Source organism: Algoriphagus sp. A40 (assembly GCF_002002735.1).
Taxonomy (GTDB): domain Bacteria; phylum Bacteroidota; class Bacteroidia; order Cytophagales; family Cyclobacteriaceae; genus Algoriphagus.
Window position 1 is genome coordinate 1 of the sequence record NZ_MUNY01000034.1, and the last position, 57671, is coordinate 57671.

33 protein-coding genes and 1 tRNA gene (1 of these 34 running past the window's edge) are annotated in these 57671 nt (G+C 45.4%); 20 read left to right on the forward strand and 14 right to left on the reverse strand.

What is annotated here, in order from left to right:
* Positions 1-386: 386 nt before the first annotated feature.
* The 3 genes from B0E43_RS24285 to B0E43_RS24295 all read right to left on the reverse strand — a co-directional run bounded on the left by B0E43_RS24285 (position 387) and on the right by B0E43_RS24295 (position 6051).
* Complete coding sequence (locus tag B0E43_RS24285; RefSeq protein ID WP_077346539.1) at positions 387-2462, reverse strand: prolyl oligopeptidase family serine peptidase; 2076 nt, start codon at positions 2460-2462, stop codon at positions 387-389.
* 4 nt (positions 2463-2466) lie between these two features.
* Positions 2467-3774: a D-alanyl-D-alanine carboxypeptidase gene (locus B0E43_RS24290; protein ID WP_077346384.1), complete on the reverse strand. Its 1308-nt coding sequence runs from the start codon at positions 3772-3774 to the stop codon at positions 2467-2469.
* A 63-nt stretch (positions 3775-3837) separates the two neighbouring features.
* Entirely contained in the window at positions 3838-6051 is a 2214-nt protein-coding gene (locus B0E43_RS24295) for a sodium-translocating pyrophosphatase (RefSeq protein WP_077346385.1), read from the reverse strand.
* 363 nt (positions 6052-6414) lie between these two features.
* On the opposite strand from B0E43_RS24295, the gene B0E43_RS24300 reads away from it, so the two are divergent.
* The 11 genes from B0E43_RS24300 to B0E43_RS24350 all read left to right on the forward strand — a co-directional run bounded on the left by B0E43_RS24300 (position 6415) and on the right by B0E43_RS24350 (position 22383).
* Positions 6415-6699, forward strand: coding sequence for a hypothetical protein (locus B0E43_RS24300; protein WP_077346386.1), 285 nt, complete (start codon positions 6415-6417; stop codon positions 6697-6699).
* Positions 6700-7004: 305 nt separating this feature from the next.
* The gene (locus tag B0E43_RS24305; protein ID WP_077346387.1) at positions 7005-7244 is read left to right on the forward strand and encodes a hypothetical protein; all 240 of its coding nucleotides are present in this window, start codon (positions 7005-7007) and stop codon (positions 7242-7244) included.
* Positions 7245-7360: 116 nt separating this feature from the next.
* Positions 7361-7434, forward strand: a tRNA-Pro gene (locus tag B0E43_RS24310).
* Between the two features lie 698 nt (positions 7435-8132).
* Positions 8133-8738: an RNA polymerase sigma factor gene (locus B0E43_RS24315; protein WP_077346389.1), complete on the forward strand. Its 606-nt coding sequence runs from the start codon at positions 8133-8135 to the stop codon at positions 8736-8738.
* 257 nt (positions 8739-8995) lie between these two features.
* Positions 8996-10078, forward strand: coding sequence for a FecR family protein (locus tag B0E43_RS24320; protein WP_077346390.1), 1083 nt, complete (start codon positions 8996-8998; stop codon positions 10076-10078).
* Between the two features lie 200 nt (positions 10079-10278).
* Complete coding sequence (locus B0E43_RS24325; protein WP_254423340.1) at positions 10279-13707, forward strand: TonB-dependent receptor; 3429 nt, start codon at positions 10279-10281, stop codon at positions 13705-13707.
* 27 nt (positions 13708-13734) lie between these two features.
* Positions 13735-15291: a RagB/SusD family nutrient uptake outer membrane protein gene (locus tag B0E43_RS24330; RefSeq protein WP_077346391.1), complete on the forward strand. Its 1557-nt coding sequence runs from the start codon at positions 13735-13737 to the stop codon at positions 15289-15291.
* Between the two features lie 112 nt (positions 15292-15403).
* A complete protein-coding gene (locus B0E43_RS24335; protein ID WP_077346392.1) occupies positions 15404-16765 on the forward strand; it encodes a Gfo/Idh/MocA family protein in 1362 nt (453 codons plus the stop codon).
* 92 nt (positions 16766-16857) lie between these two features.
* Entirely contained in the window at positions 16858-18600 is a 1743-nt protein-coding gene (locus B0E43_RS24340) for a GMC family oxidoreductase (RefSeq protein ID WP_077346393.1), read from the forward strand.
* 10 nt (positions 18601-18610) lie between these two features.
* Entirely contained in the window at positions 18611-19315 is a 705-nt protein-coding gene (locus tag B0E43_RS24345; RefSeq protein ID WP_077346394.1) for a gluconate 2-dehydrogenase subunit 3 family protein, read from the forward strand.
* 707 nt (positions 19316-20022) lie between these two features.
* Complete coding sequence (locus B0E43_RS24350) at positions 20023-22383, forward strand: GAF domain-containing protein (protein WP_077346395.1); 2361 nt, start codon at positions 20023-20025, stop codon at positions 22381-22383.
* On the opposite strand, the gene B0E43_RS24355 is transcribed toward B0E43_RS24350, so the two are convergent.
* Positions 22351-25989: a BamA/TamA family outer membrane protein gene (locus B0E43_RS24355; RefSeq protein ID WP_077346396.1), complete on the reverse strand. Its 3639-nt coding sequence runs from the start codon at positions 25987-25989 to the stop codon at positions 22351-22353. The genes B0E43_RS24350 and B0E43_RS24355 overlap by 33 nt on opposite strands.
* Entirely contained in the window at positions 25986-26834 is an 849-nt protein-coding gene (locus B0E43_RS24360) for a hypothetical protein (RefSeq protein ID WP_077346397.1), read from the reverse strand. The genes B0E43_RS24355 and B0E43_RS24360 overlap by 4 nt, the downstream gene beginning before the upstream one ends.
* 62 nt (positions 26835-26896) lie before the next feature.
* Between B0E43_RS24360 and B0E43_RS24365 the strand changes: the two genes are divergently transcribed.
* The 4 genes from B0E43_RS24365 (at position 26897) to B0E43_RS24380 (ending at position 30657) form a co-directional block, all read left to right on the forward strand.
* Positions 26897-28102, forward strand: a complete 1206-nt coding sequence (locus B0E43_RS24365; RefSeq protein ID WP_077346398.1) for a Pycsar system effector family protein — start codon at positions 26897-26899, stop codon at positions 28100-28102.
* Positions 28103-28248: 146 nt separating this feature from the next.
* Entirely contained in the window at positions 28249-28752 is a 504-nt protein-coding gene (locus tag B0E43_RS24370) for a hypothetical protein (RefSeq protein ID WP_139352633.1), read from the forward strand.
* A 23-nt stretch (positions 28753-28775) separates the two neighbouring features.
* Positions 28776-29324, forward strand: a complete 549-nt coding sequence (locus B0E43_RS24375; protein WP_254423341.1) for an RNA polymerase sigma factor — start codon at positions 28776-28778, stop codon at positions 29322-29324.
* A complete protein-coding gene (locus B0E43_RS24380) occupies positions 29311-30657 on the forward strand; it encodes a hypothetical protein (RefSeq protein ID WP_077346400.1) in 1347 nt (448 codons plus the stop codon). The genes B0E43_RS24375 and B0E43_RS24380 overlap by 14 nt, the downstream gene beginning before the upstream one ends.
* 930 nt (positions 30658-31587) lie before the next feature.
* On the opposite strand, the gene B0E43_RS24390 is transcribed toward B0E43_RS24380, so the two are convergent.
* The 8 genes from B0E43_RS24390 to B0E43_RS24425 all read right to left on the reverse strand — a co-directional run bounded on the left by B0E43_RS24390 (position 31588) and on the right by B0E43_RS24425 (position 48333).
* A complete protein-coding gene (locus B0E43_RS24390) occupies positions 31588-34254 on the reverse strand; it encodes a hypothetical protein (protein WP_254423342.1) in 2667 nt (888 codons plus the stop codon).
* A gap of 163 nt (positions 34255-34417) precedes the next feature.
* Positions 34418-35248 carry a hypothetical protein gene (locus B0E43_RS24395; protein WP_077346401.1) on the reverse strand — a complete coding sequence of 277 codons (831 nt, stop codon included), beginning with the start codon at positions 35246-35248 and terminating at the stop codon, positions 34418-34420.
* A 51-nt stretch (positions 35249-35299) separates the two neighbouring features.
* A complete protein-coding gene (locus tag B0E43_RS24400; RefSeq protein WP_077346402.1) occupies positions 35300-35827 on the reverse strand; it encodes a DUF4402 domain-containing protein in 528 nt (175 codons plus the stop codon).
* A gap of 149 nt (positions 35828-35976) precedes the next feature.
* Positions 35977-36441 (reverse strand): hypothetical protein, encoded by a 465-nt coding sequence (locus tag B0E43_RS24405; protein ID WP_139352634.1) that lies wholly within the window; start codon positions 36439-36441, stop codon positions 35977-35979.
* Positions 36416-37051 carry a hypothetical protein gene (locus B0E43_RS24410; protein WP_077346404.1) on the reverse strand — a complete coding sequence of 212 codons (636 nt, stop codon included), beginning with the start codon at positions 37049-37051 and terminating at the stop codon, positions 36416-36418. Before B0E43_RS24410 ends, B0E43_RS24405 begins: the two co-directional genes overlap by 26 nt.
* Positions 37051-37569, reverse strand: coding sequence for a hypothetical protein (locus B0E43_RS24415; RefSeq protein ID WP_077346405.1), 519 nt, complete (start codon positions 37567-37569; stop codon positions 37051-37053). Before B0E43_RS24415 ends, B0E43_RS24410 begins: the two co-directional genes overlap by 1 nt.
* Positions 37569-47060, reverse strand: coding sequence for a T9SS type A sorting domain-containing protein (locus B0E43_RS24420; protein WP_139352635.1), 9492 nt, complete (start codon positions 47058-47060; stop codon positions 37569-37571). The genes B0E43_RS24415 and B0E43_RS24420 overlap by 1 nt, the downstream gene beginning before the upstream one ends.
* A 544-nt stretch (positions 47061-47604) precedes the next feature.
* On the reverse strand, positions 47605-48333 hold the full coding sequence (locus B0E43_RS24425; protein WP_077346407.1) for a DUF4397 domain-containing protein: 729 nt from the start codon (positions 48331-48333) through the stop codon (positions 47605-47607).
* 228 nt (positions 48334-48561) lie between these two features.
* Between B0E43_RS24425 and B0E43_RS24430 the strand changes: the two genes are divergently transcribed.
* The 5 genes from B0E43_RS24430 (at position 48562) to B0E43_RS24450 (ending at position 55992) form a co-directional block, all read left to right on the forward strand.
* Positions 48562-50019 (forward strand): pyruvate kinase, encoded by a 1458-nt coding sequence (locus B0E43_RS24430; RefSeq protein WP_077346408.1) that lies wholly within the window; start codon positions 48562-48564, stop codon positions 50017-50019.
* A gap of 229 nt (positions 50020-50248) precedes the next feature.
* The gene (locus tag B0E43_RS24435; protein ID WP_077346409.1) at positions 50249-51400 is read left to right on the forward strand and encodes an AraC family transcriptional regulator; all 1152 of its coding nucleotides are present in this window, start codon (positions 50249-50251) and stop codon (positions 51398-51400) included.
* 117 nt (positions 51401-51517) lie between these two features.
* Positions 51518-54415 carry a M1 family aminopeptidase gene (locus B0E43_RS24440; protein WP_077346410.1) on the forward strand — a complete coding sequence of 966 codons (2898 nt, stop codon included), beginning with the start codon at positions 51518-51520 and terminating at the stop codon, positions 54413-54415.
* Between the two features lie 310 nt (positions 54416-54725).
* Entirely contained in the window at positions 54726-55085 is a 360-nt protein-coding gene (locus tag B0E43_RS24445) for a helix-turn-helix transcriptional regulator (RefSeq protein WP_077346548.1), read from the forward strand.
* Positions 55051-55992, forward strand: coding sequence for an SRPBCC family protein (locus B0E43_RS24450; protein ID WP_077346411.1), 942 nt, complete (start codon positions 55051-55053; stop codon positions 55990-55992). The genes B0E43_RS24445 and B0E43_RS24450 overlap by 35 nt, the downstream gene beginning before the upstream one ends.
* Positions 55993-56129: 137 nt before the next feature.
* On the opposite strand, the gene B0E43_RS24455 is transcribed toward B0E43_RS24450, so the two are convergent.
* Positions 56130-57671, reverse strand: the 3' portion of a protein-coding gene (locus B0E43_RS24455) for an AsmA family protein (RefSeq protein WP_077346412.1). It continues 1443 nt past the right edge of the window; 1542 of the gene's 2985 nt are visible here — the last part of the coding sequence; its start codon lies off the right edge, out of view; it ends in the stop codon at positions 56130-56132.

Sequence of the window (57671 nt, forward strand, 5' to 3'; positions counted from 1 at the left end):
CTTGCCACTTCCTTTCCTTCGATGCCGATATAAATGCTCCTGGAGCCTATATCGATTCCTGCTGAATGAAGATTGATCTTTTCCATCCGGATTAGTTTTAAATCCCAAACCCGTTGAACACCTGTAGGGCCAGGCTACCAATCGGACAAGTGAATCACTGTACCATTCTTTTGTACTCAGTTCAACGGAACCATACTCAGCGACAGGCAGGTGCACTATCACGAAGGCGGCCAAACTGTTTAGGAAAAGACTAAGTTAACCCCGTCATTTCCTTTTTGTATGTTCCCGGAATATTTAAGACTCAGCCTGACACGCCTGTCGGACTGAGCGGAGTCGAAGTCCTGCCAATTATGGGTTGACTTCTCTTCGGTCTTCGGTCTCCTGTCTTATTTTTCCATCAAATGTTTCTTCAGAAAATCGGCAGTCAGCTGTCCGACTTCAATCATATTCTCCCATTTCATCCAATGGTGGGTATCTCCCGGGATCAACACGGATTCGTAAGGCATTCCCAGTTCCTCGAAGCGTCGGATCAAGTCAGTCGTCTGACTCACTTCTACATTCCGGTCATCATCGGAATGAATGAAAAGCACCGGGCTTTTCCAAGTGGCCAAATCCGGCATCGGTGAGGATTTCCAAGCTATTTCCTTGGCTTTTTCGTAATCCGGAGCCCCTTCATAGCCTTCCGGCAACTCATATCGTCCATCCAAATCATGCACCCCGTGGATGTCCACGCCGACTTTGAAAAGTTCAGAATCCCGGGCCAAAGCCAGGGCAGTCAGGTAGCCGCCATAGCTTCCTCCATATACTCCTATCTTGGTTGGGTCGACTTGGGATAAAGCCGCCAAATATTCGCCGCCGGCCTTGATGTCCTGGTATTCCACCGCTCCCTGATAGTAACCATAGGCAGGTCGGTGAAACTCAAAGCCGTAACCGATTCCCAATCGGTAATTGACCGAAAGAACCACAAAGCCCAATTCAGCCAAATACTGGTTGTAGGCATAGGTATTTGAATAATAGTCCATGTAGCTCCAGCCCAAAAGCATCTGCCGCTGCGGTCCGCCGTGAATGAAGACCACGCCGGGCTTCTTGGTCGGTCCGTCTTCCTTTTCGAAAAGCTGTCCATATACGGTCGTCCCATCCGGAGCTTTGAAACTTACCTGCTTAGGTGTGACCAGTTTGCTTTGTGGAAAATCTGAAGGAATACTCGCTTCCTGGAGAAGCGATGCCCCTTTGTCGGTTTTCACAGTGACCAAATGGGAGCGCTGAGGCGAAGCAGAGAAATAGGCCAGTTTATCAGCTGATCCGATCGCAACAGGATAAGCCTCGATGCCGCTTCCTTGGGTTTCCCAGGTTAGTTTTTTGGTAATAAGATCGATGAAACCGACGTGTCTCCGATCCAGATCTTCTTTTTCCGCTCCCGTGTTTCCAGAAAAGACTACTTTTTTTCCGTTCGGGCTCAGTTTGATCTGCTCGACCATGTATTCTCCTGGGGTGAGGGATTGGATATTTTTGCTGGAAATATCCAGGGCAAAGAGATGCTGCCAGCCCTCATGGTAGGATTCGAAAACGACTTCTTTTTCATTGGGGAAAACAAAAAAACCATAGCGATACGATCCCCGGAGCGTTTCAGGTGCTTTCCAAAGCAGTTCTCCTTTACCGCTTTCGACGTCTGCCAGCCAGATTTCCCATGGAACGGGTCTCGGTTCCAGCAGCGAAAGCGCCGCTCCGCTGCCTCCCAAAGTCTTGATAAAAGCGATTTGGCTGCCGTCAGGCGACCATTTAGGCTGGGAGTATCGGTGAAAAGATGGAGCGATCCAGTGGATAGGGGTTTCTTGATTCTCATAGATTCCAAGAAGCTGGTGCCCGCCGCGATTCACAGTGAAAGCAAGCTTTTCTCCATCCGGTGAAAACTCCAAAGAATTAACATTTCCCTTGATTTGAAAGAGTTGGGCAGGTTTTTCTTCTCCACTTAGGTCACCTTTCCATACTTGCCCATTTTTGAGGTAAAGCAATTGATTTTGTTTACCTAAAACGAAGTCATCGCCTTCTACTACGGGTTCCGCTATTTTACTATCCAAGCTGATTTTCCAGATTTCGACCTTTGGCAAAGTTGGCATATTCAGTGCGTTGACAGTGGAGGAAGCATTGCCGCCACCATGGTCGCCGCCGCAGACAAAGACCAGCCAGTTTCCATCCGCCGTGAACTTCAGACTGCTGATTTCCTGCCCATCGTCTTCAGTGAACTTGGTAAGTTTCACAGGCCGGAAATCCGGCTCTTCGGCGAAATAGACATTGCGTTTGCCTTGCTCATTCATCGCCCAGGCGATTTTTTCTCCGGTCGGAGAAGAAGTCAATCCAGATGGGAAACTGAATTTCCCAATCTGCTCCATGGTGAAGGATTGGGCAAATAGTTGCTGGGAAATTAGTAGAAAAAGGAGCATGAAAATGGGGATATGTTTCATGGTATTAGTATCGGTCATGGATAAAATACAGCACCTTTTGCAATTCGGTTTTCAGGTCGTTTGCAGGAATTGCGTAGTTGTTCATCATGCAGGAAAAGTGCAGGATTTTTCCGCTTTTGGTGATCAAATAACCACTTAGCGAATTAGCCATGCTAAGGGAACCGGTTTTTGCGTAGATGTAAGGAGGCTGGCCCGGATCGGCTTTGTACCAGGCTTTGATCGTGCCGGATTCTCCACCTGCGGGAAAGTAGGCCTTGATTTTCTCCAAAGGGACTTCCTCGCGGATCTTGCCCAGCAAGGCGATGATAGACCTGGGCGTAAACATATTCTGGGAGGAAAGCCCAGAGCCATCCACCCACTGCGGTTCGTCGGGAAGGTCTTTCAAGAGATTTTCTTTGGAATAGGCAATGGCTTCGGCAATATCCAGCTTGTTTGTCAGCTGATCCGAGACTAAGAACATGAGCTGTTCTGCGAGGAAATTGTCGCTGATCTTCATCATCTGTGCATAGATGCTGTCAGCCGATGCGGTGAGCAATTTGGACGGCTCTTCCTCAAAGTAGCTTTTGTTGGAAATCAGGGTAACTGGTTTGCCCGTCGCCTCTTCGAGCATTGTTTTGGTCAAGTCTGGCGAGGTGATGAAAGGAATGTCCCGCTCAAACTGCTCTTCATTGGCTTCAGATTTATAGAAGTAAGGAAAGCTGTTTTCAAGATGCTTTCTGGTGAATGAAAACGCTCCCGACTCCTCGCTCTCTACTTTGTCCATCGCCGCTTTGAACTGCTCAGGATAGACGCTGAAATCCGTGTCTCCTTTTTTCTTTTCAAACCGCACAATATCTCCATAGACTGGCAGGGCGGAACGCTCAGCCGCATAGTAGTAAGGGAACCAGTTCCAGGACCAGCCCGGTCCGAAAGCTTCCACCTGATCAAAATTGTCCAGGAGATAAAGCTTTTTAGGAGAGGCTTTCAAAAAGTCAATAGCGACCTCATTTTTCAAATCCGGATGGAGCAAGCTGGGATCACCGGTGCCCCAAAAGATCAGTGAATCACCTTTTTCCAGATAGTTCAGGCCATTGACCAGGCTGTCGCCCAGAATGGAATAGGAAGTATAAAAAGTGAAAATCTTGGTGTTTGAAGCAGGAATAAAATACTTGTTGGAGTTGATCTCAACCAAGGCTTTGTCCTTCTCCGGATCGAGGAGCATAAAGCCAAAGTGGCCTTTGTCGAAGACATCGGATTTGCTGAGCGACTTGTTTATTTTTTGGACGGTGCAGGAACAGAAGGCTATCAGTATAACCAGGAGAATTTGCTTCATTCCCTTAAAATAGGAAAAGCCGCTCAATTTGAGCGGCCTTTCTTTGTTGGTGATTTGGTTGATTTATTTTTTGGTTATGATTTTAGTCTCAGTGACGATTTTCTTACCATCCACATACTTGATTTCTTTTTTCACTTCCACATTTTCAGCCATTGCAGCAGTTCCGTGTGGTTTTTCTGATATGTGAGGGGCAATGACCAAGGCAACAATGGACATCAATTTAATCAGGATGTTCATAGATGGACCGGAAGTGTCTTTGAATGGATCACCAACCGTGTCACCAGTTACCGAAGCCTTATGCGGCTCTGATTTCTTGTAATACATTTCACCGTTGATTTCTACTCCTTTTTCAAAGGACTTCTTGGCATTGTCCCAAGCTCCACCCGCGTTGGATTGGAAAATCCCCATCAATACACCGGAAACAGTTACGCCAGCAAGTGTGCCACCCAGCACCTCTGGGCCAAATGCAAAACCGATGATGATTGGAGAAAGAAGCGCAATTGCACCCGGAGCAACCATTTCCCGGATCGAAGCTTTGGTGGAGATTTCCACGCATTTTTCATATTCCGGCTTGGCTTTGTATTCCATGATGCCAGGAATCTCTCTAAACTGACGTCTCACTTCATTTACCATGTCCATGGCAGCACGACCTACAGCAGCGATTGCAAGGGAGGAAAAAATGAACGGGATCATTCCACCGACAAAGAGGCCTGCAAGAACAGGAGCCTTATAAATATCAATGGCATCAATACCAGCGATTCCAACGAAAGCCGCGAATAGTGCCAAAGATGTCAAAGCAGCAGAGGCAATTGCAAAGCCTTTTCCTGTTGCCGCAGTAGTATTTCCAACAGCATCCAAGATGTCTGTACGTCCACGTACTTCCTCAGGCAGCTGACTCATTTCAGCTATACCACCGGCGTTGTCAGCGATAGGACCAAAAGCATCGATTGCTAACTGCATGGCAGTTGTTGCCATCATACCTGCAGCTGCGATTGCCACTCCGTAAAGTCCGGCAAACTCATATGCACCATAAATACCGCCAGCCAAAACCAGAATCGGTAAAACTGTAGACTCCATACCGACAGCCAAACCACCGATGATGTTGGTTGCGTGACCTGTTCCAGATTGCTTGATGATTGACAACACAGGGCGCTTGCCCATAGCGGTGTAATATTCTGTGATGATGGACATCAAGGTGCCAACTACCAGACCAAGTATGATCGCATAGAAAACGTCCATGCTGGTAAACGCATAACCCCTAATCGAAAGTGTGTCGGGAAGCATGTATTTAACAACAAAAAAGGATGCAATGCCTGTGAAAAGGATGGAAGACCAGTTGCCCATATTCAGAGCTTTTTGGACATCGCCTTTGTCATCTTTGATCGTGACAAAAGCCATTCCCATGATAGAGAATACAATTCCCAAGCCAGCCAATACCATTGGAAGCAGGATCGGTGCAATACCGCCGAAGTTATCCAGGGATACAATCTCCCGACCCAAAACCATCGTGGCAAGAATTGTTGCCACATATGAACCGAACAAATCGGCCCCCATTCCGGCTACGTCGCCTACGTTGTCACCAACGTTATCTGCAATCGTAGCAGGGTTACGAACGTCATCTTCAGGGATTCCGGCTTCAACTTTTCCTACTAAGTCGGCTCCAACGTCAGCTGCTTTAGTATAAATTCCTCCACCCACACGGGCAAAAAGTGCGATTGATTCAGCTCCAAGGGAAAAACCTGCCAACACTTCCAGGACTTTTTCCATTTCGACACCGTTTACTCCGGCACCTGTGCTGACTACAAAGACTTGGTACAAAATGATAAATATGGATCCAAGGCCCAATACTGCCAATCCTGCCACTCCAAGTCCCATTACAGATCCTCCGGTGAAAGAGACTTTGAGTGCATGCTTAAGGCTGGTACGCGCAGCCTGAGTTGTCCTTACATTGGCTTTGGTGGCGATTTTCATGCCGATATAGCCTGCGAAAGCAGAAAGAAATGCGCCTACGATAAAAGAAATCGCGATAGTTGGATGAGAGGTTTCAACGAGCATTCCAGACCATCCCAAAACAATAGCAGCTATAACTGCAAAATAGGAGAGTACTTTCCATTCTGCTCTCAAAAATGCCATGGCTCCGTCAGCGATGTATCCAGCCAATTCCACCATGTTTTTGTCCCCGGTGTCTTGTTTGACAACCCAGGAAGATTTGATTGCCATTACGATCAGGCCGAGGATCCCCAGAGCTGGGACCATGTAAATCAACGCTTGTTCCATAATTTATTCGGATTCTTTAAAGGTTTACTGTTAGTTAATTGGGCAAATATAGAATTTATACTTTATGCACCAAGGAGGATGAAAATCCATTCCAAACCCCGGGATTTTTCATCCATTTTTCAGAATTCAGGAAAAAATCAGGTTAATTTTCTTTTAGAGGGACTTCGTACAATTTGGAATGTGTTTCTGTATTTATGGTTGGAAATTGCACCGGGATGAACTTATTTGAAGTGTTTGAGGTGGATGTGGAGTAAATTTGAATCCGGTTAAATGTTTTAGTTGTAAAAAAAACACGTGTTTGGTTTTATGTTTTATTTTGATCCAGTTATTCATTCAGTGCTTTCAAACAATTACATCTAGCCTATGAAAAATTTGTATTCTGATTTTTTGTCCTCGGACTCTTCCCAGTGGAGTGATTCACCTATTTTGTTGGCACTTTGGTACGATGCCCAGGGCAACTGGGCTTTGGCACACGACCAAGTAGATCACTTAGCTGGAAAAGCTGCCGCGAGGATCCATGCGTATCTCCATAGAAAAGAAGGAGACCAATGGAATGCAAACTATTGGTATTCAAAAGCTGGAGAACGGATGCCTGACAAAAGTTTGGAGGAAGAATGGGAGGAGTTAGTTACCAGATTTTTGGGGTGATTATTTTAAAGAACCTAGCCCCAGGGGATTTTTTCTAAATGGTAAATTGAAACTGAACCTCTTCTTCCAACCTGAGCACTGGGTTCAGGAAAATATCTTAAGGTGTCAGGCAGCGGGGTCGGTTTATGAAGCGAAGACTTTGGTTTCAAGACTCGCGGCATCAACCGGATTTTTTGTTAAAATTTCTCCAAGCCGGGAAAATTTATAGTTTTTTGGCTGTGTTTTACCTAGAAAATACCCTATACAGGGTATGTTTTAGGACTTGTTAATCAGGTATTTTTGAAATGGTTAACAACCCCTAAAAAATGAAATTCTTTTATCTTTCCTCCAAACCTAACAAAGTCGGCCATTTTGAAATCCATGATAAGGAATGTGAACTAATTCCCGATTCTCTAGAAAGGGATTATCTGGGTCCTTTTAACAATGGCCGTGAAGCATTACGAAAAGCACAACTGATGAAATCGAATGCTGTTTGTTGTGAAAATTGTTGCTTAACAAATTCCCAAACCGTATTCATTACAGCCAAAAGTGAAGAGGCCCAATAGCCCTTGAAAAACAGCGATTTTAAATGCTTGTAAATCAGAGTTTCTGCCTCCGCGGTTGTAAAATTGGTTTTTTTGGCTTTTGAAAATCCTTGAAAAATGTAAATTCGCTTCCCAAACGGGGTGTGGCGCAGTCCGGTAGCGTACACGTCTGGGGGGCGTGTGGTCGCAGGTTCAAATCCTGTCACCCCGACAAAATAGGATTTTAAACCAAATCAAAACTCTGTAAATGGCTGATTTACAGAGTTTTTTATTTTTGAGGTAATCCAAAGAACATCAAAAAAGATGTATACTTCCAGTGTGCGATTTGGTGAGCTGAAAAATAAAAATTATTTCGCTCACCAGAAGTGATATAAATCTCAGGTATACTGAGAATTACAGCATTATGGTATTCACTGTTTTTTGACCCAAAGGCCTCACTTTTGGCTTTATTCTTAAAATTCCAGTAAATAAATAGCAAAATCCGGTCAAATTGACCCCCATTTGCCGGAGTAAAAGGACCTCTGTTAGCCGTATGACTTGTCCCGAGGTATTTCTGGAGGGCCAGGAGGTATAAGGTGACAGCCAGACAACCCGACAACCCACCCATATTTTCCGAAAATGAATTTTCGATTAAGTTTAGTTGGCTGAATTTATTGATATATTATTTTACCATTACTGGTTACTTTTTAAAAAAAATATGAATAAGTTGCTCCATTAAGTAGAAAATTTGGAATTTGTATTTCTACTGATAACTGTTTCCCTTGATTTTGACCCGATACCTTTGATTCGGTCAATGCAAAGAACTTTCCGGTGAAATGAGGAATGGCAGAGTGTGAAATCCTTAGTTGAAAAAAGGAAAAAAGGCGGTTGATTTTGACAGATTCCTAGCTGTTAATTACAACTTTACCCATGCCCAACCTAAAGCCTAAATTTTTACTCGACTGTGCTCAGGAGTCAGGAACCTTTTGGAACCAATTGAAAAACGGCGAAAAAGATGGTTTGGAAAAGTTATACATCACCTATTCTTCAGAACTTTTTAGATATGGAATGGCAATTAAGCCCAACCGAAGTTTCATAAAGGATTGTGTTCAGGAACTGTTTGTGGACCTTTGGAAATATCGCCAAACCCTCAGGCATACCGACAATGTGAAAGTCTATTTGTTTAAGTCGCTTTCTAATAAGATCCTTCGTGAGGTTTCCAGAGATAAGCAGATTTACAAAAATGAAGAGATATCTGATTTCGAATCAGTATTTCTGGAAGAATCCGCAGAAGAAAAAATGATCAACCTGCAGCGGAATGAATCTTTGCAGGAAAAATTGGAGCTTGCTTTGGAAAACCTCCCTCTCCGTCAACGAGAGGTTATCCAATTGGTGTTTTTTGAGAAAATGCACTACGAAGAAGTCTCTAAAATATTGGGAATCACCATAGACTCCAGCTATACTCTGGCTTGGAAGGCAGTTAATAGCTTGAAAAAGAGTATTTTGATATTGGTTCTTCTAGCATCGATTTTTTGAAATCCGATACTTGTGCTGAGCGTAGTCGAAGTATCCTAAATCGCGTAACCAAATCCGACATTCCCTTTGGCTCCTCCTTGTTTTTGCCAAACTAATTTGGGTTGAAGCCGGATAAAACGGCAAAAAGGAGCCGAAAATATTGAACAGACTGCAACCATTTCCTTATCCTGTTGCACAAACTGTAAATCTGAAAAAAAAGTCCAAAAACACAGGATAGATATCCGAATATTCTGACTTACATCTGTAAATACATTGGTGTGGATATTTCGAAGTATTCAGTAGAAGATTTTGTATTGGATAGAGAATTTAGAATTTGGATACTGTCGCCAGATAAAAATTCAAATATCCATTGGGAAAGCGTACTTGTCGAAAAGCCGGAACTGGCGAAAAAAGCCCTGATTGCCAGGGACATTGTGCTAAATCTTAAAAGCAGGGATTTTGACCTGTCAATTTCGGAAGGACTGATATTATGGGACTCAATTGAAAATGAATTGGGTAAAATTGATAGTGAACCGGTAGAATGTGAGATTATACCAATCAATTCCGGATCAGTACTGAAAAAAAGTGAATTTCAGTCCATGCGTTTTAATTGGTTTTCTCAATGGTTTAGAGTTGCGGGGATTCTGATTTTGGCCTTCGCGTTTAGTGTGGTTTTCAATTTGATTTATAAAGAGGAAATCCCCGTAAAGCTGCCTCCGGTTTTGGTCTTCCAGGAGCATAAAACTCCCCCTGGAGTAAAATCCACGATGACCTTGCAGGACGGTTCCAAAGTGATGCTCAACTCGGGAAGTTCGATCCGCTATGTAAAGAATTTTGAAACGGACCAAAGAATCCTTTTCCTGGAGGGAGAAGCCTATTTTGAAGTAGCCAAAGATTCACTGAGGCCATTTTCTGTGATTACTGGAAGTACCAAAACCACAGCATTAGGCACGGCTTTCAATATTTCCTCCTACAAAAATGAGGATACCAATGTGTCCTTGGTGGAAGGTAAAGTGGCCGTTGAGGTAGAGGAAAATAGAGTCGACTTGGAAAAAGGAGAGGCATTGAAAATCAACCGGGAGACTGGTGGAATTAAGAAGGGGCAATTTGACACGGAATTGGTTCTGGCCTGGACAAAGAAGAAAATAATATTCCAGCAGGTGAAAATGATGGAGGCGATCCGGGTGCTTGAAAATTGGTATGGAGTGAAATTCATTCTTAAAAACAAGCCGAAACCAGACCTTTTGATTTTTGGAGTATACGAAGACGAAATTCTTGAAAATGTATTGAATGGACTAAGTTACACGGCAAGATTTGATTACAAAATTGACCAGGATGAAGTCGAGATAACCTTTAAATAACCCTTAAAAACTGAATGCCTATGATTAAATGCGAGACAAAAAAAGAAAACCGGAGATGCGTCAAAACCTTCGGATTAAAGATTACCGGGCTCATAATTTTTCATTTAAATGTTCCCGAAAAGTTTAATTAACCAATACTCAATAGCCAAAATAAACCATGCAAAGCTATGAAAAACCGTTTATTGTTATTTGTAATTAGAATGACGAAGCTTTTTACCTATGCGTTTTTGATCCAGTTTCTTTCCATAACTGTCCTTTATTCCAGAGATGGAGTATCTCAGGTCAAAACCATAGACGAGGTTAAAGTCAAAATGAATTCTCAGGAAACGACATTGTTAAATGTCTTTTCTGAAATTGAGAAAGCGACAAATTTTAAATTTGTTTACACCAACAAGGAAATCCGTGATTTGGGTAATATTTCCCTGAGTGGTGAAGAACAGAGCCTGTATGATGTGCTTGTTTCGATATCCAAACAAACTCAGTTGGAGTTTAAGCAGGTCAACGAAAATATCAACGTTAAAAAATCTGACAACGAAACCTCCACTGTGGAGATGGTTACCATCGCTGCAATGGATAAAAATGTTTCAGGAAAAGTCACCGATGAGAATGGAGAAGCGCTTCCGGGCGCTACGATTTTAGTAGAAGGGACAACAATGGGAACCGTTACTGATATTGACGGTAACTTTACTCTGACTGTACCGGATAATGCAACTTTGCTTATTTCTTACATCGGTTACACTGCCACCAAAGTAGTAGTTGGACAACAATCTGTAATTAATGTTTCACTTCAGGTTGATTCCACGTCTCTGGATGAAGTACTGGTGATTGGCTACGGTACAGTCAAAAAATCCGATTTGACCGGATCAGTAGGTCAGGTTGGGGCAGAGTCTCTTGCAGAAAGACCATCGCCTTCCTTAAATCAGGCACTTTCCGGCAGAATTTCCGGCGTTCAGGTCAATACCAACTCTGGCCGTCCAGGAGGAAGAACCACTGTAAGGATTAGAGGATTTAGTTCCATTAACTCTTCCAACAATCCGCTTTATGTGGTCGATGGAGTTCAGTTGCCAATGGGAAATCAGCAGCAGGCAAGTAATGCCATTGATTACATCAACCCCAATGACATCGTTTCTGTGGAAGTATTGAAAGATGCTTCTTCAACAGCGATTTATGGTTCAAGGGGAGCAAATGGGGTAATTTTGATTACCACGAAAAAAGGCAAATCAGGTGAAGGCACCGTGACATACAACGTGGACGTGAGTGTCCCTGTCATCGGGCCAAACAGACCTGAAGTTCTGAATGCGAAAGAGTATTTAGAAACTGAAGATCTGGCTTGGGCCAACATGGCCAAGTACGATCCGGTAGGATGGGCTGCAGGCAAGTGGGCGTATTTGAACCCAGCTTTGAGAAGAACCGATCCAAGAATCTTTGACGCTAATCAGAATCCGCTTTACGATACCAATTGGCTTGAAGAAACTACTCAGAATACCGTTTCGCAAAACCACCAGTTGGGCTTCCAAGGCGGTAACGAGCGCACTACCTATTCTTTATCCCTTGGATACAGAGACGATCAGGGTTTGGTCAAAACTTCCTACATGAAGCGCTATTCCGGTAGGTTCACAGTCGATGATCAGGTGAAAAAATGGCTGAAAGTGGGGGGTACCTTGAATTACAATAACCAGTCTGAAAACCTCGTGGATACCGGGGATGCTGTGGCTCGCCAGATCGTGGAAGATTTCCCTTTCCTTCCGGTAAAATATGCTGACGGGACCTTTGCAAACAACAGAGACTATCCTTACGCAGAAGGTACCATGAGTTCCATGCACAGATTGTATGGTACCAAGTACATCTTGAATACCCAGACTACCATAGGCAGTGTTTATACCAATATCAAATTTGCCGAAGGATTGGAAATGAGAACTGTACTCGGTGCTAACGTGATGACTCAGGAAAGAGATCAGTCTCAAACCAGAACCTTGGCGATTTCCCAAAATGGAACTGCCTCCAAGGCGATGCAAAAAGAGACTTTTTGGTCTTTGGAAAATTACCTGACCTACAGCAAGGTGTTTGCTGACCGTCATGCATTGACTGCGATGTTGGGTATTTCCTGGCAGGAAACAGCTTTCACTTCCATGACTGCAAGCGTCCAGAACTTCTCTACGGATTATTTTACTTTCAATAATCTTGGTGCAGGTAGCCAGTTGCCGGCCGTTGGGTCAAATGCACAAAGTTTCGCAATGAGCTCTTATTTCGCCCGGATCAATTACATCCTGAATGAAAAATACCTGTTCACTTTCACAGGAAGAGCTGATGGATCATCCAAGTTTGGAGATAACAACAAATACGCCTTCTTCCCTTCTGCTGCAGTAGCTTGGAAAGTTTCTGAAGAAAACTTCTTGAGCTCTAGCGCTACGATTTCCAATCTTAAACTGAGATCCAGCTACGGATTGACTGGTAACTCTGAGATTCCACCTTATTCTTCTTTATCCCTGCTTAGCTCTAACTACGCTGCGATCTACAATGAAACCCGTGTGGGGGGTACAGGTCTCAACAGACTTTCAAACCCGGATTTGAAATGGGAAAAAACAGCTCAGTTTGATGTAGGAATTGAATTGGGTCTGTTCCAAAACAGAATCGCTATGGAATTTGACGTGTACTACAGAAAGACCACCGACATGTTGTTGGATGCACCTGTACCACGCTCAAGCGGCTATTCTGTGATCCGAAGCAATGTAGGCTCTATGGAAAACAAGGGGATTGAATTCAACCTGAACACAGTAAACGTTGAGACCGATAACTTCAGCTGGAATACCAACTTTATGATTTCTGCTAATAGAAACAAAGTGCTTTCTCTTGCTACCCCTGCAGACATATTCGGTGTCGGCGGACCCAACTTCACCAACCAAACCAACATCATCAGAGTGGGTGAGCCAGTGGGTTCTTTCTGGGGTCTGGTTAGAGAAGGTACCTGGAGTGAAGCTGAAAGAGCTGAGGCTGCTGAATTTGTGAGCTATAGAAATGGCTTGACTATGCTTCCTGGAGATATCAAATACCTGGATGTGAATGGTGACAAGGCAATCAACGATTCGGACAGGATGATTATCGGTAATGGTACTCCTGATTTCTGGGGTTCTTTTGTCAACAACTTCAAATTCAAAAACTTTGACATGAGTATTGATCTTGCCTACTCTGTCGGAAATGACATTCTAGACATGACCCTTCACCCAAGTGAAGACCGTCAGGCCTTGGCAAACAGCTACAAGTCTGTACTGACAGCCTGGACTCCGGAAAACCAAAACTCTCCGATTGCAGAAATCCGTGATACCAGAGCAGGATATGTGACTAACGTGGATTCTCATTGGGTGAAAGACGGTTCCTTCCTCAGAGGACGAAACCTGTTGTTGGGCTATACCTTCCCAACTGAATTGACAAACAAAATCAAACTGTCAAGACTGAGAGCCTATACCACAGTTCAAAATTTCTTCCTGGTGGTAGGGGATGATGTAGTTGGAGATCCGGAGCAGACACCTATCCGGGGTGGAAACGGAGACAATGTGTTCTCCCAAGGAATGATTTGGCATGGATATCCTAAGCCAACTACTTTCTTGTTTGGTCTTCAAATTACCCTTTAATCCTGTCCTACTTAAAGAGATTTAAAAATGAAAAATATCAGATTTTATAAAGCATTCAGCCTGCTCTTTGCAGGGGCTTTTATGACCGGAATCGTTGGTTGTTCAGATTTCCTTGAGGAACAGGATCCTTCCAACCTGACACCAGAAAGCTATTACACGATTCCTGACCATGCTGAGGCAGCTTTGGCTGCAGTATATGCAGATACCAGATTTATTGGCAATGATGGGGGAATTTTCTCTTCCACCTGGCAATTTCTCGAAGCACCGACGGGAACTTCAACAACTGAAACCGCGCAAAACTCGGATCTGAACAACTTGTACGGACTGATCTATGACGGCAGAACCCAGCACCTGATCAACTATTGGAACGGCCTCTATAGAGTGATTGCCAATGCCAATTTGGTCTTGGACAAAGTGCCTGGAATCACTCCCATGGATGAAAATCAAAAGAAAAAAGTATTGGGAGAAGCAAGATTCCTCAGAGCTTGGGCCTATTTCTACCTAGTGAGACTTTGGGGCGACGTTCCGTTGATCACTCTTCCGCAGACAGCTGCTTCCGAAGATTTCAAGCCCGCACCAGCTTCTAAAGAGACGGTGTATGATTTGATTGTAGAGGATCTCAAAACTGCTGAAGCTGCGGGTTTTCCTTGGATGGATGTCAGTGGACGGGCTACTTTGGCTGCTACCAAAACCCTCATGGCGCAGGTTTACCTGACTATGGCTGGTTTTCCTTTGAGCAAAGGAACTTCTCATTACCAACTAGCTGCAGAAAAATCCGGAGAAGTGATAGCTTATTCCAAAGCCAATCCACTTTCACTGAATTTGTTTCCTGATTATGCCAATCTTCATGATGAAAAACTGGACAACAGGGTAGAGCATATCTTCATGCTTCAGTACAATGTGGTGGTAGCCGGAAACCCGATGGGTAACATGTTCCCGAACTTCAAGCCGGTAACATTTGCCGGTCCGTCCGGAACAGGCAGTACAGTTCCTACTCAGTCGTTTTACAAATCTTATGAAGCAGGCGATTTGAGAACTGTTGACCAAAAAGGGTTTTTCTATACGACCTATTTCACCAACGGTAGCGGTGCTCGTTTTGATTTGGGTGCACCTTATATCTTCAAGCACTTCAATCAGACAGCAAATGGTTCCGAAGGTGTTCCTGGTACCAGAAACAATAACCTAAACGTGCCTTTGATCAGGTTTGCTGAAGTATTGTTGATCTATGCTGAAGCTCAGAATGAGTTGAGTGGGCCAAACGATTTAGCTTATGAGAGCATGAAAAGAATCCGTGACAGAGCAAAATTGACCACTCCGGCAATGGGAACTTACACCAAGGACACCTTTAGAGATGCGGTTTTGAGAGAGAGATGGCACGAGCTGTGTTACGAGCAGATCACCTGGTTTGATATGCTTCGACTGAGAAAAGTCTACAATGAACTCACTAATGGGTTTGATGAATTTGTAGGCCATATCAATCAAAGTTCCAAGCAAGCCCTTCAGGCTAAGCACCTGCTGATGCCGTATCCACTTCCTGAGATGCAGAACAATCCAAACTTACAGCCTCAGAACCCAGGCTATTAATGATTGGATCAGCCTTCGCGCTGAACAAATTCTAATAAAAAACACTTCCCGATTGGTTCTGCCAATCGGGAAGTTAATTTTCAATATTAATCACCCTTAATAACCTTTTGAATTGGAAAATATTTCTCACAGTGGTTCCAGAAGAAAGTTTCTGGCGACTACCGCTTCTCTGATTGTTTCCCCCTTGCTGTTGAATATACCTGCATTCGCAGGAAATCAGGCCCAAAAACTGAGACACGTCTGTGTCGGAGTAGGGGGAATGGGCAGACATGATCTGCAGCGTTTTATTGCTCATCCCGAGGTCGAAATTGTTGCAATTTGCGATGTGGATGAGGAAAGACTTCAAAAAGCAGCCGAACTGGCACCCAATGCCCGACAGTACAAGGATTGGAGGGTTTTGCTGAAAGAAGAGTCCCAAAATTTTGATTCCATCAATGTCAGTGTACCTGACCACAACCATTTCGCAATTGCCATTAGTGCCATCAAAATGGGCAAACATGTCTATTGCCAAAAGCCCATGTGCCACGATGTATCCGAAATCAGGGAACTGACCGAGGCAGCGATAAAAGCCGGAATTGTCAGTCAGTTGGGTACCCAACATGCCTCCGGAAAAGGAGACCGGACTGGAGTTCAATGGATCAAAGAAGGCCATATCGGAAAAATCAAGAAAGTTTACCTTTGCTCCAACAGACCCGGCGCGACAGAAGCGTATCGGTTTCCGGGACCCAGGCCAGCAGAAGGACAGGATCCACCTGCCACGCTCGATTGGGAGCTTTGGACCGGTACAGCACCGCTTCGCCCCTACAATCCGACTATTTACCATCCCTCCAAATGGAGAGCCTGGCAAGACTTCGGTACCGGCTGGTCCGGTGATATCGGATGCCATATTTTTGATGCGGTCTGGAAAGGAATGGGCCTCAAAGCACCGATTTCAGTACACGCCAGAGTTCAGGAATCCTGGCAAAATTCCCCGGAAAGAAGGGCCGATACCTGGCCACAAAGCAATCACATCACCTGGGTTTTTCCGGGAAATGAAATGACCGAAACCGATGAATTTACAGTGGAATGGTTTGATGGAGAATTCTATCCACCAGAGGAAGTTCGAGCCCTGTATACCGGGGGAGAATATCCTGCAGAATCGGCCATGCTGGTTGGTACGGAAGGAGCCTTGTTGATACCACATACCAAAATGCCTGTCCTGCTACCGGAAACTAAGTTTCAAGCTGTGAAAAATCCGGAATTGGAAGAGCGGGACCATTACCACCACTTTGTGGATGCCTGCCTGGGCAAAACAAAAACTGAAAGCCATTTTGGCCAAGCCGGCCCTATGACGGAAGCCATTATTCTGGGTACTGTTGCGATCCGGGAGCCCCAAAAAGTACTGGAATGGGATGCGAAAAAGATGAGAATTCCAAACCATTCGGAAGCTGAAAAATATTTGGCCCGGAAGTACCGAAAGGGCTGGAAAGTTTAACAGGTTTCAATTAGTCTATTTCAGAAATAAATGAGTATTCCTCTGGGATTCCTCCCTGAGGAATTATTAAAACCATATAACATTTAAAAAACATGAGTTTTCAGATAAAACCAAGTAAGGATTCCTACGATGTCATTATTGTAGGCTCAGGTGCTGGAGGGGGGATGGCAACAAAAATCCTTGCGGAAGCGGGACTTTCTGTTGCTGTTGTGGAAGCCGGTGGGGATTGGGATCCTGCAAAGGAAGAAGATCGGACCCAGCTGAGATTTCCTTGGGAATCCCCAAGAAGAGGAGCAAGCACCCAACTCAGGCCATTTGGCGATTTTGACGCCGCTATTGGTGGCTGGGAGATGCCGGACGAACCCTATACCCGAAAAGACGGGACGCAATTCGATTGGTTTAGATCCCGAATGCTGGGTGGCCGAACCAACCACTGGGGAAGAATTTCCCTTCGTTTTGGACCGGATGATTTCAAAAGAAAAAGCATTGACGGACTGGGCGACAACTGGCCGATTGGCTATGATGACGTTAAGCCTTATTACGATAAAGTAGATAAGCTCATTGGAGTTTTTGGTTCAAAAGAGGGCATGAGAAATGAGCCGGATGGCCTTTTTCTTCCACCTCCAAAGCCGAGATTGCATGAGATGTTTATGATGAAAGGGGGCAAAAAGCTTAATATTCCTGTCATCCCTGCCCGATTGTCCATCCTCACTAAGCCTATCAACAAAGATCGCGGAGTTTGCTTTTTCTGCAGACAATGTAATCGGGGCTGTCAGGTCCATGCAGATTTCTCGGCAAGTACGGTGCTTGTGAAGCCGGCTATGAAGTCCGGACAGGTGGATTTGTTCACCCATTGCATGGTCAGAAAGGTGACTACGGATGCATCCGGTTTGGCTACAGGGGTTTCCTATGTAGACAAGAGGGACATGAAGGAATACAAACTGACGGGCCGAACTGTGGTGCTGGGAGCTTCCGCCTGTGAATCAGCACGTATCATGTTCAACTCCAAGTCCACCATTCACCCGGATGGTATTGGCAATTCAAGCGGAATGCTCGGTCGATACCTTCATGATTCGACAGGAGCTGGCAGATCTGGAATTATTCCTGAAATGATGAATCGTAAGCGATACAACGAAGACGGAGTTGGAAGTAACCACATTTACTCTCCTTGGTGGCTTGACAATAAAAAACTTGATTTTGCCCGTGGCTACCACATCGAGTATGGCGGGGGATTAGGCATGCCATCCTATGGTTTTGGATCCAACATGGATGTGATCAGAAAGCATGTGGAAGATGAGTTTGGCAAACCGAGTCCAAACGGAGGCTACGGTGAAGGACTGAAAAAAGACATCAGAACCCTTTATGGAAGTACAGTAAGTATGTCAGGAAGAGGGGAAAGCGTTCCTCAGTACGATAATTACTGTGAAATCGACCCAAGTGTGGTGGATAAATTTGGTATTCCGGTGCTTCGATTCAACTACAATTGGACAGACAACGAAATCAAACAAGCCAAGCACATGCAGGATACCTTTGAGGATATGCTGCTGAGCTCCGGTGCAACATTGCTCGGAACCAAACCTGGACCTGAGACCCAATATGGTCTCCTCGCCCCTGGCAGGATCATCCACGAAGTAGGTACTACCCGAATGGGGGATGACAAGGCAACTTCGGTTGTGAATTCAAACTGCCAGACACATGATTGCAAAAACCTCTTTGTAGTCGATGCTGGACCATTTGTCTCTCAGGCGGATAAGAACCCAACCTGGACCATCTTGGCCCTTTCTTGGAGAACATCCGATTTTATCATCAATGAAATGAAAAGCAAAAACCTTTAAGCACTGAATCATGAACAGAAGAGAAAATCTAAAGCTTTTATTCGCAGGTTCTTTGGGGACAGGGTTGATCTTGACAGCCTGCAGTCCGGAGGAAAAAATTGCCGACCTCTCACCAAAAATCCTGGGTACTCCAGGAGGAAGGGTTCCTGAAGAAATCGAACGGGACAATGCGCTCCTTTCTGACAAGTTTTTGACGGAGCCCGAAATGGCTCTGGTCAGTATTCTGGTAGATATTGTGGTTCCGAAAGATGCGGTTTCCGGAAGCGCTACTGAAGCGAAAGTTCCAGACTACATTGAGTTTATGCTGAAGGATCAGCCTGCCAATCAGACTGCCTTCAGAGGCGGATTGATGTGGATCAACTCACAGGCTTATGAGCGTTTTTCCAAATCCTTCGCTGAAATTTCTGAAGGGGAAAGGATGCAGATTATCGACGAGATCGCTTGGCCTGAAAAGGCTGCAAAAGGAATGGAAACCGGTGTCAAGTTTTTCAACCTGTTGAGAAATATGACTGTCTCCGGATTTTATACCACTGAGATCGGGTTCAAGGACATCGGCTATGTAGGCAACCAACCAAATGTTTGGGATGGCGTTCCTCAGGATGTAATGGATCAATACGGTCTGGCTTTGGACGAAAAATACCTGAGTGTTTACCTGACACCTGAAGGAAGAGGAAGCATCGCGACCTGGGATGATCAGGGAAATTTGATCTCTTAAGCAGGGAAATAATTTGCTAATTTATATATGCCCAATGGGCTAAGGCCTTGTTGAATTCAGTTTCAGCAAGGCCTTTTTGTTTTCATCCATTCAGAATACCATGCTCCTTGGCGCATAGGTTCATTATTTTAAATGTAAATCCGCAATGACACCACCACAAAGATTAAAGCAGAATAAGATTTGGGGAGTCGATAATTCGACTAAATTTCAAATCGTCTTCTTATGTAGCTCCGAAGGAGCCTAACCATTCATGACCCTGTACGAAGTGCAGGGTAGCCATTGAATTTCAATTCCTATGAGCCCTGAAAGGGTGAAACTTCAACGTATCGCCCCTTCGGGGCTCCTTTTTTTATTGTGTTGACTTTACCCCCGGCTATACCGGGGGTTATGAATTGTTTTGATCCTTCGGATCTAAGACTTCCAAACATTGACCCGCATATTTTCTAATTCAATTTGCCTACTGGAGTCATTGCGGATATTTATATTATTTTATAAAACCGGAACTATTTAACTTCTATTCAAGTATTTATATCGAAATCTGAATATCCAAAAACTTGTGCGCAACTTGAATGGTAAGGTTTGAAGCTCAAATATGGCTGCTGTGGACTGTGGTCTGTTGACAGTGGACAATTACCCGCTTTAAAAAAACTCAATTAATTTCTCCAGTCAGGATTCCGGACAATCAGATATTTTACCAGCAATAGTCTATGATCAACACCCCATATTCCGCTCACCTGGATTTTAAGCGACTCTTTAGCCAATGGGAGAAATTTGCTGATATCACCAAAGCAGATACCTGTCTTTACCGGGATCTCAGTAACAGACTGTTGGAGTTCCCTGATTTAAACCAAAGTCCGGTAGATCCGGAAGCACTGAAAAAACCGGAAAATTTCCTGGGTTTTGGTTTGATTTTAGGTTCTCTTTTTCCCCTATCCGGCCAGGAAGAGAACCGGATTTTGGCCCTTTCGGCACCTTTTGATTTTCAGCCCCTTTATTCAACTCCGGTTTTCAGGGAGATTTTTCTCAATGAAGACGGCACCATGAAAATCCCCGAAAACCTGGATGTCAATAAGATCCAATTCAATAAAATGCTTCACATCTATAGCCTGATCATTGATCAGATCTATGGAATCAAAATCAACCAAATCCATCCGCTGGTTTTCAAATACCGCCAACCCGATGGAATCACCAAACATTTTCAGATCCAGATCAACCTCCAATTTGTCAGAGTAATTGCCAAAGGCCCTCTTCCTGATATTCAAAATCGGGACGAAATATGCTCCTGCACTATCCCTGATCATTACGATCTGGAAAACTGGATGAAAGTTTTACCTCTGAGTTTGTTTGAATTCAATGGCTTTGTGCTGCTGGAAGCTCAGGACATCACGGTGTCCCAAAGTGTGGCCACGCTGAACGAGGCTGTACTCAATCAGGACGAAATTTCACCTGAAGAATTTGTCGGAGTGGTGGAGGATTCGGTGAAATCTCTCATCGGAAATCCCGATATAAAAGTAGGATTGGCCTCCCTGCAGCAAATCAAGGGAAAACTGGTCTTTTCCAAAAGTCGCATTGCAAACAGCTACATTCTAAAAATGCTCTGCAATTCGGATTGCGAAAAACCATACCAGGGAATCATCAGTTTTCTTTCAGCCATCCAAAAGCCAGTCATGCTCAACGAGTTGTCTGCGGATAATGAAGAAAGTCGCTTCATGTCCAAAGTAATCGAAATGGGAGTGAAGGAAGTTATTCTCTATCCGCTCAAGCACAAGGGAAATCTGGTAGGCGTATTGGAAATCTGCTCCCTCGAAAATGATGCCTTTGACCCGATCATATTTCATCAGCTGGATATGCTGGCACCTTCGCTTTCACTGGCATTCTCCAGACAGGCGGCCCAGCTGGATTACAAGATCAAATCCTTTATCCGAAAGAATTTCACGGCGATTCATCCTGTCGTGGAGTGGAAATTTGATGAAATCGCTTTGGATTATGCCTTGGCTGAGGAGCAGGAAACTAACCCGGAAATTCCTCCGATCAATTTCCAGGATGTTTTCCCATTGTATGGAGCCGTGGATGTCAAAAACTCCACACTTGAACGGAACAATGCCATTCACGATGACTTTTTGATCCAGCTGAGTCTGGCCAAAAAGATCCTGAATGATGCCAGCTTATTGCATTATTTGCCTCTCCTGGATAGGATGGTGGAGAAAATTGAGGAATTCGAACAGCGGATTCAACTGATCCTCATGAGTGAGGAAGAAGTGAGGATTACCGAGTTTTTCCATCAGGATTTGGATCCGACATTCAGACATTTAAGTCAGACTTTCCCGGATTTGACTCAAGCGGTGGAGGAGTATTTTCAGGCGCTCGATCCTCAGATGGGCATCGTGTACATTCACAGAAAGGCTTTTGAACAAAGTCTGAAAGAAATTAATCAAGTCGTTGGCCAGTATTTGGACCGGGAAGAAGCCAAGATCCAACAGATGTTTCCCCACTATTTCGAGAAGTTTAAAACTGACGGGATCGAGTACAACATCTACATCGGTCAATCCCTGGTCAAAGACCGGAAATTTGACCCGATATACCTCAAAAATCTAAGACTTTGGCAGCTTCAGACCCTAATTGACATCGTGAACCTAGTCGCTGAAAAATCTCCTTCATTGGACGTGCGGCTGGAGACCACTCAATTGATTCTGGCCCACAGTGCTCCCTTGACTATCAGTTTCCGCCTTGAAGAACGAAAGTTTGATGTCGAAGGAGCTTACAATATCCGATACGAAATCATTAAAAAACGCATTGACAAAGCGCTCATCAAAGGTACCAACGAGCGCCTTGTTCAGCCGGGAAAAGTGGCCATTGTCTTTTCCCAGCCAAAAGATGCCAAAGAATACCTTGATTTCATCCATTTCTTCCAGAACCGACAGATGCTAGAAGAAAACATCGAACAACTTGAGTTGGAGGATATGCAGGGTGTCCATGGGATGAAGGCAATCCGTGTCACGGTCATTCCAAAAAAAGGGCTGAATCAAAACGGGAAGTCAGAACTGATAGCCGAAACTGAAGAAAGGTAAAGTTTCCTCTTTATTGAATCCAACGGAAAAAGTGGCCACAAACTGACTGATTGGAGCAATCCAAATGCCTCCTCCCAGGGAGTTGTGCCAATTTGTGGAATCTTCACCTTCCAACCAGACTCTGCCGATATCATGGAAACCGATCATCCCCACAGTCGCTGGTAGGATGGGATTACGAAAATTGAAAAGCTGAAGTCTGATCTCCAAATTGTTGTAAAACATCGCGTCCCCGTTGTACCGGTATCTTCGATAGCTTCTCAGGTTGTCCATTCCTCCGAGGATTTGCCCTTGGAAATACTCATAGTTTCCAAAGTTTTTCCCACCGCCGACACGGTTTGCCCAGACCAGTTTGGATAGGTATTTGAAAGACCAGAAAAGCCGCAACTCAGCATTGACCGAAGTGTAATTTGTGGCATACTTGTTTATCCCCTGGAAATGTTTGATTTCCTGGCGAAAGTAAAAACCACGGGTCGGCATTCGTAGATTGTCCCGTTTGTCAAATTCCAGCAAAGCAGTCAATCCCCCATAAAACTTGGCTTGATCCAGATTCACCTGATCCACATCACTTTCGGGTGAGGTGATGAATTTGTCGACATTGTCATTCGGATCAAATCGGTACACCTGATAGCTGGGGCCAATGGCAAATCGGCCGTTATCCCCCAATTGGGTTTGAAGGCCCGTGCTCAGTTCGTACCAGCTAAACCGGGATCGATAGTAGCGGATGTTATGCTCCTCACGATTGAATTCGCTGTCATTTCCTGCCCCGAAATAGTTGAAGACATAATCGGGGGCCTTCACATCTGCCAGCCATACCAAGTCCCAACTTCCGACCAGATCCACCGATCGTCCTTTATATTCCAAGTTGAAGGCACCGGTTTTTACAGCATAGTTTCCAGTCAGGGAATGCATGGCCGAATAGGGTTTCTTTTTGAACCCGTGCTTTTCCCAAAGCAGTCCCGCTCCCAAAAACAAGCCATCGTCCTGATTGAATTCGACTGAAGCCAGGGGCATGACTTTGTCGTATTTGAATGCCATCCGGTCATAGGCCAGGTAGTCCGGACTGGGGGCTTCTTTGACTTTCAGATTGGGGCCAGTATAGGAGGAGCGGGCGTTTTTTGGAACGTACACCAAGTGCTTTTTTCCATTGATTTGGGCCGAATCATGGAGTGCTTTTTGACCTTCCCCCGGGATCACCCGGATCAGGATTTTGCTTTTGCCTTCGCCTTGCCAAACAAAACGATCCTCGCCTTTCAGACCATACAATCGGATTTCCTTGGTCTCTGACGGAGAAAAAGTCCGGTTATAAATCCGCTGCTCCAGTTCGCCATCTTTGTTGATCTTTCGGACTTCCACATCTACTTTGCCATTGGGCAAATGCTTGATTTCAAATGCTTCGTCCTTGTCGGTGCCAACCACGTCCACACCGTCTGCAAGAAAATCGTAGTATTCCAAAGCTTTTTCCCTGAGCCAGTTTTTCCTTGTCAAAAGTTTCGCCTGAATCTCAAGACCGTCCTTTTCGGCAATCTCTGAAGGCCAATCCTGGAATGCTCCATGGATTGCTTCTTCTGTGAGTTTGGGTAAAAATTGGTCAAGTTCTTCCTCCCAGTCTTTCCGATCCAATTTGTTCATAAAGCTCCTGTCGAAATACCGCCCATTGAACATAAACCCGTTCACATTTTTCAATTCGTGATCAAATCCCTGAAACTTCGGATTGGACCATTTTCGGCTTGCCAGTTTGGGAAAAAATCCTTCATTCACAAAAAATGCCTGGTCCCTGTCTCTCGGCATCGGAGTGAATTCGAGCCCGTTTTTCCCTTTTTCGGCCACCCATCTCCATTGATCATCGTGCCGGTCCCAATCCGCAATCCAAAGATCAAACAGTCGGGCTTTCAGGACATCTTTTTGCTTTACCTCGTTGTCATTGTCCTTGTAAAGCACCTGCAGCATTTTGTCTGTGCTGTAAAATTCAACATCATCCGAAGCCCCCTTTCCTGCAATTTCCCTTTCCTCAAACAAATAGAGGGCGCTGCCAAAATCCCTCCGATAAATCCCCAGCATCGGATCATCCGGCAAATAGATGATTTGGGGATTGGTATGGATGATTCCGGCACTTTCAGCCAATCGGGCGACTGCTATGGAAGCATAGGGATGAGAAGCAGAGATTTGATCCTGGACGATGTCTTTTGCGACAGTTTTGCGTAAAATGGGAGGAATGGCGTTTTCTGGATATTTGTTGACCGAGCGGAGGACAAATTCCTTTCCGTTGGGATTTTCCAAACGAAGAGATTTGGTCTGCATGCCTCCGCCCCGTTGGATGATCTTCAATCCTCCTTTTTCACTGGTCAGGTCCAGGGTTGGAAAAGTGGCAGGTATAGCCCAAGTTTCCCGGTAGTTATTTCCCAGAAAAACCTGGTGAACTTTCCCTCTTAGATATTGAAGTGAAATAGGCTGAGTGGAACTTTCCGGGATTTTGCGGGCAAACAGCTTCAGTTCCTCCGGATTCAGGGCAAATGACTTAATCAGTTCGGATTGATAGAGGGGTTCTTTGTCCTCAGGATCCAAAAAGGTCAAAATCACCCGGTGATTTTCATAGAAATCCAGATAGGCATAGCCTTGATTGGAATAGGTGAATTCCGCCGGATTGTTTTTTTTGATGTGGGTATTTTTGGCGCCTGCTCCGGATACAATGTAGTGCTTGCTCCCTTCCTTGGTGTAAAAAAGCCCGTGTTCATGGCCGGAAATCTGAATCACATTGGGATGCAGCTCAAAAGTCCGCTCCAAAGTCGTAATGAGGGCCTGATATTTCGGATGTGGAAGGTCCTGCACATCCCCAAACCAAGTGCGGTAAAGCGGATAAATCGAACCGATGACCGGCAAGGGAATATATAGATTTTCCTTGGCTGCTGTCAGCGGAAACAGATGATCCTTCCAGCTATAAGCACCATTATGAGGGCCGTAAGCTCTCATGGGGTGGTGCATCGCAAACAAGATGACTTTGTCCTGATTTTCTTCCAGCAGATAGCTGATGGCAGCGATGATTTCTTCTTCGGTTTTGAATTCGCAATCTGAATCTGCCCCGGGTTTATCGTTGGAATGCAGCCACCATTGGCTGTCCAAGGCGATTAGCAGCGTATTTTCATCAATATGAATGGCTTTGGGTCCGGGACAGGCGCTTTCGGGAATCCATTGGACCTGATCTGACGGGAAGTTTTCGGCAACATATTTCTCTGCCCTGAGAATGGCATTCCAGCCATCTGACTTTCCTTTTTCCCAATCATGATTTCCGGGAACCATCCAGATTTTACCCGGTAAATCGGCCCAGAGGCCCAGCTGTGTGGACAGGATGGTTTCGGCTTCGGTTCTGTTTTCCGCCTCATCGGGAGGAAGTCCGAATGGGTAAATATTGTCTCCAAGGTAAATCAGGTGAGTTGGAATTTTGGGGCCCTCAGCGAGTCTGGATTTGAGGTCTTCCACCACAGGATGATGTCCATTCTCCATCTCACCTGCATCTCCGATGAGGTAAATCCGCATCTTGATGGGAGCATCCTGACCCATCGCCGGCCAAACAGCCAAAAAAAGGAAAGCCAGGAATAAGGCAAGTTTCATGGTTTGTAGCTGAAGATCAAGATATTGGATCGGCCATCAGCGGCTTCGTTGGAAATAAACAGGGTGCCGTCCGGAGCAAAGGTGATCCCTTCGGGTTGTTTGAAAAGTGAAGGGTTGAGCGGAAAAATTGCTGTTGGGATCATAGATTGGTCCAGACTCATCAGCCATTTGCCGGTGGATGAAATCACATAGTATTCTTTGGTCAGGGGATGCACCGCAGCTGCAGAGGGTTGGATTTTCAGTTTTTCCAATTCCTTTTCAGTCAGCATGCCCTGAAGCTGCTTTTTATCAATACTTCTAACCGACAATGAATCAAATTCCATACTTCTGAGGTCAAATTTGAATATCGAGGACCGATCAGGGTTCTCATCCCATTCGCAGACTTTACAAAAAATCCAGAGAATTGGTTCTTCAATTTCAGAAACAACTGCCTCCAAATCGCGCCTTCCCAGGCTCGGAAATTCAAAAATCACGGTTTGACTATCTTTTTCCCTGAAATCGACAACCCGATACAAGTTGCCATTGCTTTTCAAAACCCAGACGGTGTCATTTCTGACCAGAATTTCCTCGATGTCTGCGTTTTTTTCAAACTTCTTTTTTTTGAGAATTTCGCCTTTTTGAGGATCCAGCCGATAAATAATGGAAGATTCATCCTCGATGGAAAGCAATTCTTGGTCGTGCCAGGCGATTCCTGAGATTTCGTCCAAATCTTCCGGAAGTACGACCCGCTCCATCTGATCGAGGGAATATCCGGTAGGAAGAGAATAAACCGGAGCTTCTTTTCCGGGTTTTTGGCTGCACGATCCGAAAAAAATCAGGAAATAAAGGAGGTGAGAAATTCGCATCGTTTTTATTAATTCAGAACTATTTATCTTCCAAGTAATAAGTAAAAGTTAAATCAATCAACGTGGATATCCAATCTGCAAAATTTGAATCCTGGATCAGAGACCAGTTTGCCAAAAGGCAAAAGAAGGAAATTTGCTACCACAATTTGGAGCATACCTCTTTTATGGTGGAAAAAGTTCGGGAGATGGGTGAGTTTTATCAATTGGGAGTGGAGGATCAGGAGGATTTGGCTTTTGCCGCCTGGCTTCACGATGTGGGATATTGGGACGGAAAGGCCGAAGATCATGAAGTCCGAGGGGCCGAAGTGGCACAGGCTAATCTGGGGAAATTCGGACTTTCCCAAAGCAGAATCGACCGGATCAAAAATGGAATTTTGACCACCCAAATGCCACAAACTCCAAGGGATCTTTTTGAATCCATCCTCTGCGACGCAGATTTGTATCACTTGGGAACCGAGAGTTTTTATGATCAGACACTTTTGTTGAAATGTGAAATCGAAAATAACGGTGCAAGCACTCTTAACCTGAAAGACTGGCTGCGAGATTCCAGGGAATTTGCCAATAACCACATCTACCACACCAGCTACGCCCAACGCTTTCTCGAACCGGTCAAAAAGGTCAATTTGAAATTATTGGATATGAAAATCGAACAACTGGAAGTAGAGCAATTTCCTGAAAAAGGCAAGAAGAAAGACAAAAAGGAGAAAAAAGGAAAAAAGGATAAGTCAAAACCAGAGCGGGGAGTGGAAACCCTTTTTCGGGTGACTTCCACCAATCACATGGAGCTTTCGGCGATGGCCGACACCAAAGCCAATATCATGATTTCGGTCAATTCGATTATCATTTCGATCGTGGTGACTATTCTGATCCGGAAGCTGGAGGAATTCCCCAATTACACCATACCGGCGATTCTGCTGATCAGCACCTGTCTGATCGCCATGGTGTTTGCCATTTTGGCGACCCGACCCAAAGTCACAAAAGGCGTGGTCACTAAGGAGGATATTTCCAAAAAAGAGGGAAATCTGCTGTATTTTGGCAATTTTTATCAAATGTCACTCCAGGACTACACCGAAGGAATGAACAAAATGCTGGAGGACTCGGAATACCTCTACGGTACCATGACCCGGGATATCTATTACCTGGGCAGAGTCCTCAGCAAAAAATACCTGATGCTACGCAAAAGCTACAATGTGTTTATGTTCGGATTTATCATTTCCGTGATTGCCTTCCTCGTGGCAAGTTTGTTTTTTGAATCGCAGCAGTATTGAAATTCTCTTTCCCTTCGACTCGGAATTGGTTTTCGAAAATTAATTTTTAATGTGGTGAGGGATGCTCTCGCCAGAACTTGGTCAAAATTTTCAATTGGCTTGTAGCGAATGACTGGCTCTCATGCGTCATGGGGAAAAATTCACCAATGAACACGGTTTTACGGTTTTTCCTTTTGGCATTTCTCTGCAGCTGTTCTGTGGGTGATCCTGATGCTAATCCGGGATTAGCCAATTTCTACCAAGTTCAGGGAGTAGGGTATCGCTTTACCGTGGATAGCGGAAAGTACCAACGGCTGGATTTCAACCGCAAGGATCCTTCACTCTGTCAGGTGAGCTTTGAAATAAAAAGTATAAAACGGACAGGAAATGAACTAACGCTGGAAATTGAACGTCCTAAAGGCTGCATCGGAACTTACGATCTGGTATGGGACGGTACCTGGCAGGAGTCTTCCCCACGTCGAATGCAGGTTTATCTCTCGGGAAAATTTACTTCCTGCAGTGCCGGCACTGGGATGGAATTGGATGTGATCAAAGTCGATCTGGCAAAAGCATTGATCGAAGCCCCAAAAGACTTGTTCACCATTTATCTCAGAGAGCACTGCAGTTTTCGGGATTTCAATTGTGTCGGGAACTGTGATTTAAGAATTTAGAAAAAAACGTAGCGTAATTTGATTTGAACTGGTCTGACCAAGAGCTGATCGACGGTTGCAAACGTCGGTCAAAAAAACATGAGGAATTTTTTTTCAAAAAATACTATGGCTATGTCATGGGGATCAGTCTGTCCTATTCCAAAAGCAGGGATCTGGCACTGGAGATCACCAATGACTCGTTCATGAAATGCTTTGATTCATTCAAAAAAATGGATGAAGCCCCATCTCTCAAACCCTGGCTCAGAAGGATCACCGTCAACACCGCTATAGATTATTACCGGAAAGACAAACGCCTCCAAAATCACCTGGAAGCAGATGGCGAGACCCCGGTATTCGATGAAGTTTATGCCCCGGACCAATTGGCTTTTGAAGACATACTCAAACTTCTAAAGCAACTGCCCGAGGATCATCAATTGGTATTCAACCTTTACGAGGTCGAAGGATATAGTCACAGGGAGGTTGCTGACCGGCTGGAAATCACCGAAAGTTCCTCCAGGGTTTACCTGACGCGGGCAAAATCCAAATTGCGTCAGTTGGTACAACTACACATGAAAGAATATGCAGGAAGATAAAACATCAAAATGGGTGGCCGACTCCCTGCGAAAGCAGCAGGAGGAAAACCCTCTTCCTTACGAATTGGGGGCATGGGAGGCGTTTGAAGCCAAGCGTTCCACACTTGCCAAAAAGAAGCCAAACTACTGGCTCTCAGGCATTGCTGCTGCCCTTACACTACTTGTAGTGGCAGGAGGATTGTGGCTTTCCCGGGAAAACACAGAATCTGGAAACACTCAGCTTTCCAAACAGATTGCTCTGGAAGAAAAATCCGGAGAGACTCCTGTGAAAGAAGTTGAGCCATCCCTTTCTACAACTGATATCGACGCTTCCAATGATTTGGCGGACCTGAGTTCAGAGAAAAGCGATGAAAGGAACAGACTTTCAAAGTCCACTTCAAAAGCTACAGATCAAAGCAAATCAAAATCCCAAAATTTGCCAAGATCCACCGAAGCCTCTCAATTAAAGACCGGAATGGATTCTCAAGAACCAGAGAAAAAAGTGAATCAGGCAGTTATAGTTGAGCCACTCAGGACTGATATCTCTGCCAAAACAGGCGAGGCTTTGATAGCAAGCAACGAGAAGTCTTTGGAGGAAAAACCAGCCCAGCCTGAGAAAAAGCAGGAAGAAGCCGCTCAGCCAGAGTTGTCCAAAGAACCACTCCTGAACGAGGAGGAAATTAAGGAGGTCCTTGAAACTAAGTCTTCGACAAATATTGCCATGGGGCTTTCCCCGGGTTTCGGATCTTCTCAGGGAGAGAATGCCACCAGCGGGACCAGTTTGGGACTCGGTGTGATGGTGGATATGGAAGTGACCGGAAAATTGGTCATGGGCTCAGGACTCGCGGTCAATTACCTGAACCAGGCCACAGAAAGTCAGAATTACAATTACGGAGGAGCCAATGCACTTGCTGCAACCGTGACTGAAACCAATGAAATCAGCCAGGTTCAGGTGGATATTCCGCTTTATTTCAAATATCCTATCTCCCGCAGCGGTGCGATTTCGGTTCAGGCAGGATTTTCCAACCTGATTACTTTCAATCAAAGTGCCGAGCAGGAAGCATCCTATACTCGTCAGGTAGCAGTCTTGGATGCAATGACCTCCAATTCCTTCACTTTAAAGTCCGAATCAGTCAGTCAGTCTCAGGATCTGAGTGTGCCAAACCAAAAGTTTTACCCCTTTGCGACAGCGAATCTCGGAGTAAATGTCCGCTTGTTTGAGTCCAAAAAAACCAGCTACGAAGTGATGCCATTCTACAACTATCCACTGCAGGAGTTTTCCGGATATGGGGAAAAACTGGGGATGTTTGGCGCCTCTTTCCGAGTCAACTTCGGAGCCATCCAAAAGAAATAAATTCGAACTCTAGACCAACTATTAGCCACCTGGGAGAGATTCTGGGTGGTTTTTTTATGGCTTGATAATATTAACTTTTCCAAAGTTCTAAACTTTGGAAAAGTTAAAGCGGGGGTAAATTCAAACAAAAAGCAAATGGAACCAGGTCAAACTTATCATATTTTTAACCATGCCAATGGGGATGAAAATATTTTTCGGGAAGATGAGAATTATCGGTTTTTCTTAAAACAATACTCCAAGTATTTGGGGGATGTAGTCGATACTTACGCCTATTGCTTGATGCCAAACCATTTCCATTTGTTGGTGGGTGTAAAGCCAGAAGATCAATTGAGGAAAACTTTTCCAAAGTTCGAAACTTTGGAAAAGTTGACATCGAAGCAATTTTCCAATTTTTTTAGTTCTTACACTCAAGCTTTCAATAAAAAGTACCAAAGACGTGGGAGTCTTTTCCAGAAAAACTTCAAAAGAAAACCCATTTTCGACTTGAATCAATGGCAAGAAACCTTCTTATATATTCATTTGAATCCAATTAAACATGGATTTGTGGATCGCATAGATGACTGGAAATGGTCGAGCTGGCACGGGTACCAACAACCGGAAAAGCCATCCAATCTTGACAGGACTTTTTACCTTAATTTCTTTGATGGACCAAGGCATTTGCAAGAAATGATCGAGTCAAAGAAAGAATGGCTCTTGAATAAGGAATTTGAGTAAGGTAAATGGATCAGACCTGCCAGTCCGCCGCGGCGGACTGGCAGGTCTTGCATTCCTGATTTTCAAATCAGTCCGTTTTTAGATTCTATTTTCGAGGATAAAAACAGCATATCAGCCAAATAGCGTGCGGAATGCTGTGATTTTTAGTGGAAACTAAGATTTTGAAAGCAATTCGCAAGAGTATGAATTCCTATTGAGATACCCAAAGTCCTTAACTCACTGCCCCGGTTTGCTTACCAAAACCAGATTCAACCCCTCCAAATAATCTCCATCAGCCAATGCTTTGATCTCAAACTCCAGCTGGGCAGGGTTGGAATCGACACGCATAAATTCAAGCTGCTTGGGATCGACTCTCAGGGTATATTTTCCCGGCAGGAGCCCATAGGAATAAAATCCTCCATCCGAGAAGGTCCGGAGTATTTCAACAGGTTCAGTTTCTCCCTCACGGAATAGCTCCAGTCTGAGGCCACCCTGTCCCTGAAGACTTTCATTTTTGGAGAGGAATACGGAGCCCTCGATGATTCCGGTTTGATAAAGTGGAATGTCGATCTCACGGAGACGGTTGGGTTCAGCCACAAAAGACAGGCTCTTGACCTTCGGTGCCAGGTTTGGATTGGGCAGAGCTGCCACATCGATGTCCATCCGGTAGATCCAATAGCTCTGTAGCTGAGTGATTCGCAGGATTCCATCAGATCCAATCAGGATATTTGCCGAACGGTCCAGTCGGATGGCTTTGGCCGGAACGACTTCTTCACCCTCGTCATAAATTCCGTTTTCATTCGTGTCAATAAACAGCCGGACTGCTGCCCCAGAGCGGGTAATCTGATCCCTGTTGGAAGGGATCACCGTATTTCCCGCAGGATCATAGGCCAAAGAACCGCTGAATGCCTGCTGGAAGGCATATCCATTGGTGCGCTTGGCATACTGGGTGGAAGTCCTGAATGACTTGAAATCGTATAAAAATCCAACCTGAATCTGGGAGAGATCCCGGATCAATTCCCTGTCGAAGCCAAAAGTGAATCGGCCGTTTTTAAACAAGGTCTGCGAAAGCAAAAAACTGACGGATTCAGCCTGTTCAAACTGAGTAGAATATCGGAACTGACCTCTCAAAAATAAGCCCCTGACATAGACAGGGATACCGGGAGTTCTGGGTAGGGTATAAGTTAGTGAGGTAGTCAATAATCCCAGCTGGAATTGGGAAACGTCTTCCCCATCTTCGACGATTCCCCGCTTTCCTCCCCGGTAATTGATTCGGGCGACGACACGGTTGATCTGGGTATTGAAGTCAAGCTGGTAATTGTTGACTCCTGATCCGGATTCAAACCAAAGCCGCTCACCGGTCACCCGAAATCCGGAGAATTTGCCAGCTACTTTAAATGGGAAAAACACATTCAGATTGGCGTCTCTGTTGAGTCCACGCCGATTGTAGGTGGAATTTGGATTGTATTCAGTGTATTGGGCGTTGATGTTCGTGTTGGTGGCATAAAAAACACTGGCATTGGCCCGGTAGTAGCGGTCCGGGAGTGCATCTACATTAAACAGGTATTGCTGGAAAAGCCTAGCTGACAAACCGAAGACAGGGTAGACGCTGTTTTCTCCGAAGACATCCCCCTGATCAGCTCCTGCCCGCACGGTCAGGGCATTGGTGATCCCATAAGCGATATCGGCATGGGTGGCAACGCTGGTACCCAGGCTGTCAAATGAAAACTGAGGCAAACCAACTTGGGCATTGTATCCGACAAAGCCTTTAGGCAAAAAGCTGAACGGCACTTGAATCTGACGGTCTTGGACAATGACCTCACCTCTTGGGGTATAGATTCGGGTACTTAATCGGACGGTTCCGTAGGTGACTGGAGCATTAAACCGATAATAACCCACTTCATCAGCCCGTGTAAAATCCACCAATTGTCCTCCGATCAGCAATTCCACCTCGGAGTCAGGTACCGTTGTGCCATCTATCACAAAGACATCCAAGTCCAGTCGGGGAATCACTGGATTGTTGGTGACAGAAACACCCACCAAGTTGGCTGAGTTGGCAAAGCCGGTGGTATTAACCTGACCAACAGATACACTGGCCAAGCCTACATTTTTTTCAGGGGTCATGCCTCCGGGAAGAACATACCGCCAACGCAGGCCCGAAACGTTGTTTAAAAGATCTCCGTTGACAAAATTGCCGTTATAGGAGCCCTGTAAGTCACCGCCTAGGAGTTCCATCCCGGCATTGAGCAGCAAACCTGTTGAATTCCCGAGGTCGGTAGCGGTATAATTGATGTTGTAATCCAGCACTCCCAAACTGAGCATTTTGCGCTCCCGGGGATAAAGCAGGGGAGACGAGGTGGAGTCGGTATTGCTGCTTCTCTGCTGGATTTGTTTACGGATAGCTTCTCTTTTCTGCCGCTCCTCGATGGGGAGTGTAAATTCCGTTTTCATACTCACACTCAGTGCATAAGTATTGACGGTAAAGGTGATTCCAAAAATCTTTGCAAAGTAATCGGGATGGAGGTAGAGGTCCATTTCTCCCAGATAGTATTTGTCCGCTTCTAGGGTTTCGGATTGCCCTTTGATCTGAAGTTGGTTGGTGACAGGGTCTATGATCCAGGTGTCATTTTTGCCCGGGTAGGCACCTTTTAGGCCTTTTCCGTTTTCGGTTCGTTCGTTGGGAATGTAGAGGAGGCTCAGGATTTCTCCCAAAGGCAAAAAAGCCACATCGCCAAAAAATACGCCGTTGATATACACATTGCCTACGGCAGGATAGTTGAAATTGAGCAGGGCTTCCCCATCAGGTTCCTTCTGCGCAAAAACTGGGGAATAAAATCCCAGCATTCCTGCAAGCAGGAAAGTGAAAAAAATACATCGACTGGAAAGCTTGTCTAAAAACTTCATTCCTCTTGGAGGGAAGAATTTGTAAAGGGTGAATAAAAGAGGAGACAGAAATAGAGTCCGAAAGACCGAAGACCGGAGACGTCACTCCCGAAATTCTTCGGGACAGGTGCGAGGAGCCCATGAGGGCGACGTGGCAGTCTCATAAATTGTAACCGGATTTTGGTTAGCGAATGCTCAGTATCACGGATTTGGAGACAGTTGGTGCCTGAACCAAATCTCCGGAAGGAATATCAGATCTGCGGGTTTCATATGTCAATTCCACCAGATGCACATCGTTTCTGATGTTTTCCGGTATGGTCATTTCCACGGCTCTTTTTCCGGAGAAATATAGGGCGACTGTTTGTTGCTGCTCAGCCAGAACTTTTCCAGCACTGTCCTTTAGGGTTGCGGTGACACTTCCCAGGTATGGGGAATTTCCGGTAACCTTAAATTCCGGGATCACTCTCAGTTTGCCTTCTTTTTCTTCCACTTTCACCTCTCCGAATTCCAAACCGGTACTGACTTCACCCACTTTTTGAAAGGCAGCAATGACTTGGTCAAACTTGAAATTCACCTGAGTGGATACACCCTCAGTATTGGTTTGTTCCACATCTGGAGTTTGGGCATTGGAAGTCACCTTTACGCGGGTGAAGTAGGTGGCATTTGGCAAACTTCGATCCGGACGAACCTGTAGCCGTACGGTCTGCTGTTGCTGGGGAGCCAGAATAAAGGTTCGGGGAAAAGCCCGTAGTCGGTCTCCCATTCCAAACTGCTTCTCCATCAGACTGTCTCCATAGACCATAGTTAGTTCCCCTGTTTCGTCATTGCCCGGATAGCCAAAGACAAAACTCACGCTGATTTCCTGAGGAGTATCCCCGGGATTGGTGATAAAGAGAGAACCAATACCATTTTGATCAATAAAAACAGTAGTAGGAGCAATGGAAACCTGAGCGACCAATTGCCGGGTATATAGAAAACACCCCAAAAACAGGGTAAATAGTAGCGCCTTTTTCATAGATAAGGGTTAAAGTAGTCCGGTGAGAGTAACCCACCGGACTAAAGATAATTAATTGTACTCAACTGCGATATTGAATGTTCCAGTATAAGCACCGGCAACTTGACCCGCAAGTGCAGGAAAAGATCCACCTACCCAAAGGGAATAAGCTCCAGCAGCTAAAGTTACTGTAGTCCCAGAAGGTACCAGTGTAGCGGTGGTTTGTTCGGCGACGGTTTCAGCTCCAACTACTTCTGGTGTCATGATTATCTCGTTAGCCGCACCATCTATCAGGATAACGGTAGGATCATAATTCACAGTCACCTCCGAATCAGCCCCACCTAGGTCAAATCTGGCCACATTAGTTGTTGAACCGGTATTCACATTGCTTGTCCCATTCGCATCCAATTCAACGGCACCTGGAGTAGTGGAAGAAATATTACCGAAGGCAATTTCATTTTGTGTTCCATCCAATTCGATGGTCAATTCAAACAAAACGGTTGCGGAAGCTGGCGCCGATGAGGTTATCTGTGCATTGGCAGCATATCCCAAGCCCATCACCAACGTAAGGGATAGCATAGATTTAATTAGTGTTTTCATTTTTTGTTTGTTTAAGTAATTGATAATTAAATAGTAATAAAAATTTGTTGATTGAAATGAATAGCCTTGACCATCCTGGATGATATTGGCGCGGGTTCTTACTTGTTTTTCATAGGCCTTTTTTATGGTTAAGAAAGTTAAAACATCGTTTATGGGTATTCAATTTTTACTGTTATTCCTCTTACTATTGGCAGTCCCAGCCAAGCCTGATAATAAGCCGGCCTTGGATCGGCATTCCGGATCAGCTTCGGTGGGTTAATCATCTGAAGTTCCTGGATTCCTTCCCGGAGTTTATTGGCGTTTTCATAACTGGAGGTTCCGTCATTCAGGAAAAATGCCTCCAATTGGGGTTCAATTTCCACCTCAGGAAAGTCCAGATCCAGCAGGAAACTCAGATTTTCCTGAGCTAGGATTTCTATCCAAACCATGGCTTTGTTGTTTTCCCAGGTTCCACCGCTCATCGGGTCCACTACCTGAGAAGGATAGCTGACTCCGGCAGGGATTTCCAGTCTGAAACTGACAGCCTGGCCCTTTGCCAAGGCAGAGATCAGGCAAAGCCCGAGAATCAGGACGATATGTCTATATCCCTTAGTCATTGCTCGTGAAAAAGACATTGATGGTAATATCTCCGGAATACAATCCTGCATTTACCCCGCCTACAGGACCTAAGTTTCCATAGACAAACAGCCAAGCAGTGGCCTTGGGCCGCACATAATCTCCCGAAACAGGGGTCGGTGGAGGTCCCGGTGCACCGGAATTTCGCCGGTTTACCGGGAACGTGACATTAAAGAAACCCGCCGGCAACTGGACAGCTCCGGTTTTGGCGGTGGCTTCGTCCCCGGCCAGTAAATTATTATAGGCAATTCCGATCTGAAAGGGGATTGTTTCGTCTGGGTCTGTACCCGCTCCATCCAGCCTCAGGACCTGCGGGGCATCTACTTCCACAGTCAAATCATATCCTTCCGGGGCCTGAATCTGAAAGGCCACGGCCTGAGCATCAAGGAGGTTAATGGAAACAGTGGGACTGTTGGACGTGATGATGGCCTGTTTCTGGTTGAAATTCAGGATGGGACTCGCGATCTGGGAGGTGATGGTGATTTCATCGCTGCCGGTCCAGGTACTGAAATTGATACGCTGCGCAAAACTGTTTTCTGGACATAGCATGACAATCAGCAACCCAAGCAGGCTGAAGGTCTTTAAGCGATATGTGAAATCAATTTGCATCAGATGTATTCCATTTCAATGATAAATTCAGACAGATAAACTCCCGGTGTCGCCTTACTTAAATCCAGGTTTGCACCCAGCCAGATAAAGAAAACGCCATCCTCACTCAGCCGGAAGTTGCCTTCACCCACATCCAGTAGTGTACTCTGAAACTGGGCGTCGATTTCAGCACCGCTGACCAGATACTGAGCTAGCACTTCACCCATCTGTTCAGTCTGTTCCTTAAGGACTTCATTTTGCAAGAAAGTGATTCTGACCCTCGCCCCGGGATTCCCATTGATGCGGAACATGCCAGCAAAACTGCTCGTGATAGGGGAGACGTTTACCGTATTGTCAATCACCACAGGATTGATCAGATCCAGATTTCTGATGGTTAACATCTGCAAATTGTCAGTCACAGTGGCTGTGGCTCTGACTGAAAATTCGGCCTTACGGGTATCCCTGATTTCCTGGGCAAAAAGGTTCCCACTCCCAATCAGGGACAAAAGAAAGAGGAAAAGGGATAGTATCTTTTGCATCAGTTTTTGATCAGTTTTTGGGTGAATTGTCCGGAAGTAGTGGAAAGACGGATGACATACATGCCGTTTGGCAAATCGATGGCTGATGGAATCCATTCCAGTTCCTGAATTCCGGCTTCATATTCCTGGGCAGGGAAGCTCCCCACTTCCTGGCCAATTAAGTTGTAAATGTGGACGGATGCATTTTCGGCCACAGGCAGATAGAATCTGATTTTAGTCTGCTGGCTAAACGGATTCGGCACAGGTGCGAAAAGCTTTGGAAAGTCCGGTAAGTACTCTACTCGGTCATCAGGGAATGCACCGATGTAGATAGTGAAAGGGCGCTGAGGTTTTTCTGAAGCGACAGTTCGAGCATTGACTTCACCACTTTCGAAAGGAGATCGGAAGATGATTGCTTTGGGAGCTGCAAACTCACCAACTGACTTTCTGGCACCGGCTGCCGGCATTTCAGGGCCTTTGAAACTGAAGGAGTGCATCGTCTCCTTTTTCATGTCAATGGCCTTTTGGGAGATATGATCCATCAGGACGATACTGACATCTGTCGGCCATTCGGCAGGGATTTTCCAATCCATCAGGTAGTTGCCGGCTATTGCCTGTCCGCCTTTTGAAGCAGCGAGGTGGAGAGGAATGACTTTTTCTTCTTGACCCAATTCTGGTTGATTGTTGATGACCAATGGGCTTTGGGTTTTGATCGAACCGTAGGAATAGAGCAATAGCCAATCTTCGCCCAAAGATTCAAGTTGATAGGCGTCTTTAGGATCCTCCCCAAGTTTGCCATCTGGCTCAAAGGAAATATAGGATCGGGCTTCCAATCCCTCTCCGGCCACATTCATTTCAAGAATAGGTGGAGAATTTTCCAGTTTTCTTCCAAAGAAATCTGTGTTGACCAGCGATTTGGCCCCGTTGCCGGATAAGTTCAAGGCAGGACTGGCGGCATTGGCTTTCACCCAGAATGCCTGATAAGGTGCGATTCTTCCGCTTCCCAAATCTCCCGTGGTTCCATTCCAGGTGAGGAATGCCCCTGTAGCCGGATCCCATACATATATGGATGAGTCTATATTGGTTTTGGTCCAGCCGCTGGCTGAGTGGAAATCAAGCGTACTGGCGGTCGGGTTGGCGATCAGGTTAAAGCCTTCATCGGACTGATTGACTTCGATCAGCGTATCTGCTTGAGCAACGAGATTGGTATCTCTTGCAGTGAAAGTGACCCCGAAATCAAAGATTCCAGAAGCAAGATTGACCTCGCTGCCAGTGATTGTGATGGTCTTGGGAAGGACATCGGTGTAGTTGCCTCCTCCGGGTTTGGTGTCCCCGTTGAAAACATAGAAGTAATGTCCTCTACCCGCCGGAACTGCATCGCCAAGGTTGGCAGGCTGTCTCCAGCCCTGAAGGGTAGTTCCCTTGTCTGTTTCATCCCACCAGAGAAGATTGGGTTGAAGAGTTGGATTGGTTGATCCTGGGAATCCTTGGGTTTCAAAGGTGTTTAGCAAGGTAGAATAGGTGCTGGCAATTGGGGTCCCCATCATTCTCCAGCCTTTTGTTCCGGTGAAAGTCTGCCTTACTTCCAGGCTTGGGTTGGAGCTGCCCCGATTGACATAGATCGATCCCGGTTCCAAAATCAGTTTGCCGCTGCCTGTGGTCACAGAACCCGTGGAAGTGATTTCCATGACCTTATCTGGATTAAGGGTCAGGGAATTGGCACCACTTAGCACGACAGCAGTGGAAACTGGAGTAATATTTCCAGTGACGCTTAGGGTAGCATTGATGGTCTTGGTGCCGGTACCTGTAAAAGAGATATTGGCAAAATTTCCAGCACCGATAGCCGCATTAGGTGTCCCGGTGAAATCCACCAAGCTGGTAGCCTCCGAAGTAAATGTGCCGGAATTGGCCCAGTTCCCATGTACGGATAAGGTATAATTACCAGTTATCTCCAGACTGGCCCCGGTTTGAATGGTGATGTTTTTGGCCACGGCACCATTGGCATTGATGACAGGCTGATTTGGTGCTGTGGAAACGATCAGCACGTCGGTGGTTGCTGTTGGAACTCCTCCACACCAATTGGCCGGATCAAACCAATCGGAACTTACTGTTCCTACCCAGAATCCGGCGACACATGAACCAGTCGCTACATCGAGGATTCCGATATCGGTTGTCCCAAAATAGGGAGTAAACTTAAACATTGCGGAGGAGGCACTACTTCCGAAGCTGCCGAGTGGTTGTGCGATTCCCCCTAAAATCAGACTATTGGCAGAATGGTTTACGGTACCCAGTCTGGCGAGTGCCGTTCCGCTGATTCTCATTTCCTGATTGACGGTGGTGGAGGCCGTAAAAGTTTTATCTCCTGAACCCGCCAACTGCAATTGGTGGTAGGTCACTCCTGCCAGGCTTTGCGGGCCGGATTGATCGAAGATCATGGTGCTCGTTCCGGCATTAAATGTTCCGGAACTGGTAAAGTCCCCTCTGACAGTGATGGCGACAGCTCCGACAGAAAAGCTGCATCCACTGCCAATTTCAAGATTTTCACCAATAAAAAGTGTTGGACCGAGATATAGCGGATTGATTGCCGATGCTGAAACTGATCCGCTCAGCACTAGGTTTCCGGAAATGGATGCCGTGCTGGTTTGCATGGTTTTGGCACCGGTACCGGATAAGAATAGGTTACAATAATTAGACTTGTTGACCGTCTGTGCGCCTCCATCGTAAATGACTGTATTGGGACAGTTGGTCGAGGCATCGAGGTTGTCGATCCAGGAATTCCCACTGAGGTACAGGAAGGAGTTACTTCCTTGAGTCAGCAATCCGGTTCCATACAGATCAGTGATAACACGCATTGTTCCCGTGTTGGTGTAGGTGCCGTTGAAGAATACAGTAGGAAAGATAGAGGTGCTGCTGCCGCCGATTGTTTTGTCAGGACCTATGAAGGTAAAGACTGAGGTATTGGCCGTGAAGGTTCCATTGTTTGTCCAGTTTCCGCCAACGATATGGTAGAATGTTTGGTCTCCTCCATCAAAGTTGCCAGTGATGAGCACGTCTCCGTTGATGGTTAGGTAGCCATTGGTAGATTTTGTGCCTGTACCGCTGATTGTGACATTTGCAAAGGTTTCTGAATAGGAAAAGTTAGCGATAGTTGCATCAGAGGAACCGGTGAAATCGACCGTGCTATTTGGATCGGGGGTGAAGATTCCATCTCTAGACCAATTTCCATGTACGGAAAGAGTATTGGAGCCCAAAATCGTCAGATTTGCCCCTGACTGTATCGTAATGTTTTTGGCCACAGCCCCATTGGCAATGATGAATGGTTGATTTGGAGCAGAGGGAACGATATCCACATCGGTGGTGGCAGTTGGAATTCCTCCGCACCAATTGTCAGGATCAAACCAATCCGAGCTTATTGTTCCTTGCCAATCTCCCACTGTACATAAACCAACTACAACATTGAGGATTCCAGTATCGGTTGTACCAAAGTACTGAGGGAGTTTGTATTCAGCCGCTGAAGCTGTGGATCCAAAGCTGGCATCAGGTTGCCCTTGGTTCTGGAGTATCAAAGTTTCAGCAGAGTGGGTGATCCCATTGCCTAATCTGGCAACTGCTGTACCATCCATTATGAATGTTCCGGTAATGGTGACTTGTCCGGAGAAAGTTTTTTCCCCACTTCCCTGTAGGATTAAGATATCAAAATCAATCCCTGGGATACCTTGAGTGCCTGTTCCGGAGAAAATGACTTGGGATTCCGTAGTACTGATAGTTCCTCCTGTAGCTTTTGAAAAGTCACCCGATATAAGTTCGATACTTCCACCCTCTGAGAATGGGTCAATTGTGGTTGTTCCCGAGGTATTGAGGACGCGAAGGGTATTATAATTTCCATAGACAACACGCTGCCCCCCAGTCGCCGATGTGTAGTTTACCTCAAAGGACCAATCAATGCCTCGTGGGATTGGAGGATTTGAAAGGTTTGCTGTTTTAAGAAGGCCAGTTCCTGCTGTTGTCAGGTTGGAATTGGTCAATGTGAAAGTCGCAAGATCGAAGCTTCGATCTGCAGGAATAGTCAATACTCCGGAATGGGTAATGTTTGTTGTTGCAGTGAGTTCTTCGGAGGCATCCAAATTCAGTGTGATATTTTGAAGTCCAGAACCGGTCGTTTCTGCACTGGTCGTTTTAGAATTCCCCTCATAGATCAAATCATAGAATCCACTGCTTTGGATAGTTCCTGTCAAAGCAGTAGTCGCTCCTGTATTACCGGCACGAATCAAAGTTGAATTTGTACCCATGGTCAAATTGGTACCTGCAATCAATGTTCCGGAGGTAAGCGTGAGGGTATTGATTGTCGTCAGATTGGAATTGATAGTCAGCGTTTCATTTGAGGCCTTGGTCAGGGACATTTGGTAAAAGCTGGTGCTTTCAGTTCCCCCCAAAGTTTGGTTTCCTGTACCCATGAAATTGACTTGACCATCACCTGAAAGGAAGGACCCATTGTTGGTCCAGTTCCCATAGACTTCCAAAAAATAGGTTCCTGAAAATCCTGTTGAGGTTCCTGGGAATGCTAATGAGGCTCCAGGCTCAATGGTCAGGTTTCGAACCACTGCTCCAGCATTTCCAATTATCGGCATATTTAAAGCCAATGCAGAGATCGTCACGTCGGTGGTAGAAGTAGGGACGCCGTTACACCAGTTGGCAGGGTTGTTCCAATCGTTATCAGCATTTCCCAGCCAAAGTCCCGGGGTACAATTGCTCCCTGCCACTGTCAGAATTCCTGAATCTAGTGTACCAAATACGGTTGGGATTTTAAACCCCGCAGCAGATGCGGTACTTCCATAACTCCCTGAGGGCTGGCTTTGTGTATCAAAATTTAGTAATGCTGCAGTGTGGTTGGCAGAGCCCAACCTTGCAATAGCCGGACTCAAAATGGTCAAGATTCCGGAAGTGCTTGAGGCGCCTGCTAAGGATTTATTTCCACTGCCTGCCAAAATCAAATTGTCGAATGCCAGGCCTGGTACGCTTTGATCTTCTATATCGCTGAATCTTACAGTTGATCCAGTAGCCACAATTGTCCCTGAAGCAATAAAGTCACCGGAGAGAATCTCGATTTCACCTCCATCACTTATTGGTGCCAAAGTCGTAGTTCCGGATGTATTGGTGACAGAGAGCCCATTGTAGGTGCCGTAAACTACCTTTTGCCCGCCTGTGGGGTTGGAATAGGCAACTTGAAATGAAAAATACTTTCCGGCTGGCAGGGGACTTGGCCCGATATGCTGGGTGGTCAATATCCCTTGGCCTAAAGTGAGCAAGGTAGGATTGACCAATGCAAAGCCACCCATTGCCAGCGTATTATCGGTTTGGATAGATAGCAATCCACTATGGGTAATAGTGGCTGTTACGGTAAGTGTATTGCCTGGATTCAGATCAATGGTGATATTTCGAAGTCCAAGTCCACTAAGTTCTGCCCCGGCATTCTTGGAATCTCTCAAATAGAGCACATCGTAGGCATTGGTACCTTGTAGTACTCCTGTGATTGAGGTAGGAGTAATGGCCGTTCCTTGACGCAAAATACGGGAGTTTACCCCCATCGTCAAATTGGAGCCGGCAGTTAGAGTACCATGAGTTAGGGTAAGGAAATTCCCTATTTCCGTGGCACCGGACAGGGTAACTGTGGCACCGTTGATTACGGAAATATTATAGAAGCTAGATGCGCCATTTATATTCGAAGGGCCCACGCCAAATTCAAATGTGCTTTCCTCAGGCAGGAAAAATCCCAGATTGGAGAAATTTCCATTGATGGAATGGGTGAATGCACCTGCTGCGAAATTTCCACCCGCTGGGATACTCAAATTTCCGGTAAGGGTATGAGGGCCTGAAGCAGTTTTGAAGCCAGTGCCTGAATAGGTGACATTGTGAAAATTGCTGGCTCCCATCAGGGCGTTGAAGTCGGGGCCGTCCCCGACAAAATCCACTGTTGAGGTGCCAGGCACAAAAGTTCCGTCCTTGTTCCAGAACCCACCCACACTCAATGTGAATGCACCGGATATCGTCAGGGTAGCTCCTGTGCCGATTTCTAAATTCCTTGTAATTGCTCCATTTGCGCCGATGATAGGCTGATTGGGAGCTGTGGACGGGATAAATACGTCTGTTGTTAGGGTAGGCACCCCTCCGCACCAGTTGGCCGGGTTAAACCAATCTGAGGAAACTGTTCCAAGCCATTCTCCAATGGTACAGGCAGCAGCAACATTGATTACACCGATTCCTGTTGTCCCAAAGTACTGACTGAGTTTATTCGTGGCTGGGGAGGCAGTGCTTCCGTAGGTTCCTGGAGATTGCAAAGCTCCATTCAAGGTAAGAGTTTCAACGATCCGGTTGATATCTCCCAATTTGGCTACTGCTGTTCCTTGTATTGACAAAGAGCCTGAAATCGTGGTCCCCGTACCAAACGTTTTGTCTCCGGTTCCAGCCAATGTAACATTGGCAAATCCTATTCCCGGGAGGTTTTGCGCAGCATTTGCGTCAAAAACTACCGTAGACCCCGTGGTCGTATAGGTTTGGCTCCCGGAGACGGTAAACTGTCCCGAAGAAATTCTGATTGGGCCTTCAGTGGTTTGGGCTAGGGTAATTTCACCAGTAGTACCTGCCAAGTCTAGCCCGTTGTAAGTTCCGTAGATGACTTTGCCAAAACTGCTGTATCGCACTGGAAAAGTCCAGGTGATTCCAGGGGGTATAGGGTCAAGTGAAGTATTGCCGGTTATCAAAAGGCCAGTGCCACTTGTTGTTATTCCCGGTTTACCGAGTGTAAATGCTCCCATGTTTAGCGTATTTCCGCTTGGGACCGTAAGCATTCCCGACATACTGATGTTCGTACTGCCACTCAAAGTGGTTGCTGCAGTCATCCCTAAAGTAATATTTCGGAGCCCTGACCCTGAAAGCTCTGCGCCGGTAGTTTTCGAAGATCCTTGGTAGCTAACATCATAAACATTGCTTCCCTGGATCGCGCCTGTCACTCCGCTTGCCGATGTTCCGTTTCGGATAAATTGTGAATTGGGACCCATGGTCAGGTAAATATCAAAGGCTAGGATGCCTTCGGTAGCAGTCAGGGTATTAGTCAGGAGCGTGGGAGTCAATATGCTCACACCCGAGGGGTTATTGGTGACTAGGTTGTAAAATGTTATAAGGGGCTCCGTAGCGGTGATTGTCTGCGCAGTGGTACCAATCATGGAGACGGTACTTGTTCCTTGGGTATAAGGTCCGTTTTGAACCCAATTGCCTTGTATGGAATGAGAAAAACTGCCGCCAGTCAGATTGTTGGTAATGGTCAGGTTTCCAGTAGCACTCAGGTTTCCGGTGGCAGTTTTGATTCCAGCTCCGCTAAAAATCAAGTTGTTGAAATTGCTCGCGCCAATAGATCCGGCGGTAGTTCCATTGAAATCAACTGTGGAGCCTGTTGCAATAAAAGTTCCTGCTTTAGTCCAGTTGCCTCCGACGGTGTGAGTGAAGGCACCTGCTGTAAAGTTGCCGGGGATAGTTACATTTCCGGTAACAGTTAGAGGCCCACTCGCCGTTTTTGTTCCCGAACCGGTAAAACTCAAGTTGTTGAAGTTGGAGGTTCCGATTGTGGCTGGTCCGGTTCCTGCAAATTCAATTGTGGAACCTGCGGCAATGAATGTGCCTTCCCGGGTCCAGTTCCCAGATACTTGATATGTAAAAGCTCCCGGAGTGAAGTTGCTTCCGGAATTGATCAGGACATTTCCTCCCACTGAGAATCCAGCCACCCCTAAGGCCACAACTGAGCCTGAAATTGTAAAATCACCGCAGATAGAGGAGGTGCCAGAAGAAAAAGTTTTGATACCAACGCCACTGAGGATCAATATGCCATAGTTTTGACCTGCAATTGTTTGATTCACATTCGAATTGTACTCCACAATACTGGTACAGGGGATGGAATAGGTTGAGTAATTTGCTGGAAAATTGGATGCTCCGCCCACGGTCAACTTCAATCCTGCCCCAAGGCTGAAAGTACCCCCGACGGTAGATCGGGACAGGCTGAAAGTGCCTAGATTAAGATTGCCCTGATTGACCAGTAAATTTCCGCCCACAGTCACATTCCGTTCCCAGAGGATGGTATTGTTTCCCGAGGGCCCTGTGTTTTCAATGCGGATCGTATTCGCAGAAGTCGGAAATAGCGGATTGCTGTTTTGATTGGTGGAGCCGTTAAAGATGTAATTGGCTCCGGCATTGTAGGTTCTGGTCCCTGTACTTCTTACATGACCTGTGGGGCCTGTTGTGGCAATTCCATTGGCTGATCGGATACCAAGGATAGCTCCGGAGTTTATCGTAAAAGTACCAGCTCCCCGAAATTCAGTCGATCCAGATTCGGTCTGGACAAATGAATTAGCAGTAATAGTCCAATTGATGGTGTTCAAAACACTGCCATCTGAAATAAAATTTTGGACAGGGCCTCCACCATTTAGGATTATATTACCTGAAGCATTGGCTGTTTCGGTGATAATGCCTCCGGTCTGCTCAAAATTACCGGCTACCTGAATTGTGCCAATTCTGTTGTTTTGATTGGAGAGGGTAAGAATTCCTTCGGTTTGAGTGTAATTGCCTAAAACGTTTAATGTCCGGTTACTATTCCCATTAGCAATTGCAAAATTTCCACTGGTCAAGTTAAAATTTCCCGAAATGGTATAGGCATTATTGGATTGGTTGAACGATCCTCCAGGTCCATTTTCAACAGTCAAATTCCCTGCTATACTTGTGGGATTGAAGGAAATGTTTACGCCTAGAAACTGATTATTCAATATTACATTTCCAAATGCTTGGTTGAATCCGGTGGTATTGGTAGTGGTAATTCCAGTCACCCTAATTGTAGAGGATGCATTCCAAGAGGCAAGAGGGATGTTGGTTCCATTTCTGGCGTGGTGGTATTCAGAGTTGGGGCCAAAGGTGAGTTCTCCGGTTCCTATACTTGAAAATGATCCTCCAAGATTGGTGAATTTTCCATTGATTAAAATATTGTTGCCAGCATTGCTAAGGTTGATATTTCCTGTGCTACCTAATACAAGCTCTCCGTTGATCAATCCTGTTGCGTTTGTTGAAAGGGTTATCCTTATGCGGTTAGATGTCGAGGCCAAGGTTAATCTTGATCCTGTGTCTACTTGAAGGTCAGAGCCATTGACATTGCCTATGTTAATATTATGGTTGTTTATTGCTGTAATTAGGGTGATTTGACTATTGTTGGTGATTAACAGTCTTCCGAAGGTTTGGCTTGGAACTCCGGTAACTGTCAAATCCGTTCCCGTATTGAACTGAAGTATATCATTGGTTGCCGGGGTATTCCGGGCTGGAGTCCAGTTTGCAGCTGTTGTCCAAGTATTATTGGAAGACCCATCCCAAGTGTAAGTAGTTTGCCCCCAACTCACTCCACACCAAAGCAACAAAAGACCGACTAACAGAGTCTTTTTACTATTAAGCTTTTGGGCAATTGAGTGTAAAGTGTTAATCATTCATCAGGGCAATAATCTCTTCAACAGGATGCTTCCGATTGCTTTTCTGGGGTGTTAGGGTGAAAATGCAATTATGTTTATTGGAAACGCTTTTTATAGTAATCTAAGAGAAAATTATTGAAGTAAGTTAGCAGTAGCAATAGATTTTTGCCTAGAAAACTTCTATTTTTTCTTTTTTTCCCACTATAATTAAGTGTAAAAAAATGTAAATAAACTGGTCCTAACAAATTGATTGGCAGTTTTATTTTTTTGGTCAAATCCTTTTAGGATTCAAAAAAAGGAAGAAAATCGTAGTCCTATTAAATTGTTTAACCAAAGGATATTTAGGCGAAATATTCGACGTGCTGAAATTTTATCCTGATTAAATTTATTTCAGAAGCATATGCAACACCATTCGTCGATGTGATAGGAAAGAATAAAAAGAGGATTCATTGAGGACAAAGACCTGGCAGGGTTTTGAAACCTGCCAGGCCTTTTCTTTACCACAAAAAAAATCCCGAAGCCCAATAAAGAGCTCCGGGAAAACCGAAAAAATTAGCCTTTTTTAATAGTTTATAAAATTGGTAATCAGTTGGATGTCAAGTTTTTTGTCTCCGGTGGTTTCAGCCTCTAGACCTCTCAGGATCAAACTATACACTCGGTTTCCTTTGAGTTCCAGAGTTCCGCTTTGGATCAATGTTTCACCGGTTTCGCTGGATTTTACTTTCAGGGTGACGTTTCCGGGATTCAGTTCCTTGAAATCGGAAACCGACTTGAAGTTGGAATCATTAACCAGGGGAGTGGTAATTCCGGAGATTTCCAGATAGACTTTTTCTGCATCAGGAGAAAGGTGTACAAACCGCAATTGAGCTTTTTCCTCGGTAGGGTCTTCCCAAACGTCCTTCACCAAAATGGCATCGATTCCTTCAGTTTTATCCGAAATAAAAACCGAGTAAACAGAATCAGCTTTCAGTTCGAATTTTTTCTCCAATAGAGAAGTCGCTGAGTTGAAAGCTGAGAAGCGGAAATCCCTGTTACCTGTGTAATAAGCACTGTAGGGAAGTACATTGGTGTACTGAACCGGATTCTGGTTGACCCGATTTTGGTTGGCAAAAATGTCCATTGCAGGTGCATCGGTCGAGCCTTGGAAAATGGAAACATAAGCTGCGGGCGGCAATTCCGGAGATTCGACATCATCCAGGCAGCTGGTCAAGAATAAGGAACCGGCAATGAACCCGGTTGCAATCAGAAATCCCCTGCGGATACTTGTTTTGTTTTGAGAAATGAAGCTCATACGTGTTGGTTAAGTTTTCAAATACTCACCCAAGACGGCCTATGGCTGTTTTTCGCTTCAGGGATTTTCAAAATTCTTTTGACTTTCTCCCATTCCAGTTCTAATTCCCATTGAATCAATCAGATAGGTTTTGGGGTTTTTGGATAAAAATAATTACAGGGAACAAGTCTAATTGGTAACCCGTAAACACGAAGAATTAAGAAATTGCACTAACTATTTCCCGCAGCCATGTCCAGCGACTTTACCCAAATTCAGACCCAACTGACTGCTCTTAATGAATCCATGACAAGGGTTGAAAAGGATTTCTCAGGATTGCTGGAGCGGGTTCATCTGCAAAACAAGAAGTCGGCTGGAAACTTTCTAAAGTACCTTATTCTCCGAAAAAACGATGTCCGGCGGCTTCAGGACAAGCTTCACGCAAATGGGCTTTCGTCCCTTGCGAGCTGTGAGAGTCATACTCATCGTCAAATCCAAGTAACAGCCCAGCATTTGGGAGCCAAGATTGAAAAACTCGATCCCGTCACGATGGAGTTTGGGGCCAAAAAGATCACCAAAAGCAGCATCCATCTTTTTGGCGAGCGGCATGCCGAATGGCCTTCTTCTGTGATGGTGACTTTTGATGCCTCTTTTTTGGAAGAAAAAAAATTAGTGGTTGACCTTCTGAAAAACGGGATGGGTGTCGCACGAATCAATTGCGCCCATGACGATGAGTCCGTTTGGTTGAAAATGGTCGAGAAAATCCAAATGGCGGTCAAACAGTCAGGTATTCCATGCAAAATTCATTTGGATCTCGCAGGTCCCAAGATCCGGACGGTTTTGTTGGGAAAAGGAAAGAAAAAGGGCCGGGTGAAAATCCACCCAGATTCCCTGATTTGGTTGAGCGATTCTGCCAAAGGATTTGATGACAAGGACATCGTCATCAGTCCTAATGAACCCGGAATCATTCCCTGGCTCAAGGCAGGAGACCGGGTTTTTATTGACGATGGGTTGATTTTGGGGAAAGTGGAGGAGCTGAAGTCCGGCAAAGCTTCAGTAAGGATCGAAAGGATTTCCTCCAAAAAGCCCTTTATTAAAGCCGAAAAAGGCCTGAATTTCCCGGATTCTGTTTTGAATATTCCTTCCTTGACGGATTTTGACCGGGCTTGTTTGCCTTTTGCCAGTGCTTATGCAGATACCGTAGGCTTTTCTTTCGTCCGGAAAGCTGAGGACATCGCTGACCTGAGGAAAGCATTAAGTGAAATAAAACCTGAGATTCCACCCATTATTCTCAAAATCGAAACTCACGAAGCGGTGGTCAATTTACCCCAACTTCTGTTGGAAGGGATGGTGGCGCCGGAGTTTGGAGTGATGATCGCAAGGGGAGATTTGGCGGTGGAGATTGGTTTTGAGCGACTGGTGGAGATTCAAGAGGAAATCTCCTGGCTTTGCGAAGCAGCTCACGTGCCGGTGATATGGGCTACGCAAGTCCTGGAAAACCTCCATAAATCCGGGATTGCTTCCCGTGCGGAAATCACCGACGCAGGTCGAGCAGCTGCTGCAGAATGCATCATGATCAACAAAGGTCCTCATACGTTGGAGCTTCTTCGCACACTTCAGAGCATTGTCCAGCGAAGTGCCGCACATCGAATCAAAAACCGGCTTTCTTTCCGCCCTTTGAAGATCGCTGCAGATTTCCTGAAAAAGTAAACTGTCCGTCCCAACGGATTTTCTGTCGAACTGTCAACCTCTAACTTCCCACATCCCAAATCCCACTCCCGACAACCTTCAAATAGCAAATAGCAAATAAAACTGCCCTTTGCGTCTGAACACTGATCACTGAACACTGAACACTGCTACATCCGTCTTCCCGCCAAAATCCTTAAAAATTCCTCAATAGGCAGAATAACGTTTAACCAGATTCAGTTTTCTTTGCCTTATGAATCTTGACCTGAGCCTGATAAATATTCTAATTCTTTTCGGTGCGATCCAGGGCTTGATTTTTTCTGTTTTGCTTTTCACTTCCAAGCGACATCCCGGTGCATTTTATCTGGCATTGGTGATGCTTGCCCTGGTTTACAATGGCTTGGAAACCTTCAACTGGAGTTCAGGTCTGGAGAACCACATTCTTTTTTTTGACTTTTATCCCTTCGTGACGATTTTCTTGATCGGACCTGGATTCTACGGCTATTTTCAGGCGCTTTACGGGCGGGAGAATCTTATTACCAAAAACCAGAAAGCACTTTTGTTCGCACCCTTCTTTTTTCAGTTTTTGTATTTGACAGTTGGATGGATTGGTACATTGCTCACGCTGTACGGAATACTAGACTTGAGGATTTCACTTGACTGGATGATGAAAGTGTACCTGATCTACAGCGAACCCTGGAGCTTGCTGGTATTTCTCGCATTCCTGGGGGTTTCGCTTAAGGATTTTTCAAAAAACCCTGTAGATACAGCAACCGACAAAAAATCTATTCAAAGGGCTAAGGAGATCAGATCTTGGGTGAAAAACCTGCTGATTTTTATGGTTTTCCTGGGAGCGCTTTGGACGGCAACTTTGCTGGTTCCTTACCTCGTGGAATGGCCATTTGAATGGTCCCACTACTATCCCGTGGAGATTTTTCTGGTGATTTTTCTTTATTGGATTGCCATCGTGGGCTATTCCAAACTGAAAACTATCCAATATCCAGAGACTAACGGAAAGACGGCAACCGGAATATCCCAAACCAGTGAATCAGTTGAAACCCTTCGCCTGATCACCCAAGCGATGCAAGTGGATAAGTTGTATCTAAATCCTGAACTCAGTCTGGCGATTTTGGCGCAACACACCGGGCTTCCGGCCAAATCGATTTCTTTGACACTTAACCAGCTTGCAGGGACCAACTTCAACGATTATGTGAATATGTTCCGGGTGGAGGCCTTTTGCTCTGAAATTCAAAAAGAAGAAAACAGCAAATTAACTCTTGCCGGAGTTGCCTCACGCTGCGGGTTCAATTCTCCTGCCACCTTCCAGCGGACTTTCAAAAAGCTTAAAGGCGAAACCCCAAAAGTCTTCGCAAACCGGCAAAAGGAAGGTTTAACCTCCATTTGAGCAGGAATTGACCTCTCAAATCCGGATTTGATCGCTAAGAATCGGATTTGACCTCCACCGATTGCTCCAATCTCCCGTTTTTTGAAGCTTGAATCGTTTTATTTAGCTTCAATCCTCATGAACCAACTTTATTTGAAATTTTGCTTCCTCTTATTCATTTGTCTGGGGATCACTGCTGAGACTTTTGCCCAGCAGATTTTCCGGGGAAAAGTAGTCAATCTCACAACCCAGGAGGAGGTCCCTTTTGCCCATATCTACTTTCCCGAGCTGGACCAAGGGGCCATTGCCGGCTTGAAAGGGGATTTTGAGCTTCAGTTGCCTGCTATTGTCAATGAGCAAACTCCGGTGATTTTTTCCTGCATGGGCTTCAAAACCGTGCAAATGAACTGGACCTCAAGCCTTGGAACTGTGAAAGTGGAATTGCAGGAGGAGTTTTTGGAACTTCAGGGTGTAGTGGTAAAGCCCGAAGATCCAGCCGAACTAATTCGGGAAGGGGGAAGGAGAATTGCTGAAAACTACGGAACTGACAGTTCCTTTTACCAAGGGTATTTTAAGAATGTTTCGATTTTGGATGGGAAAAATCTGAGATACACCGAGGCATATCTTGACTTGATCAAGCCTCCATATGAAATCCATAATCAGGAAGAGGATTTGTTTAACGACTCCATCCATGTGCGGGAAGTCCGAACCAAACCCTCCGAATTTGATGATTGGAAAGTCATGATGTTGACTCCCTGGGAGCTAAACACCTATTTTTTAACGAACAGAGATGTGGCAAGGGAATTTACGTCTACCTATTGGGTGGGAATTTTCGCAAGCAGTTACACTTTTGAATTGGAGGATCCTGTGTTGATTGATGGCCGTGCCACTTATAAAATCAAGCTGACCCCGCTCAAAAACAAGAAGTATGCAAACTGGTTGGGGCATTTGTTTCTGGATCAGGAAACTCTGGCTTTTGTAAAATTTGATTTTCGATCCAGTCCCAAGCTTTTCAAGAAACTGACCAATGAATTTGGCTACCAAGTGGTGACGAATTTGTACAAATTCCACTACAACGAAGGCGAATGGAGAGAGGTGATTCAGTACCGATACAAAGACGGAATATGGAAATTTGATGAGGTCAACTCAAGCAAGCATTTCGTGGTGACGAGCAAGCAACGAGGGATGGACCATGTGCCACTGGTACAAACGCTGCACTACAAAACTGAGTATGAGTCGACGATGCCAAAAGGAGTGGACTTTGACTTTTTACCCCATGATGTCGGTCAGGCTAATACCTATTTTGAGAAAAACTTCAGGGCTGATTTTTGGAGGGCATTTGACTTTTCCCGAGGAATCGAAATGGATGAGAAAATATACGGGTTCAAGTCCTCTGATTTTGAACCCAAACCCTATGAATTCTCCAAATTCGATACGCTAAAAGGTACGCTTACTCCACTGAGGACCGCTTTTGATGTAGGATTTTACCACTTGGATGTGGAAGTTTTTCCTGAGGAAGAACTCCTCGCCGGCAGCAGTTTGGTTAGGTTTAAAGTGACGGAACAGACCCAGAGAATTCAGTTGGATCTCTATTCCAAGATGGACATCGACAGCATTGTTCATCAAGGCCAAAACCTTTCTTTTTCGAGGGAATTTGATGCTGTTTTTATTGATTTTCCAAAGATGCTTTCTCTGGGAAATACCGAGGAAGTGACCGTCTTCTTCCGGGGAAGGCCCTTGGACTACGATCCGATGATCCCGATGTATGCTTCTTTTCTATGGATCAAAGACGAAAAGGGAAATCCCTTTATTCAGGCCATTTGTCAGGGTTACGGCGCAAGCGGATGGTGGCCAAACAAAGACCACCTTTCAGACGAACCCGATTCAGCGCGGATCAGCATTACGTTTCCATCGGACCTAAAAGCGGTTTCCAACGGGCGAAAAACCGAAGAAACTCAACTCGGAAACGGTAAATCCCGCACTACTTGGGAGGTGAGCTACCCGATCAACAATTACAACCTGATCCTGAATCTCGGGAAGTATGAAACCCTGACTAAAATGGTGGCCTCACAAGAAGGGGAATTGGATGTGGAATATCACTTTGTGGAAGGGCATCGGGAAATCACCGAGCAGAAATCCGAGTTTATTGTCCCGGTGTTGGAGACTTTTGAGAAGTATTTTGGGCCTTATCCTTTTCCCCGGGATGGGGTTAAGTTTTTGGAAACTCCCCATGCCATGGAGCATCAAAGTGCTGTGGCTTTAGGAACTGAGTTTTTCCGGCAGGAGGAAAAAAACTGGACCGAGTTTACTGACGGGGATTTTGCGAAAAGCTGGATTCCTTCCCAGATTCTACTTCATGAGTTTGCCCATGAATGGTGGGGAAACAGCGTGAGTTGCGGTGACAACGCTGAACTTTGGCTTCACGAAGCTTTTGCGACTTATGCCGAGGTGCTTTTTATCGAGGAGCACTTTGGCTACGAATCCGGTCAGGTGTACATCAATTCCATCTGGCCAAAAGGCGACAATCCAAACCCGATTATCGGCAAGTTTGGCCTCAATCATGTGCACTACAATATTTGGGGGATGTATGACAAGGGAGCTCATGTGCTGAATTCTCTGCGCAAAATGCTGGGGGATGATCCCGTTTGGTTTGCTTTTCTGAAAGAAATCCAAAGCAAATTCAAGTATCAAAAGATCACTACTTCTGATATCCTAAACCTGCTCAATGAGCGAAGTGGAAAGAATTTTTCTAAGGTCTTTGATTACTACCTAAAGGAGACCAGTCTGCCCAAGTTGGAGTATTTCCTTGAAAAGACGGAAGGTGGTTTCAATGTGAATTACCGCTTGAATGTGAATCTGGGTGAGGTGAGGATTCCTGTGACTTATTCGGGGAAAAAGGGTCCAGCTGAGAAACTATTCCCGACCTCGGAATGGCAGAAAACCCTGATTCAAAAAGGGAAAATGGAGGACTTCCGGTTCGATGAAAAGAGCTTTTTGCTGGATTTTGAGCGGGTGGAAAAACCGAAACAAGATTAACCAATGCAAGAAAAGTGGTCTGTGAAGACACAGACCACGGCGATAGAGAATCAGGAATAATCCCAAAATGTGTGATCGAAATCCTACGGTATCACATTCTTTTTTTGAGAAAATGCTAAAGATTTTCAGAGAATACGGAGTGCTAAATGTCACTATGAAAAATCAGGTTTGAAGTTCATTTTGAGGAGATTCCCCCTTTTCCAAAAGGGGGCTAGGGGGATTCTTCAAAATGGAATCAAAAAATAAATATCTCAATTCATTTGCGCAAACACTTGCTTGCATTATATTTGCAAGCACCTACTTGCGTATCATGGAGACCCGAAGAGATGTATTTCAAGCCATAGCCGACCCAACCCGAAGGGCAATCCTGGGCATGGTTGCCAAGGAAGCCACAAATGTCAATGCCATAGCAGGTCAGTTTGAGGTGAGCCGACAGGCGATTTCTCTTCATTTAAAAATTTTGGCAGAATGCGGACTCCTTCAAATCAAGCAGCAGGGGCGGGAAAGAATCTGCGAAGCCAGACTGGAAAACCTTGCCGAAGTCAATCGGTGGGTTTCCCAATACCGCAAATTTTGGACGAATAAACTGGACGCTTTGGAAAACTATTTGGACACAACTTTTAGCACAGACTCACATGAAAAATCTGGGGAAAATATCGAAGGAAAATGACGGCTTTAAAGTCGTTTTTGAGCGGATTCTTAATCATCCCATTGAGCGGGTTTGGGACGCGATTTCCAATCCCGAGCAATTAAAATATTGGTTTACAGACATTGATTTTGAGGCAATTCCGGGAAGTAGAATCACTTTTAAGTTTAGAGACAAGGACCATACGGAGTCTTATGGTGAGGTGGTCAGCATGGATCCGCCCCATCGGTTTGTTTGGACTTGGGAGGGCGAACTGGGAGTTTGGGAGCTCGTTTCGAAAGATGAATTTTCGACTAAACTGACTTTCTCCTACAGTAAAATCTCCGGCGATTATGCTGTCAATGTATCGACAGGATTCCACGATTTGCTCGATCTGCTGGTGCTCAGGTTGGATGGAAGTGATGCTATTTATCCATTTGGGGCGGAGGAAAGTGAACCTTCATCAGTTCCTTTGAAGATTCATTATGCAGCTCAGATTAGTGACTCTCACCCTGAAGTTTTGAAACACCAGCCTGTGGTCGTGGAGAAGGAAGTGGGAGCGTCCAAGGAGAAAGTATGGAAAGCACTGACCGAAAAGGCTCAAATGCGCCATTGGTATTTTGATGTGGATGGGTTTGATGCAGTGGAAGGATTTCAGTTCCAATTTGTGGGACAAGGTACCAAAGGGCAGGATTTTGTGCATCTCTGCACCATTACGGAAGTCATTCCTGAACATAAACTGCAATACAGCTGGCAATACGAAGGATTTCCGGGTTACTCCTTGGTAACCTTCTTTTTGACAGAAACTGCGACCGGAACAAAAATCAAAGTCACCCACCTCGGGCTTGAAACTTTCCCCCAGGAAACCCAAGATTTTGCGAGAGAGAACTTTGTCATGGGCTGGAATGAAATTATAGGAAAGTTGCTTCCGGATTATTTGGCATTAAAATAAAGGAAATACCCTTCGTTAAATAAGCTCCATGCTGTCTCGAAATAAGCTTCGTGAGCTAGTACAAGGAGCCTATTTCAGCCCTATTTGGCGTAGCGTATTTCAACTTTATTTCCATTGAATCTCGCTCAGCCCTAGCCTCAATTATCCACCTTTGTCGTATCAGGCTTTGGTTTCGGTTTTGTCATCAGGCCTTTCAACAGGTTTTTGGCTTCATCCACAGCTTTGTCGGTTGTCTTTTTGGTCAACTCTTTTTTGAGACTGTCCTGGAAGACTTCCGCCTTCAATTTAAGCTCCTGCTTGATGCTGTCTTGCGCTGCCTGAAACTCTGCTGTCGCTTTTTCCTGCAAATTTTCCTTCTCGGAATCGAATCTTGATTTCAAGGCATTCGCTAACAATGTCTCGATGCTGTTACCTCCCGCAAGGCTGATTTTCGGCTGGGTATAGGTGCCTGATAAATTGATCGCCACAGGAATCAAGGTTGATTCTGTCGCCTCCGCACCGGAAATGGTCGCTAAAATGGAGTTGGCCTGAGCTCCAAATTGACCAGCGGGCACCTGCATATTGAGCAAGTAATTGATAGATCCGTCAAATCCCGCACTGCCTTGAATATTGGTTTCATAATCCCACAGCCGCAAATCAAATGGCTTCACTTCCATTCGACCATCCTGGATCACAATCGGAATGTTCAGGTTTTTCAGTTGGAGGGTGCTGGCATCTTTGAGACGGGTCAGGCTGGTAACTCCTGCCAGAATCTTACTGTCCCTGAGTGCGGCTTCTGCGACTTTCAGGATTCCCTGCACATCGATGGAGGAAAGCATCGGCATCATGTTTTGGCCCAAAAAGCCGGAAAAACTGATGTTGGTCGAGACTTTTCCGGTGATTTCATTGGCAATCGGCGCAAAGGCTTTGACCGTTGCAAAACTTTGAAATGCCTTGGCAATGCTTAACTCAGAGATATCCATATTGAAATCAAACAACGGGGCAGCCAGGTTTCGCGGGTCATAATTCCCGTTCAGTTTTATCCTTCCGTCCAGCGTTTTCATCCCCGTCTCGGAGAAAGTTAAAACTCCGTTTCTCAGGACCATATTTCCGCTGACTTCCTTCAGATTCAGGTTTTCATAAATCACCTCATCTGCCGCCAAACTCATGGTGAAATCTATGTTTTCGGGAAGTTGGACCACTTCCAATTCAGTACTACTTGTGTCGGATTCAGTGCTGCTCATCCATTCATTGACATCAAAACTGGAACTGTTCAATGACAACTGCCCTGTTAAAATTCCTTTTTCGGAAAGCAAATAGTCCATGTAATTGGAAAGGTATCCGCTGGCTTCAAGGGGACTTTTTCCCAGTTGGGATTTGAATTGGGCGAGGTTTGCCCGTTGCGGATTGAAGTCAGCATGGGCTTCAGAAATCCGAATGCCCTGCGGATATTCTGTTGAAGAATAGAATAAATTCCGGACATCCATTATGCCGGAGGCTTGCAGACGCTCGTAGCGTTCTTTTTCCACGTCGGCGTAGGAACCTGAACTCTTTAGATCGGCTTTGATCAAGCCTTCCAATTTGGTATCTGCAATCGGGAAGATTGCTGTCAGTTTCTTCAAATCCACTCCACCTGACACAGCTCCATTCCAGTTCAGTGCTTCAAAATCGTTGATTTTCAGGTTTCCTTCAATCTTTTC

Bases quoted from the DNA above. Each gene is read 5' to 3' on its own strand.
- B0E43_RS24285 (WP_077346539.1), bottom strand. From the start codon at position 2,462: ATGAAACATATCCCCATTTTCATGCTCCTTTTTCTACTAATTTCCCAG.
- B0E43_RS24410 (WP_077346404.1), bottom strand. From the start codon at position 37,051: ATGCAAATTGATTTCACATATCGCTTAAAGACCTTCAGCCTGCTTGGG.
- B0E43_RS24400 (WP_077346402.1), bottom strand. From the start codon at position 35,827: ATGAAAACACTAATTAAATCTATGCTATCCCTTACGTTGGTGATGGGC.
- B0E43_RS24395 (WP_077346401.1), bottom strand. From the start codon at position 35,248: ATGAAAAAGGCGCTACTATTTACCCTGTTTTTGGGGTGTTTTCTATAT.
- B0E43_RS24370 (WP_139352633.1), top strand. From the start codon at position 28,249: ATGAACACGGTTTTACGGTTTTTCCTTTTGGCATTTCTCTGCAGCTGT.
- B0E43_RS24420 (WP_139352635.1), bottom strand. From the start codon at position 47,060: ATGATTAACACTTTACACTCAATTGCCCAAAAGCTTAATAGTAAAAAG.
- B0E43_RS24315 (WP_077346389.1), top strand. From the start codon at position 8,133: ATGCCCAACCTAAAGCCTAAATTTTTACTCGACTGTGCTCAGGAGTCA.
- B0E43_RS24330 (WP_077346391.1), top strand. From the start codon at position 13,735: ATGAAAAATATCAGATTTTATAAAGCATTCAGCCTGCTCTTTGCAGGG.
- B0E43_RS24430 (WP_077346408.1), top strand. From the start codon at position 48,562: ATGTCCAGCGACTTTACCCAAATTCAGACCCAACTGACTGCTCTTAAT.
- B0E43_RS24300 (WP_077346386.1), top strand. From the start codon at position 6,415: ATGAAAAATTTGTATTCTGATTTTTTGTCCTCGGACTCTTCCCAGTGG.
- B0E43_RS24440 (WP_077346410.1), top strand. From the start codon at position 51,518: ATGAACCAACTTTATTTGAAATTTTGCTTCCTCTTATTCATTTGTCTG.
- B0E43_RS24355 (WP_077346396.1), bottom strand. From the start codon at position 25,989: ATGAAACTTGCCTTATTCCTGGCTTTCCTTTTTTTGGCTGTTTGGCCG.
- B0E43_RS24325 (WP_254423340.1), top strand. From the start codon at position 10,279: ATGACGAAGCTTTTTACCTATGCGTTTTTGATCCAGTTTCTTTCCATA.
- B0E43_RS24345 (WP_077346394.1), top strand. From the start codon at position 18,611: ATGAACAGAAGAGAAAATCTAAAGCTTTTATTCGCAGGTTCTTTGGGG.
- B0E43_RS24340 (WP_077346393.1), top strand. From the start codon at position 16,858: ATGAGTTTTCAGATAAAACCAAGTAAGGATTCCTACGATGTCATTATT.
- B0E43_RS24380 (WP_077346400.1), top strand. From the start codon at position 29,311: ATGCAGGAAGATAAAACATCAAAATGGGTGGCCGACTCCCTGCGAAAG.
- B0E43_RS24295 (WP_077346385.1), bottom strand. From the start codon at position 6,051: ATGGAACAAGCGTTGATTTACATGGTCCCAGCTCTGGGGATCCTCGGC.
- B0E43_RS24435 (WP_077346409.1), top strand. From the start codon at position 50,249: ATGAATCTTGACCTGAGCCTGATAAATATTCTAATTCTTTTCGGTGCG.
- B0E43_RS24405 (WP_139352634.1), bottom strand. From the start codon at position 36,441: ATGTCTTTTTCACGAGCAATGACTAAGGGATATAGACATATCGTCCTG.
- B0E43_RS24305 (WP_077346387.1), top strand. From the start codon at position 7,005: ATGAAATTCTTTTATCTTTCCTCCAAACCTAACAAAGTCGGCCATTTT.
- B0E43_RS24360 (WP_077346397.1), bottom strand. From the start codon at position 26,834: ATGCGAATTTCTCACCTCCTTTATTTCCTGATTTTTTTCGGATCGTGC.
- B0E43_RS24450 (WP_077346411.1), top strand. From the start codon at position 55,051: ATGAAAAATCTGGGGAAAATATCGAAGGAAAATGACGGCTTTAAAGTC.
- B0E43_RS24290 (WP_077346384.1), bottom strand. From the start codon at position 3,774: ATGAAGCAAATTCTCCTGGTTATACTGATAGCCTTCTGTTCCTGCACC.
- B0E43_RS24425 (WP_077346407.1), bottom strand. From the start codon at position 48,333: ATGAGCTTCATTTCTCAAAACAAAACAAGTATCCGCAGGGGATTTCTG.
- B0E43_RS24415 (WP_077346405.1), bottom strand. From the start codon at position 37,569: ATGCAAAAGATACTATCCCTTTTCCTCTTTCTTTTGTCCCTGATTGGG.
- B0E43_RS24390 (WP_254423342.1), bottom strand. From the start codon at position 34,254: ATGAAGTTTTTAGACAAGCTTTCCAGTCGATGTATTTTTTTCACTTTC.
- B0E43_RS24350 (WP_077346395.1), top strand. From the start codon at position 20,023: ATGATCAACACCCCATATTCCGCTCACCTGGATTTTAAGCGACTCTTT.
- B0E43_RS24445 (WP_077346548.1), top strand. From the start codon at position 54,726: ATGGAGACCCGAAGAGATGTATTTCAAGCCATAGCCGACCCAACCCGA.